At 44.7% G+C, this 57,671-nt stretch carries 54 protein-coding genes; 32 read left to right on the top strand and 22 right to left on the bottom strand.

The features are described from left to right. The first annotated feature begins 35 nt into the window (after positions 1-35). Together CHH91_RS01645 and CHH91_RS01640 are read left to right on the top strand one after the other, a co-directional pair. Positions 36-1,226, top strand: a complete 1,191-nt coding sequence (locus CHH91_RS01645; RefSeq protein ID WP_095221335.1) for a hypothetical protein — start codon at positions 36-38, stop codon at positions 1,224-1,226. A gap of 92 nt (positions 1,227-1,318) precedes the next feature. Further along, the gene (locus tag CHH91_RS01640; RefSeq protein ID WP_095221333.1) at positions 1,319-3,109 is read left to right on the top strand and encodes a solute:sodium symporter family transporter; all 1,791 of its coding nucleotides are present in this window, start codon (positions 1,319-1,321) and stop codon (positions 3,107-3,109) included. Between the two features lie 139 nt (positions 3,110-3,248). Here CHH91_RS01640 and CHH91_RS01635 read toward each other — a convergent pair whose 3' ends face one another. The 3 genes from CHH91_RS01635 to CHH91_RS01625 form a co-directional block, all read right to left on the bottom strand. Then, a complete protein-coding gene (locus CHH91_RS01635) occupies positions 3,249-4,241 on the bottom strand; it encodes a glycosyltransferase family 2 protein (RefSeq protein ID WP_286160660.1) in 993 nt (330 codons plus the stop codon). Between the two features lie 13 nt (positions 4,242-4,254). Then, complete coding sequence (locus CHH91_RS01630; RefSeq protein WP_483372377.1) at positions 4,255-5,949, bottom strand: DUF6044 family protein; 1,695 nt, start codon at positions 5,947-5,949, stop codon at positions 4,255-4,257. A 68-nt stretch (positions 5,950-6,017) separates the two neighbouring features. After that, positions 6,018-8,375 carry a putative bifunctional diguanylate cyclase/phosphodiesterase gene (locus CHH91_RS01625; protein ID WP_176465624.1) on the bottom strand — a complete coding sequence of 786 codons (2,358 nt, stop codon included), beginning with the start codon at positions 8,373-8,375 and terminating at the stop codon, positions 6,018-6,020. Positions 8,376-8,501: 126 nt separating this feature from the next. On the opposite strand from CHH91_RS01625, the gene purT reads away from it, so the two are divergent. The 4 genes from purT (at position 8,502) to CHH91_RS01605 (ending at position 13,113) form a co-directional block, all read left to right on the top strand. After that, positions 8,502-9,674 (top strand): phosphoribosylglycinamide formyltransferase 2, encoded by a 1,173-nt coding sequence (gene purT / locus CHH91_RS01620; protein WP_095221325.1) that lies wholly within the window; start codon positions 8,502-8,504, stop codon positions 9,672-9,674. Then, complete coding sequence (locus CHH91_RS01615) at positions 9,661-10,002, top strand: avidin-fold protein (RefSeq protein ID WP_095221323.1); 342 nt, start codon at positions 9,661-9,663, stop codon at positions 10,000-10,002. Before purT ends, CHH91_RS01615 begins: the two co-directional genes overlap by 14 nt. Positions 10,003-10,083: 81 nt before the next feature. After that, positions 10,084-11,478: a vWA domain-containing protein gene (locus CHH91_RS01610; RefSeq protein WP_095221321.1), complete on the top strand. Its 1,395-nt coding sequence runs from the start codon at positions 10,084-10,086 to the stop codon at positions 11,476-11,478. A gap of 309 nt (positions 11,479-11,787) precedes the next feature. Next, positions 11,788-13,113 (top strand): MFS transporter, encoded by a 1,326-nt coding sequence (locus CHH91_RS01605; RefSeq protein ID WP_095221319.1) that lies wholly within the window; start codon positions 11,788-11,790, stop codon positions 13,111-13,113. On the opposite strand, the gene CHH91_RS01600 is transcribed toward CHH91_RS01605, so the two are convergent. Together CHH91_RS01600 and CHH91_RS01595 are read right to left on the bottom strand one after the other, a co-directional pair. Next, complete coding sequence (locus tag CHH91_RS01600; RefSeq protein ID WP_095221317.1) at positions 13,110-13,463, bottom strand: hypothetical protein; 354 nt, start codon at positions 13,461-13,463, stop codon at positions 13,110-13,112. The two genes, CHH91_RS01605 and CHH91_RS01600, sit on opposite strands and share 4 nt — an antisense overlap. Before the next feature lie 182 nt (positions 13,464-13,645). Next, positions 13,646-14,530 (bottom strand): methyl-accepting chemotaxis protein, encoded by an 885-nt coding sequence (locus tag CHH91_RS01595; RefSeq protein WP_286160666.1) that lies wholly within the window; start codon positions 14,528-14,530, stop codon positions 13,646-13,648. Between the two features lie 351 nt (positions 14,531-14,881). On the opposite strand from CHH91_RS01595, the gene CHH91_RS01590 reads away from it, so the two are divergent. After that, positions 14,882-15,610 carry an AzlC family ABC transporter permease gene (locus CHH91_RS01590; protein WP_095221314.1) on the top strand — a complete coding sequence of 243 codons (729 nt, stop codon included), beginning with the start codon at positions 14,882-14,884 and terminating at the stop codon, positions 15,608-15,610. Then, positions 15,607-15,930, top strand: a complete 324-nt coding sequence (locus CHH91_RS01585) for an AzlD domain-containing protein (protein ID WP_095221312.1) — start codon at positions 15,607-15,609, stop codon at positions 15,928-15,930. Before CHH91_RS01590 ends, CHH91_RS01585 begins: the two co-directional genes overlap by 4 nt. 48 nt (positions 15,931-15,978) lie before the next feature. Here the strand turns inward: CHH91_RS01585 and garD are convergent, their stop codons facing one another. Together garD and CHH91_RS01575 are read right to left on the bottom strand one after the other, a co-directional pair. After that, positions 15,979-17,508 (bottom strand): galactarate dehydratase, encoded by a 1,530-nt coding sequence (gene garD, locus CHH91_RS01580; protein WP_095221564.1) that lies wholly within the window; start codon positions 17,506-17,508, stop codon positions 15,979-15,981. Between the two features lie 124 nt (positions 17,509-17,632). Beyond that, complete coding sequence (locus CHH91_RS01575; RefSeq protein WP_095221310.1) at positions 17,633-18,991, bottom strand: MFS transporter; 1,359 nt, start codon at positions 18,989-18,991, stop codon at positions 17,633-17,635. A 432-nt stretch (positions 18,992-19,423) separates the two neighbouring features. On the opposite strand from CHH91_RS01575, the gene CHH91_RS01570 reads away from it, so the two are divergent. From CHH91_RS01570 to CHH91_RS01555, 4 genes are all read left to right on the top strand, one after another. Continuing rightward, positions 19,424-20,245 carry an amino acid ABC transporter substrate-binding protein gene (locus tag CHH91_RS01570; protein ID WP_095221308.1) on the top strand — a complete coding sequence of 274 codons (822 nt, stop codon included), beginning with the start codon at positions 19,424-19,426 and terminating at the stop codon, positions 20,243-20,245. Then, positions 20,232-20,930, top strand: coding sequence for an amino acid ABC transporter permease (locus CHH91_RS01565; RefSeq protein ID WP_095221306.1), 699 nt, complete (start codon positions 20,232-20,234; stop codon positions 20,928-20,930). The genes CHH91_RS01570 and CHH91_RS01565 overlap by 14 nt, the downstream gene beginning before the upstream one ends. A 12-nt stretch (positions 20,931-20,942) precedes the next feature. Further along, entirely contained in the window at positions 20,943-21,689 is a 747-nt protein-coding gene (locus CHH91_RS01560; protein WP_095221305.1) for an amino acid ABC transporter ATP-binding protein, read from the top strand. 120 nt (positions 21,690-21,809) lie between these two features. Further along, entirely contained in the window at positions 21,810-22,577 is a 768-nt protein-coding gene (locus CHH91_RS01555; protein ID WP_095221303.1) for an SDR family NAD(P)-dependent oxidoreductase, read from the top strand. Positions 22,578-22,593: 16 nt separating this feature from the next. Here CHH91_RS01555 and CHH91_RS01550 read toward each other — a convergent pair whose 3' ends face one another. Continuing rightward, the gene (locus CHH91_RS01550; protein ID WP_095221302.1) at positions 22,594-23,556 is read right to left on the bottom strand and encodes a LysR family transcriptional regulator; all 963 of its coding nucleotides are present in this window, start codon (positions 23,554-23,556) and stop codon (positions 22,594-22,596) included. 127 nt (positions 23,557-23,683) lie between these two features. On the opposite strand from CHH91_RS01550, the gene CHH91_RS01545 reads away from it, so the two are divergent. Further along, positions 23,684-24,730 (top strand): 2,3-butanediol dehydrogenase, encoded by a 1,047-nt coding sequence (locus CHH91_RS01545; RefSeq protein WP_095221300.1) that lies wholly within the window; start codon positions 23,684-23,686, stop codon positions 24,728-24,730. Positions 24,731-24,764: 34 nt separating this feature from the next. Here CHH91_RS01545 and CHH91_RS01540 read toward each other — a convergent pair whose 3' ends face one another. The 3 genes from CHH91_RS01540 to CHH91_RS01530 all read right to left on the bottom strand — a co-directional run bounded on the left by CHH91_RS01540 (position 24,765) and on the right by CHH91_RS01530 (position 28,690). Further along, positions 24,765-25,697: an aldo/keto reductase gene (locus CHH91_RS01540; protein WP_095221299.1), complete on the bottom strand. Its 933-nt coding sequence runs from the start codon at positions 25,695-25,697 to the stop codon at positions 24,765-24,767. A 113-nt stretch (positions 25,698-25,810) separates the two neighbouring features. Then, a complete protein-coding gene (locus CHH91_RS01535; RefSeq protein ID WP_095221297.1) occupies positions 25,811-28,009 on the bottom strand; it encodes an MMPL family transporter in 2,199 nt (732 codons plus the stop codon). A gap of 72 nt (positions 28,010-28,081) precedes the next feature. Further along, entirely contained in the window at positions 28,082-28,690 is a 609-nt protein-coding gene (locus CHH91_RS01530; RefSeq protein ID WP_095221296.1) for a TetR/AcrR family transcriptional regulator, read from the bottom strand. Positions 28,691-28,801: 111 nt separating this feature from the next. Between CHH91_RS01530 and CHH91_RS01525 the strand changes: the two genes are divergently transcribed. Together CHH91_RS01525 and CHH91_RS01520 are read left to right on the top strand one after the other, a co-directional pair. Continuing rightward, positions 28,802-29,737 carry an alpha/beta hydrolase gene (locus CHH91_RS01525; RefSeq protein ID WP_095221294.1) on the top strand — a complete coding sequence of 312 codons (936 nt, stop codon included), beginning with the start codon at positions 28,802-28,804 and terminating at the stop codon, positions 29,735-29,737. Positions 29,738-29,899: 162 nt separating this feature from the next. Beyond that, positions 29,900-31,384 carry an aldehyde dehydrogenase family protein gene (locus tag CHH91_RS01520; RefSeq protein WP_095221292.1) on the top strand — a complete coding sequence of 495 codons (1,485 nt, stop codon included), beginning with the start codon at positions 29,900-29,902 and terminating at the stop codon, positions 31,382-31,384. Between the two features lie 72 nt (positions 31,385-31,456). Here the strand turns inward: CHH91_RS01520 and CHH91_RS01515 are convergent, their stop codons facing one another. From CHH91_RS01515 to pepT, 3 genes are all read right to left on the bottom strand, one after another. Continuing rightward, complete coding sequence (locus CHH91_RS01515; protein WP_095221291.1) at positions 31,457-32,062, bottom strand: alpha/beta hydrolase; 606 nt, start codon at positions 32,060-32,062, stop codon at positions 31,457-31,459. Positions 32,063-32,076: 14 nt separating this feature from the next. Further along, positions 32,077-32,529, bottom strand: coding sequence for a MarR family winged helix-turn-helix transcriptional regulator (locus CHH91_RS01510; RefSeq protein WP_095221289.1), 453 nt, complete (start codon positions 32,527-32,529; stop codon positions 32,077-32,079). Positions 32,530-32,630: 101 nt separating this feature from the next. Next, positions 32,631-33,863 carry a peptidase T gene (gene pepT / locus CHH91_RS01505; protein WP_095221287.1) on the bottom strand — a complete coding sequence of 411 codons (1,233 nt, stop codon included), beginning with the start codon at positions 33,861-33,863 and terminating at the stop codon, positions 32,631-32,633. A 110-nt stretch (positions 33,864-33,973) separates the two neighbouring features. Here pepT and CHH91_RS01500 point away from each other — a divergent pair, with 110 nt between their 5' ends. From CHH91_RS01500 to CHH91_RS01485, 5 genes are all read left to right on the top strand, one after another. Beyond that, positions 33,974-35,071 carry an NAD(P)/FAD-dependent oxidoreductase gene (locus CHH91_RS01500; RefSeq protein WP_095221285.1) on the top strand — a complete coding sequence of 366 codons (1,098 nt, stop codon included), beginning with the start codon at positions 33,974-33,976 and terminating at the stop codon, positions 35,069-35,071. Positions 35,072-35,118: 47 nt separating this feature from the next. Next, on the top strand, positions 35,119-36,084 hold the full coding sequence (locus CHH91_RS01495; protein ID WP_095221284.1) for an alpha/beta hydrolase: 966 nt from the start codon (positions 35,119-35,121) through the stop codon (positions 36,082-36,084). 97 nt (positions 36,085-36,181) lie between these two features. Beyond that, positions 36,182-37,432, top strand: coding sequence for an MDR family MFS transporter (locus CHH91_RS01490; protein ID WP_095221282.1), 1,251 nt, complete (start codon positions 36,182-36,184; stop codon positions 37,430-37,432). An 88-nt stretch (positions 37,433-37,520) separates the two neighbouring features. Beyond that, on the top strand, positions 37,521-37,649 hold the full coding sequence (locus CHH91_RS21140) for a hypothetical protein (protein ID WP_286160659.1): 129 nt from the start codon (positions 37,521-37,523) through the stop codon (positions 37,647-37,649). A gap of 9 nt (positions 37,650-37,658) precedes the next feature. Beyond that, on the top strand, positions 37,659-37,928 hold the full coding sequence (locus CHH91_RS01485) for a hypothetical protein (RefSeq protein ID WP_095221280.1): 270 nt from the start codon (positions 37,659-37,661) through the stop codon (positions 37,926-37,928). A 72-nt stretch (positions 37,929-38,000) separates the two neighbouring features. Here the strand turns inward: CHH91_RS01485 and CHH91_RS01480 are convergent, their stop codons facing one another. Both CHH91_RS01480 and CHH91_RS01475 read right to left on the bottom strand, forming a co-directional pair. Then, positions 38,001-38,969 carry a cation diffusion facilitator family transporter gene (locus CHH91_RS01480; protein ID WP_095221278.1) on the bottom strand — a complete coding sequence of 323 codons (969 nt, stop codon included), beginning with the start codon at positions 38,967-38,969 and terminating at the stop codon, positions 38,001-38,003. 18 nt (positions 38,970-38,987) lie between these two features. After that, positions 38,988-39,296, bottom strand: a complete 309-nt coding sequence (locus CHH91_RS01475) for an ArsR/SmtB family transcription factor (RefSeq protein ID WP_095221276.1) — start codon at positions 39,294-39,296, stop codon at positions 38,988-38,990. A 482-nt stretch (positions 39,297-39,778) separates the two neighbouring features. On the opposite strand from CHH91_RS01475, the gene CHH91_RS01470 reads away from it, so the two are divergent. The 3 genes from CHH91_RS01470 (at position 39,779) to CHH91_RS01460 (ending at position 45,636) form a co-directional block, all read left to right on the top strand. Next, positions 39,779-41,368: a SulP family inorganic anion transporter gene (locus tag CHH91_RS01470; RefSeq protein WP_095221562.1), complete on the top strand. Its 1,590-nt coding sequence runs from the start codon at positions 39,779-39,781 to the stop codon at positions 41,366-41,368. A 205-nt stretch (positions 41,369-41,573) separates the two neighbouring features. Then, complete coding sequence (locus tag CHH91_RS01465) at positions 41,574-43,448, top strand: S8 family peptidase (protein ID WP_095221275.1); 1,875 nt, start codon at positions 41,574-41,576, stop codon at positions 43,446-43,448. A gap of 109 nt (positions 43,449-43,557) precedes the next feature. Beyond that, entirely contained in the window at positions 43,558-45,636 is a 2,079-nt protein-coding gene (locus CHH91_RS01460) for a S8 family peptidase (protein WP_095221274.1), read from the top strand. Between the two features lie 34 nt (positions 45,637-45,670). Here CHH91_RS01460 and uvsE read toward each other — a convergent pair whose 3' ends face one another. After that, the gene (gene uvsE / locus CHH91_RS01455) at positions 45,671-46,627 is read right to left on the bottom strand and encodes a UV DNA damage repair endonuclease UvsE (protein ID WP_095221272.1); all 957 of its coding nucleotides are present in this window, start codon (positions 46,625-46,627) and stop codon (positions 45,671-45,673) included. Positions 46,628-46,819: 192 nt separating this feature from the next. Between uvsE and CHH91_RS01450 the strand changes: the two genes are divergently transcribed. The 5 genes from CHH91_RS01450 to CHH91_RS01430 all read left to right on the top strand — a co-directional run bounded on the left by CHH91_RS01450 (position 46,820) and on the right by CHH91_RS01430 (position 50,768). Continuing rightward, positions 46,820-47,332, top strand: a complete 513-nt coding sequence (locus CHH91_RS01450) for a DUF4178 domain-containing protein (RefSeq protein WP_095221270.1) — start codon at positions 46,820-46,822, stop codon at positions 47,330-47,332. A 23-nt stretch (positions 47,333-47,355) separates the two neighbouring features. Beyond that, positions 47,356-48,024, top strand: coding sequence for a PspA/IM30 family protein (locus tag CHH91_RS01445; protein ID WP_095221268.1), 669 nt, complete (start codon positions 47,356-47,358; stop codon positions 48,022-48,024). A gap of 95 nt (positions 48,025-48,119) precedes the next feature. Beyond that, on the top strand, positions 48,120-48,770 hold the full coding sequence (locus CHH91_RS01440) for a DUF4247 domain-containing protein (RefSeq protein WP_095221266.1): 651 nt from the start codon (positions 48,120-48,122) through the stop codon (positions 48,768-48,770). 24 nt (positions 48,771-48,794) lie between these two features. After that, the gene (locus CHH91_RS01435; protein ID WP_095221264.1) at positions 48,795-49,190 is read left to right on the top strand and encodes a DUF350 domain-containing protein; all 396 of its coding nucleotides are present in this window, start codon (positions 48,795-48,797) and stop codon (positions 49,188-49,190) included. A gap of 18 nt (positions 49,191-49,208) precedes the next feature. Next, positions 49,209-50,768 carry a polyamine aminopropyltransferase gene (locus CHH91_RS01430; protein ID WP_095221262.1) on the top strand — a complete coding sequence of 520 codons (1,560 nt, stop codon included), beginning with the start codon at positions 49,209-49,211 and terminating at the stop codon, positions 50,766-50,768. Here CHH91_RS01430 and CHH91_RS01425 read toward each other — a convergent pair. Beyond that, entirely contained in the window at positions 50,762-51,205 is a 444-nt protein-coding gene (locus CHH91_RS01425; protein ID WP_038563623.1) for an Lrp/AsnC family transcriptional regulator, read from the bottom strand. The two genes, CHH91_RS01430 and CHH91_RS01425, sit on opposite strands and share 7 nt — an antisense overlap. 214 nt (positions 51,206-51,419) lie before the next feature. On the opposite strand from CHH91_RS01425, the gene CHH91_RS01420 reads away from it, so the two are divergent. The 4 genes from CHH91_RS01420 to aguB all read left to right on the top strand — a co-directional run bounded on the left by CHH91_RS01420 (position 51,420) and on the right by aguB (position 54,897). Further along, on the top strand, positions 51,420-52,031 hold the full coding sequence (locus CHH91_RS01420) for a YitT family protein (RefSeq protein WP_286160658.1): 612 nt from the start codon (positions 51,420-51,422) through the stop codon (positions 52,029-52,031). 60 nt (positions 52,032-52,091) lie between these two features. Beyond that, a complete protein-coding gene (locus tag CHH91_RS01415; RefSeq protein ID WP_095221259.1) occupies positions 52,092-52,907 on the top strand; it encodes a DUF2785 domain-containing protein in 816 nt (271 codons plus the stop codon). A 77-nt stretch (positions 52,908-52,984) separates the two neighbouring features. After that, positions 52,985-54,016 carry an agmatine deiminase family protein gene (locus CHH91_RS01410; protein WP_095221257.1) on the top strand — a complete coding sequence of 344 codons (1,032 nt, stop codon included), beginning with the start codon at positions 52,985-52,987 and terminating at the stop codon, positions 54,014-54,016. Between the two features lie 5 nt (positions 54,017-54,021). Then, complete coding sequence (aguB, locus tag CHH91_RS01405; protein ID WP_095221255.1) at positions 54,022-54,897, top strand: N-carbamoylputrescine amidase; 876 nt, start codon at positions 54,022-54,024, stop codon at positions 54,895-54,897. Between the two features lie 33 nt (positions 54,898-54,930). Here aguB and CHH91_RS01400 read toward each other — a convergent pair whose 3' ends face one another. From CHH91_RS01400 to CHH91_RS01385, 4 genes are all read right to left on the bottom strand, one after another. Beyond that, complete coding sequence (locus tag CHH91_RS01400; RefSeq protein ID WP_095221253.1) at positions 54,931-55,257, bottom strand: YnfA family protein; 327 nt, start codon at positions 55,255-55,257, stop codon at positions 54,931-54,933. Between the two features lie 68 nt (positions 55,258-55,325). Further along, positions 55,326-56,225, bottom strand: coding sequence for a glycine betaine ABC transporter substrate-binding protein (locus CHH91_RS01395; protein WP_095221560.1), 900 nt, complete (start codon positions 56,223-56,225; stop codon positions 55,326-55,328). Positions 56,226-56,244: 19 nt separating this feature from the next. Next, positions 56,245-56,994: an ABC transporter permease gene (locus CHH91_RS01390; RefSeq protein ID WP_095221251.1), complete on the bottom strand. Its 750-nt coding sequence runs from the start codon at positions 56,992-56,994 to the stop codon at positions 56,245-56,247. Between the two features lie 13 nt (positions 56,995-57,007). Next, positions 57,008-57,671, bottom strand: a 664-nt coding sequence (locus tag CHH91_RS01385; protein ID WP_141234109.1) for an ATP-binding cassette domain-containing protein, incomplete at its 5' end; no start/stop codon positions are given.

Genomic DNA, 57,671 nt, shown 5'->3' with positions numbered 1-57,671 from the left:
TAATAATAGGAATAAATGATAAAAGGAGTACACGGATGAAACAATTAATACAGAGTCTTAAGCAATTTCTTCCTGAAGAAGTGCAGGTTACAGCACAAGGCAGTGTGCTGCGTCTTCTCACAGCAGAAGGAGAGCCATGTGGCATTGTGGATATAGATGAAAAAGGGGATCTTATTGGGTTCGACTTGGAGATGATGCTGCCGGATAAAGGAGAAACCGATGCTCGTGTAATCGCACAGCAGTTTGCTGCAGTTTTTTATCCGGAAGCAGCAGAAGTGATACAGAAAAACTTTTCTTCACAGAGTACGGTAATCCGTCTAGCTGAAACAGATTCCATTCACCATCTGCCGATACCAAGTGCAGGGTTGACAGTTGAAGTCCATGATTCGGGCTTTGTTACGGCAGTGCAACTATATCGGAATACATATACGCTCAAGGATAGTAATAAGTTGTTAGATGCAACGGAGGCAAAACAAAAACTACTCGCTGAAACACCTGTTGTGATTGCTGTTGAAGGTGAAAATCCAGTGTATAAGCTCTCAGATCAAGTTATTGGTGTTCATGCAGACGGTACTGTATTATTTACCGAGCTCCCGACTGTGCTCGCAGATATCGAGGAAACAGCCGATCATATGGATTGGGAAAGCTTAATGGGGATAACCGATGACTTTGTTAATTACTATGACGAAGATGGTATACAGCTTTGGGCGGAAAAAGAACTTGTTGATAATCATCCTATCGATGAAATTCCGGATCAAGTGGCTGTCCGAAAGAATGAGGATGTACTTTTCTATTCTGGAGCTACGCCGTGGAATAAGGATAGAAGATATACAGAAGAAGAGCTCAGGCAGCAAGCAGTTCAATTTCTTGCTGCTGTAACCGATCAGTCACTTGAGGAATGGAAGCATACGGGAGAACAGCTAGCCCCGGATGCTGCAATCGAGGACGAGCTTGAACCGGCATATGTGTTCCTTTTTACTTATACCAAATCAGGTATTCGTGTAGAAGGAGTAGAGGCCAGCATACATGTTGGAATATATACCGGGCTGATCAGGGAATGCATAATAGACAGCTTACCGGCTGCAATTACCGCTGAAAACAAGCTGGTGTTTGACGAGCACGCAAAGCAAAAGCTTGGTGAGTCTTTTCAGCTTGAACTAGCATGGGTTGCACTCCAAGAGGAAAATCAATATGAGCTGGTCTATGTGAGGACAGAAAAAGAATAATATTTCTTTGAAATAGGTTTCCCAAGGCATGATAACGGTTACTTAAAAGAGGCCTGACAAAACGAACGCTATCTTACATAAAGGGTGATCACATGTTCAGTATCGGAGAAATTATTTTTATCTTGCTTTCTTGTGCCTTTTTCATGGCGCTGGTCGCAGTGGTATCCTACTATATGACGAAAGGACATGTCAGCACGGCGGATGAATACTTCCTGGCTGGGCGTGGATTGACCGGGGTGTTCATAGCTGGTTCCCTGCTGCTGACAAATCTATCGGCTGAGCAGCTGATTGGATTAAACGGACAGAGTTTCACAAATAATATGTCAGGTATGGCTTGGGAAGTGACAGCTGGACTTGCTGCTATCATCATGGCAATCTTCCTGCTGCCTAAGTTTCTTGGAATTGGTATTTCCACCATACCGGAATTTTTAAGCAAACGGTACGATGAAACTGTGCGGCGATTGACCGTCATTTTGTTCCTGCTCGGTTACATGTGTGTAACAATTCCTTCCATGCTTTATTCCGGCGGTGTATCCGTCCTCCAATTATTCGATTTACCGGAACTTCTCGATATTACATATACACAGGCATTATGGCTGACAGTCTGGTTCGTCGGTATCGTTGGTGCAGTTTATGCCATTTTCGGAGGCTTAAGGGCTGTGGCAGTTTCCGATACGCTGAACGGTATCGGTTTGGTCATCATCGGATTTCTCGTCCCGATACTTGGCTTCATTCTGCTAGGTAACGGAAATATGGTAGATGGGATGAAGCACATCGTCCAAAACAGCCCTGAAAAGCTAAATGCTATAGGCAGCAGTACGGATAATGTTCCGTTCTTCTCCATTTTTACGGGAATCCTTTTTGCTAACCTATTTTATTGGGCATTAAACCAGTATGTCATCCAGCGTGCTTTAGGGGCAAAGAACCTGGCAGAAGGACAAAAAGGCGTTCTGTATACTGGATACCTAAAGCTGCTAGTCCCGATTTTCATGCTTATTCCTGGTGTCATCGCGTATCATTTGTATGGTGACTCCATTCAAAATGGAGACTTGAGCTACCCGACGCTTGTCAGTGATGTATTGCCAGTGTGGATGCTCGGATTTTTCCTTGCCGTATTATTCGGTGCCGTGCTGAGCAGCTTCAACTCTATCTTGAATAGTGTCGCTACCTTGTTGGTGCTTGATATCTACCAGCCAGTATTCGAACCAGATGCTTCTGATGAAAAATTGATCAAGGTCAGCAAGATCCTTGGTATTATCATTGCGCTCGTTTCCTTCTTTGTAGCACCATTTCTTATGTACGCACCGGATGGCTTATGGAACCTAATCAGACAGTTCACTGGATTCTTTAATATCCCTATCCTTGTTATCGTATTGATGGGGATGATCTTTAAACGCGTACCAGCTTCAGCCGCAAAAGTGGTCATCATATTCCACGTTGTTGCTTACTACATGATGGTATGGGGCTTCCGGCAAATATTCGATTGGGATCCTGGTATCAACTACATTCATATCTACGGAATCTTGTTAGCTATCGAGGTAGTATTCATGCTCATCATGGCAAAAATAAAACCATTGAAAGTGATCAAACCGGTCTTTTATGCGGAGAATGGGGAAGATCATCTTGTTCCTTGGAAACACGCCATTCCTGTTTCCATTACGTTGATTTTCTCGATTGTCATTTTCTATGTCATTTTCTCTCCAATTGGACTGGCATACGAGGAAGCTGCGGTTTCGAATTGGTTCTGGCCGGTTATCGCCATACTCATTGCGGCAAACGTTGTTCTTTATATCGTATCTATCAAAACTTGGCATCGGAAGTATCATAATTATGTTGAAAAGCAAACGGAGACTTCCCGTAAGACAAGACTAAGCGGGGATTGATAAAAGCAAAAAAGCCACTCAAATGAGTGGCTTTTTTATTGCTACTGAGCACACAGCAGCAAACAAAACAGAAATATTTTGGGGGTATCCTGTTTGTAAGACATTCTAACAGAAAAACTGCAGCAATGCAAAATATTTGTTAAGTTTTTGTAAAATGCGTACTGTCTTGCGGATGCATTTGCTTCAAAATACTATCAATTGTATATAAAGGCCGCTTTTTTACTTCTGCAAAAATCGTACCAATATATTCACCGATAATACCGATTGCCATGAGCTGCAAACCTCCGAGAAGCCAGATAGAAATGATCAAGGAAGTCCAGCCGGCATCGGGGTCACCAAATACTTTCTGGACAGCTGCATAGCAAGCTGCGAGCAAGCTGATAAGAAACAGACAAAAGCCAACCAATGCTATAAGACGGATAGGAGCAACGCTGAATGAGGTGATACCTTCAAAAGCGAAACTAAGCATCTTCTTTAGTGGGTACTTCGTTTCCCCGGCCAGCCGCGGTTTTCGCTCATAAGTCACAATATCGGACTTGAAACCGATTTGCGGGATGATACCACGGAGGAATAATTTTGATTCACCATAACGCATCAACTCCGAAAGAGCCCGGTTGTTCAAAAGCCTATAGTCGGCATGGTTGGAAATGAGTCTGATACCCAGCATCTCCATTGTCCGATAGAAGAGTGCAGCAGTATTACGCTTGAAACCGGTATCTGATGTGCGGTCATTGCGCACGCCATACACAATCTCGTAGCCTTCGAGATAACGCAGTACGAATGTACGGATGACAGAGATGTCGTCCTGGAGATCAGCGTCCAGCGTAATGACACAATCGGAATAATCCTTTGCATGGAGCATCCCAGCGAGAAGCGCTCGCTGATGTCCTGCATTAGCTGCGAGCTTTATTCCCGTGACGAACCGATTGGCTAGATGCTCTATTTTGATCAGCTGCCATGTATGGTCCTTGCTGCCATCATCCACGAATAAAATACTGCTTGCTGGTGATATAAGCTGCTCCTGCATCAAGGCAGCCAGTGTCGATGTGAGCTTAGAGCAAGTATCTGTCAAGATTTCTTCTTCGTTATAACAAGGAATCACTAATGTAAGGACAGGCAAAGATGTATTCAATGGATTCCCTCCTTTATGGTTGTACCCGGTATAGATGGACTTTCCAAGCAGAGTCGGCATGATCGAAACTTCGTTCATAGTGTAAATCATTCTCGGCCGCATTCTCGATCCAAACGGAAGACAAAATGAAGGCACCGCCAAGATCTCGTAAAGCCTCTGCATTCAAATCAAGATTCTGGATGCTGCGGTCGGAATCTTTCCGAAAGTCATAATGCTTTCCTAGCTCTGCCGAAAAAATATACAGCCGGCTGCCCCATTCATCGAAGTAACGTGTCAGGTTCTTACTTTTTTCCAGCTCTCCTGCAATGACTTCACGGAACTGATGCTTGTAGGTCAAAGGGATAATATTGTTGTATGTATCGACAGTGTAGAAACCGTTGTATTGGGCAATAGCAGGATGCAAACCGATGCTTGCCACCTTATATGTGTCTTGAGACTTGCCGATATAGTCGCGGATTTCCCGGAATTGATCGACAGCATAGAAGGCCTCGACAGAAGGTGTTTGCTTATATAGGCCATAAACGATCTCTTCGTTGGATAGTGCCAATACGACAAGCTGGAGACAGAGGCACACGTACACAAAAACGCGTATGCTGCGCTTTCCAAGCCGCCATAGCAGGTAGCATGCCAACCCGAAACTAACATAAATTACGAGCGGACGAAGGAAATGGAAACGGGCAAAATTAAATGCAGAAAGTATATCGACATGTTCTTTTGGTATTCTCCAAATCTTATTGAACCAAAGGGCGTACCAAAAAGATAACAGCAGATTCAAACCGGTGAGGCCGAGATAAATGTACATCGGCCTTGTCCGACCTCGACTGAAGAGGACCAGCAGCAAAGCAATCGTCAGTACAGGCAGGATCACAAAGGTGTGTAGTGTCATAACGTGATTATGTCCCAGCGTAAAGTTTTTCCAGAACAAACGGAGTGTTTGAGCAAAATCCTGTCTCGAAGACACGAAATCAACACGATGCATCGCTTCGGAACCGGCAATCATTGTATAGACGAGCCGGTAATCCGTTGCCAGGAAAATAGCTGTCATCCAGATGATGCTTGCCAAGAATAGCAGATTCAGCCTGCGATACCGAAGCAGGTCGACCAGCCATACAATCCCCATAAGCGCGAGGAAGAAGAAAAATCCTAGAACGAAACTAGCATATAGCGGTAATAAGGTAATAGCGGTCCAATGCATCCAATTTGCTTTTTTGGATCTGATAGACAGGAAAGCCCAAAGTGCTAACGGGTGCCCCATAGTGCTAAGCATGCCGGAGGGCCAGAACGGTGTGAGAGCGAATGCTAGTGAAACGAGAGCTGTAATCCAATGCGCTTTGACATTCCGTATGACATGGGTACGGAGCAGCAAATACATACCAAGAAACGCAATCAGTCGGGTAAGCAGCTGACTGATTGCGTAAGCGGTCATTGTCGGAAACCAAGCGTGCAGCCAAACGATGAGTGTCCATTCTGTGCCGACAGCATCCCGGGGCAGCCCCCCGATAATCTGTGGAATTACCGCATGGACGCCGCCGAACATTTGCCCGCTTTCAGCAAGTACTTTATACCAAGCCAGATTGGAGTCGAGATTATCATGTACCCGGATATGGGCGTGATCTCCCAGCAGGAATAGGGGAGAGACGAAGACCAGTATCGCTGCCGCGCACAGCAAGATGGCTTTTTTGTCAGCATAGTTCCGCAATATTCCCACATCCTCCCAAAGTAATGCTGTTAGTATGCGGCAGCAGGAAAAGATCTATACAAAAAATACCCGGAATGCTAGGCATCCGCGGGTATTTGCAAAATATAACCTGACTCAAAATCAGATTGGGGAAGTGGCTTGGAAAACAGATAACCTTGTACCTCTGTGCAGCCAAGTCCGCGAAGTGCTTGCAGCTGTGCTTCCGTTTCAACCCCTTCGGCTATTGTGTGAAGCTTGAGGTTTTCAGCCAGCGACAGGATGGTGGCAACAATGGATTGATTATACTCGATATGTTGAATGAACGTTTGATCAATTTTTAAAATATCGACCTGGAGTTTGTCCAGGTAGTTCAAGGAACTATATCCTGTACCGAAATCATCGATACTAATCTTAACGCCTGTTTCGCGCAGTTTCTGGAGGGTGGAATTTATTTTGGTTTCGTTCTGCATGACAACACGTTCTGTGATTTCGAGCTCCAGCATGTTCCCGGTCAGATTATAATGCTTCAGTCGCTCCCGGAAGAAACTGGAGAAATCATCCTGCAGGAATGTAATCACAGATACGTTGATGGAAATGCAAGGGATAGTGCATTCGTATGTTTCTTTCCGCCACTTCGATAAGCAAGCCATTACACGTTCAATAACACTGCGTTCAATTGCGACAATCAATCCGCTCTCCTCAGCAATCGGAATGAACACATTTGGAGGAATGAAGCCGCGCTCGGGGTGATGCCAGCGGAGCAGCACCTCCGCTCCGGTTATGGTACGTGTGAAGCTGTGGAATTTTGGCTGGAAGTATAAATCAAAAGCCTGTGTTTCGATTGCTTCCTGCAGCTCATGCTCAATCTCGAAACGAAGCACCTGTTTTTCTGCCATTTCCGGCTGAAACACAGTGTAATTATTTCCGCCGTTTTCTTTCGTTTGATACATTGCTATATCAGCGTACTTATAGAGATTATCCATGTCTTCCGCATGTTCCGGGAAGGAAGCAATACCGATACTTGCCTGCAATACGAGTTCATAATCCTGAAGCCGCATCGGCTGCCGGAACTGCTCGACAATGACTTGAGCCAGTTGATTGGAGGGCTTTCCAGGAACGATAAGCAGGAACTCATCTCCGCCGACCCGATTGACGGTGCCTTTGCCATCCAGGATTTTTTCCAGTCGACTTGCTGTTTCAATTAATACCTTATCCCCAAAGGAATGTCCGAAAATATCATTGATGCGTTTGAACAAATCGTAATCAATCAACAGAATACTGAAAGTAATGCCCTTGTCTGCATAGTCCTGCATTTGCTGCTGCATAAGGCGGCGATTGGGCAGTTTGGTCAGATCGTCATGATAGGCAAGGAATTCAACTTGTTTGGCTGTTTCAATCATATGTGAGATGTCTTTGATGACGAGAAAGTAACCAACGATATGATGCTTCACAATAGTGGGTATGCCAGTTATGTGTACATCTTTTTGAACGCCGGAACGGTTGATTATTTTAGTGTCCCATTGATGTGACCTGCCATTTTCAATAATACTTAGGTAATCACGGAATATTTCCTTATCGAGGAACAGAGCCGCTGCATCCATCTTTGTGATAGTTTCCTCATCATAACCAGTCAAAAACTTGCTTTCTTTATTGGCATGCTGAATCGAACCATCACTCTTGACTGCCAATACAGCATTAGGATTGTCATTGAACAGTGATTGATAGAGCTGATGTGTCATCAGCAGTGCTCTGTTTCTATAAAGCAGCGGAATGACAGTCAAGACTGTATTGGAAGTCAAAACGATAACTGTTGGAATTAAAAAGTGAAAGCTATGGGACGCTGCTGAATGATAAGAAGTGAAAGCTGCAAAGATGCAATAACCTAAACCGACAATGGCAATTCCTGACATCAGGCTTCCGAGTGACAGCAGCAGCTTGCTCCACTTCATTTGTTCTCCATTTGTGTACATATTGACGAAACGGAATAAGCTGAATATCGTCGATTGTGTCATAACTATGGCAGTAAGTACTTCTACAAGGTGGACATCACGCAAATCCGGATATAAGAAAAACGGTGTCATCATGTGCAAAAGATATATCAAAGCGGCCAATAAAAGGCTGATAAGCAAATCATGTTTGGTATTTCCAATAGGACTGCGAACGACAAGCAGAATAAGAGCACCGCTAATGGAACTTACACAAAAATTGATTGCGAAAAAAAGCCATGTTGCTTGCGGTGCAGGATCCGCATCAATTGATAGGGTAAAAGAATATGTAGCCAGTACAGCACTCAAGCCAGTTCCTAATGATAATAGAATTACTTTCCAGGTACTGACTGCAGTCCGCATCATTTGCTGGCTCACATATAATACAAGCCTGGTGAGTACGCTTATGAGCAATACGCTGGTAATTGTATAAAGAAAATGGACACCCGGTATATCAATGAACGGAAGCAACGTTTTTCCTCCTGCGGCAAAAGTAAGGATTACCTGAATTGGACAGGCATGGTAACATAAGTTTATCAGATAAAGTCGAATCATGGCGCAAAACTTTTTACTAATTGCAACTCAGGAGGCGATAGTATGTATCAAACGAAAAAACTGCTGCTGCTCGGATCTGGAGAACTTGGAAAAGAGGTTGTCATCGAAGCACAGCGACTCGGTGTAGAGACGATAGCAGTCGATAGATACGATGGGGCTCCGGCAATGGCAGTTGCCGACCGCAGCTATGTCATCGATATGCTTGATCCAGAAAAGCTCAGACAGATCGTAGATTGGGAGAAACCAGATTTTATAGTTCCAGAGATCGAAGCAATCGCTACAGACGAATTGATTGAGCTGGAGAAGGAAGGTTATCATGTCGTACCTACTGCAAAAGCTGCACAGCTGACGATGGATCGTGAAGGCATCCGCAGATTTGCTGCAGAAACATTGGATCTTCCGACAGCAGGCTATCGTTTTGCGGATACATATGAAGCATTTCAGGAAGCGGTAGAAGAGATCGGGTTTCCATGTGTTATCAAGCCGTTGATGAGTTCTTCTGGCAAAGGACAATGTGTCTGCCGAAATACAGAGGACATCGAACGAAGCTGGCAAATTGCCATGGAAGGCGGAAGGGTACAGAAACCACGTGTCATTGTAGAGGAATTCATTCGTTTTGACGCGGAAATCACCCTGCTGACAGTCCGGGCGGTAAACGGCACTTTCTTCTGCGAGCCAATTGGGCACGAACAGGAAAATGGTGACTATATCGCTTCCTGGCAGCCGCATCAGCTGACAGATTATCAGCTGGAAGAAGCACAGGAGATAGCCGAGCGTATCACAACAGGATTAGGCGGATACGGCTTGTTTGGAGTAGAACTTTTCCTTGCTGGAGATCAAGTCTACTTCAGTGAAGTTTCACCACGTCCGCATGACACAGGCATGGTGACAATGGTGACACAGCAACTGTCTCAGTTTGCCTTGCACGTACGGTCAATATTAGGCTTGCCGATTACAGAGATCAAGCTTGTGCAGCCTGGTGCAACTAGTCCGTTAAAAGCAGATACAGCATTGGAATCTTATCGTATTTCGGGTTTAAGAGAAGCGCTGCAGGAGCCCCAGACGCAGATCCGTGTCTTCCGTAAACCAGTGACGACAGTAGGCCGCAGAGTTGCAGTAGCATTATCCGTTGCTGAAACAGTGGAAGAAGCAAGGTTGCGCGCTGAACAGGCAAGGAAACGGCTTAAAGTGGAGGGACAGGATGAATTATCATAACCTGACTTTCCGCGCTGTCACGAACACAGATAACGGAGAAACATCCAGTGAAACTACCTTTCATTATCGGCAAGAAGGTCAGATTCTTACTGCGGATTATGCGGGCGGATCAATACTGGAGGGAAGGCTGATCGGCCTGGTGGAACCAGATGGTAAGCTTCGTTTCCGTTACCATCATATTAATAATCAATATGAGCTTAGGAGCGGGCATTGTGTCTCCATACCAGAAATCTTGGCAGATGGCAGGATACGTCTGCATGAACAGTGGCAATGGATGTACGATGATGATTCGACAGGGCATTCCATCGTGGAACAAGTGACGGAGTAGTGGGGTTCTGTTTCACTAAACTTGAAACTTAGCTGGTGATGAATCGTACTGATAGCAATAGAGGAGAGGAGTGAAGTTCGGATGAAAAGCACTTCCGTTTTTTTGCTTTTGGTTTCGCTTATGCTATTGGCAGCATGCAGTTCGAATAGTGCTCCAGTTGAAGAATCTGCTGCTAAAGAGGCGACTGAAGAAGCAGTCGGTAAATTGGATGTAAACGCGATACAGGAAGTCAGCACGGAAGGGTCGCTGTCAAAGCTTAAAGAACAACAGGGCGGAAAAGAGACTTCTGAAATTCCAATAGAAGCTGATACAGCAAAAAATGAGGAAAATGTATCTGTTACTGACTTTGTTGATGCAGCAGTTCCATCCTTAAAGGAAACAATCGAGGCGGATGATGACCCTGAAACACTGCATAAGGCTTTAATAGCTGTTCTGGGGAGTCCGTATTATGGGGAAACGATTCAGGAGGCAGAAGATCTGGAGCCTTCTTTCGATGATCCGTATCTGCCGCAGCCGAAAGCTTCAGGAGATGCTGGTGCATCATCTGAAGCTGAAAACGCCATTATTTTGCTGGATGCCAGCTCCAGTATGCTTCTGGAAGTAGACGGGGAGCAAAAGATGAAAGTTGCCAAAGATGCTGTGAAGAGTTTCGCTAAAACACTGGGCAATTCAAGTAATTTTTCCCTGATTGTCTATGGGCATGAAGGATCTGAATCAGATGCAGATATGGATGAGTCTTGTTCGGGTATTGAAGAGGTATATGCCTCAAGTGCTTATGACAACCAGAAATTTAGTGAAGCAACAGATCAAATCGAGGCCAGAGGCTGGACGCCGCTGGCAGGAGCAATTGAAGAAGCAGCTGATAAAAGCAGTTCAATGGATGGTGCAACCGCAATCTATATTGTCAGCGATGGTAAAGAGACTTGCGGCGGTGATCCGGTTAAAGCAGCCGAACAAGCAGCATCGTATAAGACGGGCATTATTAATGTTATTGGGTTCGATGTCGATGAGGAATCGGAAAATCAACTTGCTGATGTAGCTGAGGCGGGCAGAGGTGAATATTACGCTGCTAATAGTGCAGCAGATCTGCAAACTACCATTGAATATGAATGGCTGCCATCCAACTTGGACTTGGCATGGGCGCCTGTCAATATACCTCCGAATGGATGGGAAGTAGGCGATGAATATGATCGCCAGCGGCAGGTACTCGCTAATATAGCAAATATAATGGATAATGAAGAGGTGCGGTACGAAGCAGCACTTACAAGACTTGCAAACGACGGAGTCATCACAGAGGAAATGAGCGCTGCTGTATCGCAGCTTATCCAGGAACGCTTTGATACAGCGAAACAAGAGTTGAGCAAACTGGAAGCAGAAAAGATTGACCAGGTAAATGAACGGCAAGAAGAGATCCGTGCTGAAGTAATGGCGTGGGTAGAAGAAATGAAGAAGCTGAAGGAGAACGTCTCTCAGTGAAAGACACGGAAACAATTACGATTGTTTCCGTGTCTTTTTGTATGCCGTGTTTAATGCCTAACCGTACCAATCGAATTAACAGGACAACTGACAGGCAGCATGGCAATTAGTTCTTAGAAGCTTTATCCTTTCTCTTTTAAACGAAAACGAAAGCGAAAGCGAATCACCCATATCCACCAGCTTTTAAATAACATTAATCAATCGCAGTCGCATTGGAAGCAGGAACTTTTCGGCAAACTGTAATTTTTTTGTAAATAGACATGCGGGTAAACAAGCATGAGGTATAGTGGAAGAAAAAGGAGGTTTCCTATGGAAAGTAAACGTTTAAGGCGGACATCCGATCAAAACCGGGGCTTTGGTTTTTTGCTGTCTCTGCCTATTTTGTCGTGGGCTTTATATGACTTTGCCAATACGATTTTTTCATCAAATATTACAACCGTCTTCTTTCCATTTTATGTAACCGATGCAATTGGCAGTACCGCAGAACTGGAACAGCTAGGCAATACGCTAATTGCCTATGCGAATGCGCTGGCCAGCTTCTTTCTTGTCATCTTCTCCCCATTATTTGGGGTGTGGATAGACAAGACTGGTTATAAACAGCGTTATATCATCCGGTTCGCTGCGGTCTCGATTCTGTGTACAGTTTTAATGGGTCTATTTGCAGGATGGGATTCGGAAAAAGTGTTATGGGGAATGCCAGTACCGTTTGTAGCAACTGTTCTTGTATTTGTACTGGCCAAGTTCTTCTATAACAGCAGCCTTATATTTTATGATGCGAAAATCAGTGATTTGGTACCGAGGAATCGTCTATCGACATTATCAGGGTTCGGTGTAGCTGTTGGTTATATGGGCACGCTTGTAGGCTTACTTGTTTATTTTTGGCTGGATGAAGGATACGAATATGTATTTCTTGCTACGGCAGGTCTGTATTTAGTGTTCACACTTCCGATTGTATTCTTCCTCAAAGAAAAGAAGTCGGTACAGAAACAGGATAGTGTCAGTCTATTAACTGGTTATAAAGAAATTTTCGCCACCTTCAAGGAAATACGTAAGCATCAATCCATTTTTAGGTTCATGGTAGCTTATTTCTTTGTTAATGATGCGATAGCGACAACTATTGCTGTCATGAGCGTATATGCTGTCACGGTTGTTGGGTTCAGTTCAGGACAGTTCATCATTCTCTATCTCGTATCCACCGTTACGGCTATCATAGGTTCCTTTTGTTTTGGACAGATAGCTGGCAGGGTAGGTGCCCATCGATCATTCTCATTTGTGGCTTTAATCATGGTAATTGCTTTGACGATAGGAGTATTGGCAACAGCGCAATGGATGTTTTGGGTAGCAGGCAGTCTTTTCGGGATTGCATTGGGATCAATTTGGGTTACATCGAGGATTTTAATTGTAGATTTATCTCCAGTTGATAAACAAGGGCAGTTCTTTGGCTTGTTCGCCTTTTCGGGAAAGGTATCTTCGATCATCGGGCCGATGATTTATGGTAGTATTACGCTGGTTTTAAGGGGATACGGAGATTTGGCTAGCAGAATTGCATTGACCTCACTTATCGTGCTCACTCTGATAGGTCTGCTTGTCCATATGGCAAAAAAGAAAACTCCGGACGGGATGGCGGCGTGTTAACGCGTCCGCCATTCCTCCAGTGAATCTACGAAGGTGCCGGTAAAATGCACACTTCTTGCGATATTAAAAAGCTGTACTTTCGCTAAAATGGAAATTGGATTGATGATGACAATATTACGGAAACCGAGCTCGTCATATAACTTAAAAGCATCAGCAATTCGATAAACCAGATTCTGCTTTATCACATTCAAATGAATAAGGTCGACAATTAAGTCGTATTCGGTTGCTTGGATAGATCCGAATGTTTCATAAAGTGTCTCCATGAAGGCCGCGGATTCATTATTTTTAAAGAACCCTTCTGCCGTAATATGGAGCACTTTCTGTTTGTCATCAATCTCAAATTTGTACATACTGAATTACTCCCCAAACTTCATTCCTTAACGGGATTTAAGCGTACTAGCTTTGCTGATTTATGTCAATTAACCATTCGCCCTCTTGGTAATCAGATGTTTTAGTTTCGACAAATAATACATGTGAGTATTATACTAGTCTATTTTTGGGCAGGTGAAAAAGCCCACAATAATGCGGTTCTTTAAATAAGAAGGCTGAGCTCGTTTGCTTGTTTATCCAGATTCTGGGCTGCTTGCTCAAGGGTATAAAGTTCTTCTATAACCTCCTGAACTCGCAATTTACCATCCATACTCCGTTGCTGAGCCTGATGTGAGACAGATTCAATCTGATGAATATGCCCAGTCATCTTCCCGATATTATCTTGAGCCTGTTTTGCTGCTTCTGCTGCTTGTGATGCCAGTTTCCGTACCTCATCTGCAACAACATTGAACCCTCTGCCATGTTCGCCTGCGTGAGCTGCTTGAATGGCAGCATTCAATGCTAGTAGATTCGTCTGGTTTGCAATGTCTCTGATAGATTTGACAAGTGATTGAATAGAGCCTGCTTGTTTACTTAAGGCTTCCGCCGCATCGATATTAGCGGTCGTGGCAGCAACGATGGAATCGATCGAATCTGCAGCGCCGTTGTTTTTTTCGATACCGGAACCCGTGCGGGCACGAAGATGATTTGCCATTTGCTGCAGGTCGGATGTAATGGTCTTAGTTCCAATTTCTCGTGCTGTAATGTCAGTTGCCACTTTCAGGACAGCTTGCACTCCGCCATTCTCATCATGAACAGGCATGTATGTAGCTTCCAGCCAGATTACATCACCATTCCTTGCAATTCGCATGATCTTATCCTGGAAAGAATGACCGCTGCGCAGACGGCTCCAGAACTGGTTATAATCTGTGCTATGGGCAAAATCCGGAGCACAGAATTGCCGGTGGTGCTTACCTGGCAGCTCTGTCTTTGGATAGCCTATGGTTGCAGCGAAGTTCTCGTTAGCCCACAATACTTTGCCGAACGGCGTGAACTCTATCATAGCTAAAGATTTCTCCGCTGCGGTTAAAACGGCATTGTCATCCAGGACTTGTGTCGTAGATTGCTGGTTAATTATTATTGTAATCTTCTCCTATTCTTTTTGAAACTAAGTATTTATACCTAGATTCTGCGGTTGGAAAACATATTATAGTTATATATATATCTTCCTAAAAAAAGTTAGTTCTGACTGATAATATACTTTGTTATTAATAGCGCATAGAGAAAGACTATGGGAATATATAATCTTGACTAGATTCATCGTAATCTATACAGAGAAAGGATATAATGCTAAAACTCTTTTTAGGAAGTTTTTAAGAGGCTTTGTGTTATTCCCATTAAGTACCTCCCTTTGATATACTGACAACCAATACTAGAGAAGTTTGAAGGTGAGAGCAGAATGGCCGATGTACAAGCATCTATTGGTGCGGAGGAGAATAATGATATTACTTTCAGGCAGGGGGTAAGAGATTGTATCCCTACACTGCTTGGATATATCAGCATAGGTATTGCTGCTGGAGTAGTAGGTATTGCAGCAGGACTCAGTGCGCTGGAGGTAGTGTTACTGGCAGTACTTGTATATGCTGGGTCGGCTCAATTTATATTTGCTGCCTTAGTGCTTGATGGAAGCCCGGCTGCCGCAGTTATTTTAACGACCTTTATTGTGAATTTACGCCATTTTCTTGTGAGCGCGACACTGGCACCGCATTTTACGCAGTATTCTGTTTGGCGGAACATCGGATTTGGCGTGCTGCTGACAGATGAGACTTTTGGGGTGGCTTCCAGCAAGGTGCAACAGAGGCGGAAAATGACGGCAAGCTGGATGAATGGGTTGAACGTGACAGCTTATATATGCTGGATTATTTCTTGTGCTTTCGGTGCATTGTTTGGTAATTGGATAGCAGATCCAGAGGCATTTGGTCTGGATTTCGCATTGACCAGTATGTTCATTGCACTGCTTGTTCTGCAGCTGGATGCAATTGAATCGACGAAATTAAAGCACTACATTCGGTTAATATTGTGTATCGTCATACTGATGATAGGTTTCTCATTTTTTGTCAGTTCCCATATGGCTGTACTGCTGGCTACCATTCTTGGCGCAACGATAGGGGTGGTGACGGAGAAATGAACGTATCTTTTTCCATGCTGCTGCTGATTGCTGCTTGTGCGGCAGTGACGATAGTACCGCGTGTATTGCCTTTTTTGATCATCAGAAATCTAAAACTGCCAGTGCTTGCCTTGAGGTGGCTGTCTTACATCCCTATATGTATACTGACTGCACTTGTTGTCTCGAATGTTCTAGGGGAAAACGGACCACTTTCCTTCGACTGGCAGGTCATCGCAATCATGATTCCTACCATTCTTTTCGCACTTTGGACCAAGAGTCTATTATTTACGGTAGTAATTGGTGTTGTGCTCATGGCTGGTTTGCGCTTTTTCATAGGATAAAAGAAAAACCCCGATGCTCTAGTCTCAATGCATCGGGGTTTTTCTCTTTCACGTAACTGGAGCAGGGTTGAATAGAGCTAGATCATTATGGGTTCCCCAATGATCTGCCCAGGTCTGTTTTCTTCCGCTTGCTACATCCAGTATAAAGTGGAAAATCTCCCAGCCAACTTCTTCTAATGTTGCTTCTCCAGTAGCAATTGTACCAGCATTGATATCAATTAAATCCTTCCATTGCTGGTGAAGGGCGGTGCGTGTTGATATCTTTACGACAGGGGCCATCGCCAGACTGTATGGTGTGCCGCGGCCAGTTGTGAAGAGCTGCAGGTGGATGCCGGAAGCGAGCTGGAGCGTACCGCAGACAAAGTCGCTGGCTGGAGTGGCAGCAAATAATAAACCCTTCGTTTCAGCACGTTCTCCAGGTGCGAGGACATCTGCAATTGTGCTTTGTCCAGACTTGGCGACAGAGCCTAAAGCTTTTTCTACGACATTGGATAAACCGCCTTTTTTATTCCCGGGTGACGGATTGGCGCTCCGATCTGCCTGACCAGAAGCTAAATAACGGTCATACCAATCCATTTCGTGAACTAGTTTTTCGGCAACTTCCTTGCTGGCGGCTCGAGGTGTAAGTAAATGGATTGCATCCCGAACCTCCGTCACTTCGGAAAACATAACTGTTGCTCCGGCGCGGACAAGCAAATCCGATGCATAACCAACGGCAGGGTTTGCGGTAACGCCGGAGAAAGCATCACTTCCGCCGCATTGTGTGCCAATAACCAAGTCAGAGACAGGACAAGTTTCCCGTTTTCTTTTATTCAGCATAGTTAGCTTTGCTTCGGCCTTTTCTATGATTTTGTCCACCATTGCATGAAAGCCTTGCTGATCCTGCAGCATAATAATATCCTCATCGTTTCCGCTAGGATTGACTCGTGATGGAATGAGTTTCTCACAGCCCAGACCGATGACTAGTGTCTCACCGCCAAAGTTCGGGTGACGGGCTAAGTTCTGTACAGTGCGAATCGGGATGATTGCTTCTGGTGCCTGGATAGCAACCCCACAGCCATACGCATGATGAAGACCGACAATATCATCCACATTTGGATAGTTCGGCAGAATATCCTGTTTCAGTCGCTTAACTGCGTGATCCATGACACCGACGACACATTGGACACTTGTTATAATGCCAAGTATGTTCTTGGTGCCGACTGATCCATCCGGATTCCGATAACCTTCGAATGTATAGCCTTCCAATGAAGGAAGGTGCACAGCAGGAGCAGGGGAAAGAGAGAGTTCATCCAGCGGCGGTGGGGTGGGCATGAGCAAGTGACGTTCTTGGACCCAGCTGCCGGTAGGAATATCTGTTGTGGCATGCCCGATCACTTCACCGTAGCGGATAACAGGTTCGCCTGTTTGGATGGGCTGCAAAGAAATCTTGTGGCCTTGGGGAATGTGCTCCTGTGTGACGATGTCATCTGCAAGGGAAGTTCCGCCAGCAAGACCACCATCGGCAACTGCGATTGCAACATTGTCTTGTTCATGTACTTTAACAAAATAAGGGTTAGTCGTGGATTTCAATTGTATTCCTCCTCCTTTGTAAGCGATTTCAATTAGAAGCAATAAAAAAGAATGGGACTATTTGTTATTTTGTATAATTGTATGACCATTAACGAGTGCTGTCAATAGGATATGGAAGAAGCAGCCGAATTCATCCCGCTGCTTCTTCCAGTTGTTTTGAATAGACAGCTGTGATTAAGAAAGTTACTCCGGTGATGACGAGGACAATCATTAATAACCGGAACCCAGGCAGCGACAAGTCAGAGCCGAATACAATCGCTAAGACAACAGAAGAAAGAATGGAACCAAGGTATCTGCATGTCTGGAAGAGGCCTGAGCTTGTCCCGACAATGGACTCGGGGGAAGCGTGCAGCATGGCTGCTTGCAAGGTGACATTACCGATGCCGTAGCTAATTCCAAGAAAAATGAGGACAGTACCAATGTTTCCGAGAGTCAGGTGCTGGGATATGGCAGCTAATGTTGCGGTTCCGCCAATCATGAGCACAGCTCCGACAATCGTAGGAATACTTGTACCGGAACGATCGATCCAGCGACCCATCAAGAATGACACAAGCGTACTTGCACCAGAAAGGAAAATCATCATCAAACCGCTCGTCTTCAGGCTGTAATGCAAAACATCCTGGAAGAAGCTCGGCAGTCCGAAGAAGAGACTGTAGTTGAATATGTTCAATAGTATGAACTGGATGTAGACAAGCGTCAGCCGTTTATTGCTCCGCAATAGACGGACATCGATAAAAGGGAAGGCAGTGTGTAATTCACGCACAATGAATGCTGCAAGAAAAATAATACCTATACCCAATGGCAGCAAATGGACGCCATGCTCGAAAGACAGCAGAAAGTACAATAGAAAGCTCATACCGATTGCAAATAGAATAATTCCAATGGTGTCGAGTTGTTTCCAGAACTCCCGGAAAGTGTAGTGCATAGTTTCAGGATCCTTTGGGACAGCGAACCAAGTCAGCAGAAAGCTAAGCAAAATGAATGGAGCATTCACTGTAAAAATGGACTGCCAGCCAGCAAAGTCGATCAGAAATCCGCCGGCGGTTGGACCAAATGCTGACATGGACGAAGTGAAAATGGATAGTATGGCAAGTGCTGACGCTTGTTTCTCATGTATATGAGTACGCACAAGTGCCATACCAGCTGGAAAAATGGAACTGCTGCCAACTGCCTGGAACAGCCGCATGCCCAATAAAATAAGGAATGTGCCTGCAAATGGGGCACCAACAGCGGAAACAGCAACGAGCAGCAGGCCGATCAAAAGCATCTTGCGCCGTCCAATAAGATCTCCGACCTTGCCGGCAATTGGAACAACAATCGCACTTGCTAAATAGTAAGTAGAAATAAGCCATGAGACTGTGGCAAAGCTCAGTGAAAAATCATGCTGGATAGCATGAAGTGCCAAAGAAATCATCGAAGAATTCAGTGGATTGAGCATTGTCCCTGTTGCGATAGCTGTCAGGAAAAGGCCGCGTTGCTTTTTATTCATTCCACTATACCGAAAGAGGCCTCTTTATTCAGGCCGATAGAAGGGAGAACGAATTTACAAGCAGCTTTATAGTTTTTTTTCACGATATTGGTCATCTCTGTTACCTCCAGCTTTCACTCTGCTGTTAATGTGACCATTCTGCGTTTTCTTTACACCTATTCGCTTTCATGTACTTTATTCCACATGGAATGAAATAAGTTCCATCCATTTGCGGGCTGGGTATTGTAACACGGAACGTCTTAAATTTCCTTTTGGGAGGATGTGTGGATTACTACTTGAATTAAGCTGAATGACGAGCTGCAGTTACGTTTATAATAAGCGCATAGCATGTGATTTAATCCTGATTAGTTTACTCAGACTTTTTTCTTTACTTTTCCTGATGTTGGCCTTAAACTGATGAAGTTAAAAATTATAGAAAAGTGGGTTTGGTACATGAAGAAAGCACTATTAGGTCTACTATTTATGTCGATATTTGCAATTCTTGCTGCCTGTGGCAACGGAGATGATTCTGCTTCCGATTCTGGTGATAAAGGCGGCAACGCTGATCTTTGGCAAGAAGTTCAAGATAAAGGTGAAATTACAGTAGGAACAGAAGGAACATACTCTCCGTTCACATTCCATGATGATAATGGTGAACTTACAGGTTATGACGTGGAAGTGATGAAGGAAGTCGGTAAGCATTTGGGTCTTGAAGTGAAATTTGAAGAGACACAATGGGATTCCATGTTCTCTGGTTTGAACAGTGATCGTTTCGATGTGATTGCGAACCAAGTGGGTAAAGGGGAAAATGACGAACGTGTCGGTCAGTATGACTTCTCAGATCCATACACAAAATCTCAGTCTGTTGTCGTAACAGCTGCAGATAACAATGACATCAAATCGATTGAAGATGTAGAAGGTAAGACATCCGCACAGTCTCTAACAAGTAACTACAATGCATTGGCTACTGAAGCTGGCGCGGAAATTGAAGGTGTGGAAGGCTTGGCTCAATCCATTCAGCTGATTGAACAGGGTCGTGTTGACCTTACTTTCAACGATAAGCTTGCTGTGCTTGACTATCTGAATAATACGGATAAGGAAGCACCTGTGAAAATCGCTTTCGAAACTGGCGAACCTTCCGAGACATACTTCACATTCCGTAAGGATAGCGGTGAAATTGTCGATCAGTTCAACAAAGCACTTGATGAGATGCGTGAAGATGGTACATTAGCGGAAATCTCGACGAAATGGTTTGGCGAAGATGTTAACAAATAATATGGTATTCGGCGGGATTGTCATCCCTTGGGAGCTGTTGCAGCAGTCATTCTGGCCGATACTGATCGAGGGGATCAAAGTCACGATCCCCTTGACTCTTATTTCGTTCTTTCTAGGCATCATCATCGCACTCATCACGGCACTGGTTAGGATCTCGAATATCAAGCCTTTGCGGTGGATTTTTTCTGTTTATGTCTCTGCTATCCGCGGCACACCGCTGCTTGTTCAGCTATTCATTATTTTCTACTTACTGCCGGAATTAAATATTATGATAGATCCTTATCCGACAGCAATTATTGCTTTTTCCTTAAACGTCGGAGCATATGCTTCGGAAATCATCCGGGCATCCATTCTCTCAGTTCCTAAGGGGCAGTGGGAGGCAGGCTTTACAATCGGGATGACTTATCGGAAAACATTGTTTCGTGTCATTCTGCCCCAGGCGCTGCGAGTTTCCGTACCGCCTTTATCCAATAGCTTTATTAGCTTAGTGAAGGAAACATCATTGGCATCTCAGATTCTCGTAACCGAGCTGTTTCGTAAGTCACAGCAAATCGGTGCGACGAATTTGGATCAGATTGTTTACATCTATATCTTGGCTGCCTTCATTTATTGGATCATCTGTTTCGTCCTTTCGCTGGCGCAGCACCAGCTCGAACGCAGATTAGACCGCTATACAGCAAGGTAAGGAGGGGTGGCTATGCTAGCAGTAAAAGGTTTAAAGAAAACTTTCGGTACAAATACAGTACTGAAATCAATAGATATGCAAGTGAATAAAGGTAAGGTAATCGCAATCCTTGGACCATCCGGTTCTGGTAAGACAACCTTGCTTCGCTGTCTCAATGCACTGGAGATACCAGATGAAGGTATCGTCGGCTTTAAAGATCATCAAGTCAATTTCGGCCAGAAGGTGAAACAACAGGATTTGATTAAGCTGCGCCGTAAATCAGGGATGGTATTTCAATCTTATAATCTATTTCCGCATCGCACTGTTCTGGAGAATGTCATGGAAGGGCCTGTTCAGGTTCAGAAACGGGACAAACAGACTGTTAAAGCGGAAGCAATTGAATTGCTTGATAAAGTAGGACTGAAGGATAAAAAGGATCTTTATCCTTATCAGCTATCCGGCGGGCAGCAACAGCGTGTAGGTATAGCACGTGCGCTTGCAATCAAGCCTGAATTGATGCTTTTTGATGAACCTACTTCAGCACTGGATCCTGAGCTGATCGGAGAAGTGCTCCGTGTCATGAAGGATCTGGCTAACGAAGGCTGGACGATGGTTGTTGTCACGCATGAGATTAAATTCGCACAGGAGATCGCGGATGAAGTCATCTTCATCGATGGCGGTGTCATTGTGGAGCAAGGACCGCCGGCAGAAGTGCTGTCTCATCCAAAAGAGGAGCGTACGCAGCGCTTCCTGCATCGCATTTTGAATCCTACAGAGTAACAGGAGAACAATCATGTTCTCCTGTTTTTTTTGTAAAGTTATAAGCATTCTAGTTGAACATAGTAAGAAGGTTACCGATAATAAGTAGGATAGTACATATTCTGAGAGGGGACTTAAGAGATGGAATTCAAAGATAAAGTGGTACTTATTACAGGCGCAGCAGGCGGAATTGGAATCGCAGCTGCTAAGAAATTTGCAGCAGAAGGAGCAAAACTTGCTCTTGTCGATCTTTCACAGGAAGCGCTTGAGAAAGCTGCAGCATCCATTGATGCAGAGAAAATCTTGCTGGCAGCAAATGCTGCGAAGGAAGAAGACGTAATTGACTACGTGCAAAAAACCAAGGAACAGTTCGGCCGTATTGATGTGTTCATCAATAACGCTGGTATCAACGGAGAGTTCAAGAATATCGTTGATTCAACTGTCGAGAACTTGGAAAAAGTATTGGCTGTCAACGTAGTAGGCGCCTTCCTTGGTTTGAAACACGTATTGAGAGTAATGACAGAACAGAAGAGCGGTGCTGTCGTGAATACAGCTTCTAATGGCGGCTTGCTTGGTGCTCCAGGCATGAGTGCTTATATTGCTTCAAAACACGCCCTTATCGGAATCAATAAAACGGCAGCTTTGGAAGTAGCGGACTATGGCGTACGTGTCAATGCAGTTGCACCATCTGGTGTAGATACAGCCATGATGCGCTCTATCGAAACAAATGCAGCTAAAGGCCATGAAGAAGAAGCTAGAAAAGGCTTTGAAGCGAGTGTACCGATGAAGCGCTATGCTACAGCGGAAGAGATCGCTGATTTGATGCTATTCCTTTCTTCTGAAAAAGCATCATTCATCACGGGTTCTTATTATCGAATCGATGGCGGACAAGGAACAACATCTGCTTAATTTTAAAACACGCCTGTCAAAGGACAGGCGTGTTTTTTATATGCGTGTATAGTGATGGATCTGACTTTACGTGTAGCTCTTCCTTAGCAAGGATAGTTTCTTCCAATTCACGTAAGAATGTTCTAGCTACGCGGGAGAGTGTATTGTTTCCGTGATAGACATAGCCGAAAGAGTAGGTCTGAAAAAATGGCGGAGCAAAGTGAAGAAGTGTGATGTCTTTGCTTCTCGAAAGCTCAGCATCGGTCCGAAAAGCATAGTCAAAGCCGATATTGATAGCTGTTTCATTCTCAACCATATTTCGTATTGTTTGTACGTTGTTCGTGGTGAACAGGATATCGTATTGCAGCGATTTGAACTGGCGCATGAATGCCTGGATATAAGCGTCATTATAAAGAACGATCGGCTGCTTAACAAGCATCTCTTCCGTAATCAATTTTTCCTTAGCTAGCGGATGCCGGTTATTGACAGCTGTCACCATATGTCCATCAAGCAGTTTCTTAAAGACAAGATTACGATATTTTTGAACTTCCTTCTCTGTATAAATGACAAGTCCGATATCTACAGCTTCGGCATCAACTTTCCTCATGATACGCTGTGAGGTGTTCTCAAATAATGAAGCTTTAATATTTGGATGAAGCTTGCGGAACTCAGAGAAAAGCTCAACTAAAATTTCCATTGGTCCAGGGAAACTTGCAATCTTAAGCTCTCCATTCAGAGATTCTGTATATGTCTCTGCTTCATCAGTGAATTCCTGCAGTTTCTCTAAGACAGCCTCTGCATGCTGAATAAGTTTGCTGCCTTCCTCGGTTGGCGTCGTGCCTGTGCGTGAACGGCGGAAAAGACTGATATTCAACTCCCTTTCCAGGTTGGTAAGTGCTTGGCTCAGTGCTGGGAGAGTGACATGCTGTTCAGCGGCAGCTGCTTTTAACGAGCCTGATCGTGCGATGGCTACTATATATTTCAATTGTTCGATAGTCATGTCGATCCCTCATTCATTTAGTTAAGCAAACGTTTATTTAAGTTAAATAACCCGAAATTTATTATAACATTTTCCAGCAGTATACTAGAAATGTAGAAATAAATGCTGCTAAAAGGGGATGGAACAAATGAAAGCATTACGTTGGCACAATCAGAAAGATGTGAGATTAGAAGAGATTGACGAGCCTGTCATCAAACCGAATCAAGTGAAAATGAAGGTTAAATGGTGCGGTATTTGCGGAAGTGACTTGCACGAATATCTTGGAGGACCGATTTTCATTCCAGTAGATAATCCGCATCCGCTGACTGGTGAAGTGGCTCCAGTGACAATGGGACATGAATTCTCTGGTGAAGTAGTTGAAGTAGGACCAGAAGTGAAAGAATATCAGGTTGGCGATCGTGTTGTTGTAGAACCTATCTTTGCAACACATGGCCACCAAGGCGCATATAACTTGGACAAGCAAATGGGATTCCTTGGACTTGCCGGTGGGGGCGGCGGCTTGAGTGAATACGTAGCAGTCGATGAAGAGCTGCTGTTCAAGCTTCCGGATTCTTTAAGCTATGAGCAAGGTGCATTGGTGGAGCCTTCAGCAGTTGCGTTATACGCAGTACGTTCCAGTAAGGTAAAAGCAGGGGACAAAGTAGCTGTATTCGGATGCGGTCCAATCGGTTTGCTTGTTATAGAGGCCTTGAAAGCAGCAGGTGCAACGGAAATTTATGCTGTTGAACTTTCACCGGAACGTCAAGCAAAAGCGGAAGAGTTAGGTGCAATTGTCGTCGATCCAAGCAAGGTGGATGATACAGTTGAGGAAATCAGAAGATTGACAGATGGTGGTGTAGAAGTTGCCTTTGAGGTAACAGGCGTACCAGTGGTCTTGCGTCAGGCGATTCAGTCTACAGATATAGGTGGCGAAACAATGATCGTCAGCATCTGGGAAAAACCAGCTGAAATCATGCCAAATGATATTGTGATTCAGGAGCGTTCTATCAAAGGTATCATTGGTTATCGGGATGTATTCCCGCAAGTGCTTTCCTTAATGGAAAAAGGCTACTTCTCAGCTGAGAAGCTTGTCACAAAGAAAATCAAGCTGGATGAAGTAGTTGAAGAAGGATTCGAAACCTTGATCAAAGAAAAGAACCAAGTGAAGATTCTTGTTCAATCTGAACAAGAATAAAGGAAAAGCGGATGCCTGAGCATCCGCTTTTTTCTTATCTGAAGATCTTGTCGATCGCTTCGATATCATCTGCTGATAGCTTCACGTCGAGTGTTTTCAGGTTATTCAGTACTTGTTCCGGACGTTTCGCTCCAGGGATGATCGCATCGATGCTGTCTCGTGTCAGGTACCAAGCGAGCACGACACGCGCAACCTCTGCATTCTTTTTAGAAGCGAGATCACGCAGCTGATCCACTTTTTTCAGGTTTTGCTTGAACGTTTCACCTTGGAATAGTGGATCATTCGCGCGCAAATCGTCAAACGTCGTATTTTCGTCGTATTTACCGCCCAGCAAGCCAGATGCAAGCGGGAAGTAAGGTACGAAGGAGATATTATTTTCAGCTGTATACGGGAGAAGATCGTTTTCTGCCCCGCGTTTGAACAGATTATATTCAGACTGCAATACATCTACATAACCATCAATATTCGCTTCTTTCAGCTGTTCGATCGAGAAGTTGGAAACACCGATGCTTTTGATTTTACCTTGATCCTTCAATTCCTTCAGCGCGCCGACAGCTTCTGCTTTCGGTGTATCTTCATCAGGGAAGTGGATATAGAACAAATCAATATAATCTGTCTGCAGACGCTTCAATGCGCTATCCACAGATTCCTTCAAGAATTGCGGAGAGTTGTCCATCAGTGTTTCACCATTGATGATTTTGTGGGCTGCTTTCGTTGCAATTACAATGTCATCGCGTTTGCCGCTTTCTTTGATAACCTGACCGACAAGCTCCTCAGATCTTTCCGGTCCGTAAATATAAGCTGTATCAAAGAAATTCATCCCATTTTCAATCGCTTGGCGGACAACCTCCTTGCCTTGATCCTCATCTAAGTTTGGATAGAGATTATGGCCTCCGACTGCATTCGTACCGACTCCAATCGGGTTAACATACAAACCGGATTTTCCTAATTGTACACGTTCTGTCATTTCTTGCTCAGCTCCTTTTTATAAGTCTGTCCTAACTGTAGCAAATAGACATGTGTATATGGAAAAGATTTGCTTGAAGAAAAGAAACGGGACAGCATAGCTGTCCCGCATTTTTAGGCATGCGCCTTTTGTTCATTTTCTTCTGTTTGCTGAATCCGTTTCTTCCAAGGCCAGAAAGCCCATTTACCGAGAATCGCTGTGATAGCAGGTACAAGGAAAGGACGTACTAAGAAGGTGTCGAGCAGCACACCTATTGCTGTGATTGTTCCGAAATGGACAAGTATTTGAATAGGCAATGTCGTCAATACAGCAAATGTTGCTGCCAAAATCAGACCGGCAGACGTGATAACACCGCCTGTATGTGCAACACCGTCAGCAATAGCTTGCTTAAGCGGCATCGTTTTACTTCGTTTCCAAATACTTGAGATCATGAAAATGTTATAGTCTTCTCCAAGCGCAACAATGAACACGAAAGCATACAACGGGATAAAGCCTTGGATTGCTTCAACACCGAATCCGTAGTGCAGGATAAGCCAGCCAAGGCCCAATGCACTAAAGAAGGAAAGTAAAACAGTTGCGACCAAATAGATCGTAGCCGTAATTGATCGCAAATAGGTGAGCAAAAGTAAAGTTATGAAGCCGACAACGATTGGGATAACCCATTTTTCATCATGCTTCGTCACTTGCTGTGTATCATACTGTTCTGCTGTTTGACCACCAATCCAAACACTATCGGCATCTCCGATTGTATCCGATACGGTTTCCTTTATGTCAGGTATGTGTGCCATTGCTTCATTTGAGTAAGGATTTTCATCCAGTTCAAGCTGGATACGGATCAGTTGATCGTTTGACTCTGACTGCTCCGGATCCATTACAGCAGCTGCATAAGGCAACTCTTCCAAAGCGCTCCGGACAGCCTCTGGATCACTTGTCTCAGCAAGGACGGAAACAGGTGCAAGCTCACCAGCATTTACGTGATCTGTCAGTATTTCAAATCCTTCTTTTGATGGCATATCATCTGGGAAGGATGACAGCGTATCATACGTATACGTGATACGGGATGAAATTCCGGCAAGAATTCCAAGTACAACAATTGTAATGATAGCTATCTTCCATGGGTGGCGAATGACAAGTCCGCCCACGCTATTGCCAATCTTATTGTGCGGTTTCTTCGTACGAACTGGCTTTCCTTTTTCTTTTGCGCGCTTCTCTTGCATATCTTCTGTTCTAGGGATGAACGGGAAGAAGGAGGCGCGTCCAATAATAGTGAGCAAAGCTGGCACGAGTGTAAGACTTGCAAGCAGCATAATAAAGATAGCGATTCCGAATGGAATAGCAAATCGATTAATCGATCCATAATCAGCAACAAGTAAGACTAGCATGGCAACGATTACGGTTAATCCACTCATGGCAATTGCTCCGCTCGCAGAGGAAAGGGACCGGATGATTGCTGTCTTCTTGCTCTTTATCTCCCAGAGATTTTCCCGGAAGCGAGTGATGAGGAATAAGCAGTAATCGGTACCAGCACCAAAGAGCAGTACAGTCATGATTGCAAGTCCCTGCGAATCAAATGAAATCAATTCGGCTTTTCCTAATGCACCAAGAATTGGGCTTATGACTAAATAAGCAAAACCTACACCGATAAGAGGCACAAATGCCAATATCGGAGATCGATAGATAACGAGAAGGAAGATAAGCACAATCAGTACGGTTCCAAATAGAAGTGTCGTATCTCCTTGAGAGAAGAGGCCGACAGCATCAACGGAAATACTGGCAGGACCCGTCGCTCGGACGAGCAGATCGCCGCTATTAAAATCTTGTTCAAATGGATTTTGCGTGAATGCTTCATTCGCTGTATCTTGGATTTTTTCAAGACCAGCTTCGACCGTCTCTGTTGCTGTACCATTATCAAAAAGGATCGGCATGACGAGTGTCGTACCGTCATCTGAAAGCTGTTCTTTTAATGCTGGAAGCGGAATATCCTGAAATGGCGTCACGGTTGCAGCTTCCAAGTCAGCTTCCTGTAAATCAGCGCTGAACTGCTGAATTGACTGCAGGTCTTCATCTGTCAGCCCATCCTCCTGATACCACGTCAGCAAGGCAGGCAGACCGCTGTTGTCAGCGAATTCCTCTTCTATGATACGAGCTGCTTCCTCGCTGTTCGTATCGTTCAGGAATGTTTCAGCTTGCTCATCTTCCTGAGAATTTGCCTGCGGCAAAATTAGATTTAATACGAGTGCAAGGACAATCCAAGCAGCCAGAATGATCCAGCGCCCAGATTTGCCGCTAATAAAAGCACCTAATTTTTGCATGAATGATCCTCCTAATTAATTTATCAACTGATAAGTTATACCCAAAAAATAAAAGATTATGCACATAATCTTTTATTTTTTCCGGATTCCGTCAAAAAGGATGTCTACAAGCATCTTCGATTTCTTGTCTGCGAACGCACGCCGGGCTTCATGATCCTCCTTGGATGGAGGCAGGAAGGATTTCATCATTTCAAGTACGAAAAATGTCAGCTCCATTGGCGGGGCAGAAGACATAGAAGATATATCACCTTTTGCGATTCCTTCTGTCAGTGTCTGCATAACCGGATTGAAGTAGCTGCGCATCCACCAGTCTTGAATCGTTTTCCGGTGCTGCTCATCAATCTCGTATTGCAAATCATGAAACATCTGCGTCATGTCACCTTGATGGTTCATAATCATAAAAGAGGCTATCTTCCGAATGCGCTCTTTGCTGTCAGCATGATCCTGCAGCACATGTGCCATTGCTTCCTCCGTCTGGACCATGATGGAACGGACAACTTCAAGATAGATGGCCTGTTTATTTGGGAAATGATGATATAAAGCTGGCTGTGTAATGCCGCATTCCTCTGCTATCCGGCGGGTTGAAATCGCCCGGTAGCCATGTGTCATGAAAAGCCGTTGAGCTGTCGCAATAATAGTGCGCTGGGTCTGTTCAGCGGAAACTTCTTTTTTTCTAGCCATAATGCCTGCCCTCTTCAATAACTTATCACTTGATAAGTTAACTCATTTTGTTTGAAAAAGCAATGATTGTCTTACTTATTGTAAAATAGAATATAAAAAGGGGGTAGTGATATGGGGAGAAAAGGGTTATTTCTTTCCGTTGCCGGCTTGCTTGGAGGGTACACAGCTATTGTTGCGACACTGGTGAACAAAGAACTGCGGCAAATGAAAGCCTTCACCGAGGAAGAGACGATCAGCCGTGAGGTGGAGGCTGGCCGCTACAACAAAGCGGCTTATGATGCACTGCGCAAGGAGGAATTCAGTGTACCTTCAAGTGAGGGGAAGATTTATGGTACACATTATGTAGGAGATCCAGATTCCCGGCATGTCATGGTCATCTCGCATGGAGTAGCAGTTAATAAATATAATAGCATCAAATACATGAACGTATTTCTGGAACTAGGTTTCAACGTTGTATTGTACGATCAACGCAGGCATGGACTTTCCGATGGCAAAAGTATTACGTATGGCTATCAGGAAAGGCACGATCTTGCCCGGGTGATACAGTGGACGAAGGAAAGATATGATTACGACTTAAAGCTTGGTGTGCATGGCGAATCAATGGGTGCAGCAACTGCTCTGCTTTATGCGGGTACAGTGGAGGATGGGGCAGATTTCTATATCGCCGATTGTCCTTACAGTGATTTTGCAGAACAGGTCGCTTACCGGCTGAAGGTCCAATTCCGTCTGCCGCGGCAAGTGTTCCTGCCAGCTGCAGAATTAATCGTGCGTAAATTGGATGGCTATCGTTTCCGGGATGTTTCCCCGATCCATTCTGTTGCGAATATCGAGAAACCGGTTCTCTTTATCAGCAGCTTGCCAGATTCTTATATACCTGTTCAGATGACGAAAGACTTATATGACAGGAAACGAAGTGGGTACAAGCATTTGCATCTGTTCGAAAAGGGTGATCATGCGATGTCGCTTGCCGATAACAAGCAGGAATATGAACAAGTTGTAAAGCAGTTCCTGCAAAATATCAGGATGGAGGCTCAGCCTGTCGGTTGAGCTTTTTTTATGTCGAAATATAGCGTACTATTCTTCCGTGCTATCAATTGCTTTCTATAACCTTTAGATGCTACCATATCAACTGTAAGCGGTTTCTTGTAGTCTATTATCTCGCATCATGACGCTTAGACAAAACTAGAATACAATCTGAGGAGGATTTCTATGAGTCAATTAGCAGCAGGTATGCACGAGAAAGTGGAGCGTTTTCTGAATGGGACGAAGAAGCTGTATATCAATGGGGAGTTCGTGGCAAGTGCAACAGAGAAGACTTTCGATTCGTATAACCCGGCAACGGGCGAAGTACTAGCAACTGTTTATGAAGCTGGATCGGAGGATATAGACCGTGCAGTGAAGGCTGCACGACTTGCATTCGATGAAGGCCCTTGGTCAACAATGACGGCAGCAGAACGAAGCAGAATCATGTATAAGCTGGCGGACTTAATGGAAGAAAATGCAGATGCACTAGCCCAGCTCGAAACATTGGACAATGGGAAACCGATCAGGGAAACGACAAATGCGGATATTCCGCTGGCAATTGAACATATGCGCTATTATGCAGGCTGGTCGACTAAGATCGTCGGACAGACGATTCCTGTTAATGGCCCATATTTCAACTATACAAGACATGAAGCACTGGGAGTGGTGGGGCAAATCATCCCATGGAACTTCCCGCTCTTAATGGCGATGTGGAAGCTCGGAGCAGCACTGGCTACCGGATGTACGGTTGTACTGAAGCCTGCAGAGCAGACGCCATTGTCTGCATTATACTTAGCTGAACTGGCAGAGGAAGCTGGATTCCCTGCTGGTGTCCTCAATATCGTACCAGGCTTCGGGGAAACGGCAGGTCAGCCGCTTGTCGATCATCCGCAGGTTGATAAGATTGCATTCACGGGATCCACAAGCGTCGGGAAACAAATCATGGCGAATGCATCTAAAACACTCAAGCGAGTAACATTGGAGCTTGGCGGAAAATCACCGAATATTGTTCTGCCAGATGCCGATTTGACAAAAGCAATTCCTGGCACATTGAATGGTGTCATGTTCAACCAAGGACAAGTTTGCTGCGCTGGATCGCGTGTTTTCATCCAGAAGAAGCAATTCGATAATGTGATTGCCGACATGGCTTCCCATGCAGAGAAAATCAAGCAGGGTGCTGGTATGCATGCAGATACGGAAATCGGTCCGCTCGTATCATTGGAGCAGCAGGAGCGAGTGCTTGGCTATATAGAGAAGGGGAGAAGTGAGGGAGCAGAGCTGGTCACTGGGGGCGGTAAGCCGCAGGAGCAAGGCTATTTTGTCTCACCGACGATCTTCGCTGATGTCCGTGATGAAATGACGATTGCCAAGGAAGAAATCTTCGGACCAGTCATATCGGCAATGCCTTATGACGATCTGGATGAATTGATTCGCCGTGCGAATGCCAGCGAATACGGTCTTGCTGCAGGAGTATGGACGCAAGATGTCACAAAAGCACATTATATCGCAAACCGTCTTCGCGCTGGAACAGTATGGGTGAACTGCTACAATGCTTTCGATGCCGCATCTCCTTTCGGCGGATATAAACAATCTGGTATCGGAAGGGAAATGGGATCTTACGCATTGGATAACTATACGGAAGTAAAGAGTGTTTGGATCGGGATGGAATAATGCTAAAAGAGCCTGCGCTTAGTAGTGCGGGCTCTTTTAGTGCAAAAAAAAGCATACGCCATAGACGTATGCTTAAAAGTGTTTACGATACCATTCGGCAGCTGCTTGAACCTCTGTATGGGTTAGACTATGTCCATTACTTTCCCAGTGTATGGATGCATCAGCACCAGTTTCCTTCAGCATTTGCTCAAGCTCAATTGCTTCGGATCTCGGGCAGATTGGATCGTTATCTCCAGCTGTGATGAACACAGGTGTTCCTTGCTGCTCAGCAAGTGTGATATTTCGTCTTGGCACCATTGGATGGTGTAAGATTGCGCCTTTGAGTGAGCCAGTATAGTGATACAGGAGGCTGGCTGCAATATTAGCACCATTGGAATAACCGATTGCGATAATATTGTCTCGATTGAATTCGTATTTCTTTGCTGCTTCATCAAGGAAGCTGCGCAGTTCTTCTGTCCGGAAAATCAAATCCTCTTCATCGAAAATACCTTCAGCAAGACGTTTGAAGAAGCGCGGCATGCCATTTTCAGAAACATTTCCCCGGACACTTAACACGGCTGCATCAGGATCGATCAGGTCAGCCAGCGGCAAAAGATCCCTTTCGGTTCCGCCAGTACCGTGCAGCAGCAGGAAGGTCGGTTTGTCTGCTTGTTTAGCAGCTTTGAAGACATGTATCATGTGTGTTCCTCCTTTTATTTGTCAGTCGAAGAGCCCTCGGCATACAAGCCTAATGTTTTAATATGTTCGATGACTCGGGCTTTTTCATCGTCGTCAAGACCTGCTAAAATGCTGTGAATCGCTTGTTCATGCTTTGGAAAATAATCTTCCATGAAAGCACGTCCTTTTTTGGTCAAAGTTGCGAACGTAATGCGTCGATCCTCTGGGCAGGGACGTCTTCTGATCATTTCTTTTTGAACAAGGCGGTCTACTACATAGCTGATGCTGCTGCTGGATAGCAGTACTTTGCTGCCGATTTTTTGGATCGGCTGATCTCCTTTATGGAATAGCAGTTCCATCACAGCGAATTCCGTCAAATTGATTCCTTGCTTCTTAATATCTTCCTCGACCCTTTTTTTGATGGACTGGAGAGCTCTTGTCAGTACAATGAATAGTTTTAACGATAAGCCTACGTTATCAGTTGCCATAGTCTTTCACGCTTCCTTTTATCTCGAATTCGAGATAATTATATGCAATAAATGACTGAATGTCAATAATAGAGGAGCCGGAAAGACCAGCTCCATGTTTATTAAGCTTTTTCCTCGAACAGTTTTGCGATTTCTATGATAACCTTTGTTGCTTTTTCCATATTGTCGACGGAGATATATTCGAACTTGCCATGGTAGTTTTCACCGCCTGTAAAGACGTTCGGTGTCGGCAAGCCTTTATAAGAAATTTGGGATCCGTCTGTCGCACCGCGAATTGGTTTGATTACTGGTTCAATGTTTAGGCGCTTCATTGCATCGGATGCAATATCGACGATTTCCATGACAGGTTCAATTTTTTCACGCATATTGTAATATTGATCATGCATATCAAGCTGGATACTTCTGTCGCCGTATTCTGCTTTGATCTCAGCAGTAATTTCTTCGAACAATGCTTTTTTCGCCTCGAATTTATCCCGGTCATGGTCCCGCAGAATATACTGGAGCTTCGTCTGTTCAACATCACCTTGAATAGAAAGCAGATGGAAGAAACCTTCGCGTCCTTCTGTATACTCTGGTGCTTCATCTTCCGGCAGCTTGGCATGGAATTCCATCGCGATCTTCATGCTATTGACCATTTTGTTTTTAGCTGTGCCTGGATGCACGTTATTCCCATTGAAAGTAACTTTGGCTTGGGCACCATTGAAGTTTTCATACTCCAATTCACCTAGAGGACCGCCATCCATTGTATACGCGTATGTAGCGCCGAAAGCTTCTACATCGAATTTATGCGGTCCACGGCCGATTTCTTCATCGGGTGTGAAGGCAACGCGAATTTTGCCATGCTTGATTTCAGGATGCTGAATCAAATATTCCATCGCCGTCATGATCTCTGCTATACCAGCTTTATTATCTGCTCCTAGAAGCGTCGTTCCATCTGTCGTCATCAGCGTATGCCCTTTGTAGCCAGGCAATTCTGGAAATTCAGCTGCGGACAAAACGACATCAAGCTTTTCATTGAGCGTGATATCATTTCCGTCAAAGTTCTCGATCACTTGCGGATTGACATTCTTACCAGTGAAATCTGTTGCTGTATCGACGTGTGCCATAAAACCGATAACTGGTACGTCTTTATCTGTTGTGGCCGGCAGTGTTGCCATTACATAGCCATTTTCATCGATTGTGACTTCTTCCATCCCAATCTGTTTCAGCTCATCGACAAGCATATTTGCAAGCTCAAGCTGTCCCGGTGTGGATGGGGTTGTTTCGACGTCTTCATTGGATTGTGTATCCACTTTTGCATATGTAGAAAGGCGGTCGATCAATGTTTGCTTCATTATCTTCATCTCCTTGAAGTTTATATTACTAGTTTAGCATGAAAGGTATACACTGAAACAGATGATGCATGCGTGTATAATAGGGAGAAAAAGAAATTGGGGGAAACGTAATGCATATTGTCGTTGTGGGCGGAGGAATTGCCGGAGCCAGCACAGCCTATCATTTGGCCAGAGCTGGAGCCGAAGTGACGATAGTCGATTCAAAAGCAAAAGGGCAGGCTACCGCTGCTGGAGCAGGTATCATTTCTCCGTGGCTGTCAAAGCGGGTTAGAATCAAACCTTATTTCAGTTTAGCCAAAGCAGGTGCTATCTATTATCCTGAGCTGCTTGAGCTGCTGAAAGAGGATGGTCAGAATAATGTAAGTTATAAGCAAGTGGGAGCATTGTATGTGAGTGCAAGTAAGAAGCGGCTGGATGAGCTGGAAAAACTTGCTTATAAACAGCGGGTTGAGACACCGGAAATAGGGGAAATCAGAAGACTGAGTGCAGAAGAAGCTCGGGTTAAATTCCCGCCGCTGCGGGAAGATATGACAGCTCTCTTTCTTGAAGGAGCCGCTCGGGTTGATGGACGGCAGCTGCTTCAAGCTTTACTGGAAGCAGGAGAAGCACGCGGTGTACGGTATGTGCAGGGAGAAGCATCATTGCTCCATGAAGGAAGCAAGGTTACCGGTGTGTGTGTCGACGAGGAAACTATCGAAGCAGATACTGTTGTAGCAGCAGCTGGAGCGTGGATCAATAAACTGCTGGAGCCGGTTAGCATCAAACTGCCGGTAGAGCCGCAAAAAGGGCAGATCATGCATATGCATGTGAATGCCGATACAAGCAACTGGCCCGTCATTCTTCCGAAAAGCAGTCATTATCTGCTAGGTTTCGATGGCGGAAAAGTTGTGGCAGGGGCTACGAGGGAAGTCGGGTCAGGCTACGATACGAAGCTGACTGCGGCCGGCATGCAGGAAGTGGTACGGGAAGCGTTGAAGGTAGCGCCTGGTCTCGCGGATGAAGAAGTGACAGAATTCCGTGTCGGCCTTCGCCCTGCAGGTCCGAACCCTTATCCGATTCTTGGTCCGGTCAAGAATATGGACGGACTTCATTTGGCTGCTGGATTTGGTCCTGCGGGGCTTAACCTTGCACCGTATTCCGGCAAGCTGGTGGCAGAGGTAATACTTGGACGGACGCAAGACTTGGATATTACACCGTATTTATTATAAGCTAATAGAACAGCGTATGAGCAGACAGAGGGGAGGAAAGAGATAGCATGTTGCGGAGAAAAAGAGCTTGGGTTATAGGTATTGTCATTTTGGCAATTGGTATCCTGCTCCTCATCGGCAGTCTCTTTTCTTCCGAGATTAGAGCATTTATGGCAATTGATCAAAGCAATAAACAGCCGAATATACCTGATCCGGAAAATGTCGTAGCTGTGAAGGATATTGCCTATCCGACCGAGAACTATGATGGCAAATTGGACTTTTATTATCCGGAGGATGCGGAAGGAACGCTTCCGATCGTCATCTATATTCATGGCGGCGGATGGATCGGAGGAGACAAGGAGGCCCAAAATCCATTCACGATGTGGATTGCATCGAAAGGCTACCTTGTTGTGAACGTTAATTACGGGCTGGCACCGGAATATAATTTTCCGACTCAGCTTTATCAATTGAATGATGCCATCGGCTTTGCGCTGAGAGAAGCACCCCGTTACCATGGTGATACGGAACAAGTATTCGTCGGCGGAGGATCAGCGGGTGCAAACCTTGCCGGCATGGTCGCTGCAATGGCTACCAACCCAACTACAGAATCTGTAATTGGCGAGAATTCAGCTCTTCAGCCGGAACAGGTTCGGGGTACCTTGCTTTACAATGGTGTATTGAATCTTGAAGAAGCCCAGCAAACGGGTTTCAGCAATATGACGACATTCCTTTGGTCGTATACAGGAAACAAAAACTATAGCCATGACCCACGACTGCGAGACATGTCTCCGGTATTTCAGATTACGGACGATTATCCTCCTACTTTCATTTCATCCGGTGAGTCTGATAAACTGCATCCCCAAAGTGTGGAAATGGCAGATGAACTGGAGAAGGTAGGGGTGGAAGTAGAAAGGATGTTCTTTGACACTTCCCATCCGGCGGCTGGGCATGAATACCAACGGAAATTATATTTGGAAGAAGCGCAATACAGCTTTGAGCATATGATCGACTTTTTGCAATCACATTCGGAATGACCTCTGGCTAAGCCTGGGGTCATTTTTTCTTCCAATCCCCATGGAATTTCCTGTAAAATATCTATATAATTAGAAAATATAGAAAAGGGGGAATACGATGCGATTTAGGGATTTTCATCCAAATATAAAGATAAGGCTTGTGGAATCCTTCGTGTCCAGCTTGATCGGCAGTATGGTAACCCCATTCATGACCATCTACTTAGCAATGCATTTCGGAGCAAAAGTGGCAGGACTGCTGCTTCTTGTCAATGTATTCCTCGGAATCGGGATGTCTTTGCTTGGCGGTTACTTTAGTGATTTATTCGGACGCCGCAAGATCATGCTTATCGCTGAAATACTCCGGCTGGTGGCATTTTTCATGATGACGGTGAGTAATTCACCATGGTTCGAATCAGCTGAGATAACGTATGCAATGATCATGCTGAACAGTATTTGCTGGGGATTGGCTGGACCAGCTAATGACGCCATGCTGATTGATGTCAGTACACCAGATCAGCGACGTTTGATTTATTCTATCGGGTATTGGGCTAGTAATTTATCTATCGCCTTAGGTGGTATTGCTGGTGCGTTCATGTTTGAGAACTATTTATTCCAATTATTCATGGCGCTGACGATCGCAGCAGCAGGAACGTTGTTTGTAGTCTATTTCTTTATTACGGAGACGCATTTTCCAGAGAAAGTGGAGATTAAGCCGCTTCAGCACATCACCCAGATTTTCGGCACCTATCAATCGGTCATGCAGGATCGGCTATTTGTCTGGTTTATTGCAGGTGGGATCCTTGTCCTGAGCATGGAATTCCAGCTGACAAGCTATATCGGAATCCGATTGTCTGAAGAGATGCCGACACAGCAATTCCTGTTTTGGGAAGTGGATGGCGTGAAGATGATGGGCTTTTTGCGGAGTGAGAATACCATTCTGGTTGCTTTGCTTGCCTTATTTGCCGCCAAGCTTATTGTTGGGATGAAGGACAGATTCGTTCTTGTTGCCAGCTGTCTTATCTTTACAATGGGATACGCAGCGCTGACTTTCTCGAATAATATCTGGGTTCTTTTCATCATGATGGCAGTACTAACAATCGGTGAAGTATTCAGAGTGCCAGTGGAGCAGTCCTATATGGCAGCAATTCCGCCGGATGACAAGCGCAGTGCATACATGGCATTCGGTGGTCTCCAGTATAACCTCTCCATGTTGATCGTATCCTTGACCGTTACGCTCAGCGGATTTCTGTCATCCATCACTATGGGGATATTGCTTACGATGATTGGGCTGGCGGGTACTTTCATTATGTATTTGATTACGCCGCAGCTTGATATCAGGAAGCTGAATACCGAGCAAAAGGCAGTATAGTACGACAGGAGCGGACACAATCGGACAGAAAAGTACATGCATACTATAAAAACAGGAAGGAGCAGGCTGAAGAGAGGGGCAGAAGAGGTTGGATCCCGAAAAGAAGAGCGAACAAGTTTCGCGTGCAGAGCTCTTGGAAATACAGCTGAAGCTTCGGGGAGATTTCCAACAGGAAATCGACAGTATCAAGGAAGACTTGGTTAGCATCAATGAGTAGCTGCTTCCTTTGGGAAGATGGCTGGAAAACATTGAGAGCCACACTGGAAAGATGGCAGATACCTTGGAAAAGCAAAAGGAAGCACAGGAAAAGTTTATGGAAAGACTATTTGAACAGGAGAGGAATATACAAGAACTCCAGTCCAATATGACTTTCAAAAATGAAAAGCTACGTGTCAGTGGTGCTATCTTGATCAGCATCATATCTGTGCTTGGTGCTGGTTACGGTGTGGTCATGCTATTTGGAGAACGTTTAGCAGAATTTTTATTTGGTAACTAGTTACACCGAACAACTAGATAGAGGTTTTGCTCCTTCCATTAAAAAGACGAGGATACTAGTATCCTCGTCTTTTTAATGTGTATGAACATGAGCATGGGAGCCGGCATCATGCTGGCACATGAGTGATTCTTCATGTGTGTGGGCGGCTGTTTCCATTTGGATAGTCACATGACCGATTCCTAAGTGCTCCAGATCATGCTCAATCTTGCGCAGCATGGCCTGACTCTGCTCTATTAGCAAGTCACCTTCCACTACTGCGTGGCAGGAAAGGGCATTCTGGCCGCTGGTAATGCTCCATACATGCAAATCATGAATGGCAATGATACCAGGGGTTTTTTCTATACAATCAATTATCTTAGTCATTTCGACGTTCCGTGGCGTCCCTTCCATGAGTACATGAATGGCATCCTTTGTTACTCGCCAGCCACTTATTATTACTAGGGCGGCTACAATGACACTTGCGACTGGGTCGGCCCAATTCCAGCCGAACAGAAGCACGAGCAATGCAGCTGCGATAGCACCGACAGATCCGAGCAAATCCCCGATTACATGTAAGAAGGCTGCACGTACATTCAAATTTTCACTCGTATCACCTCGCATCAGGATCCAGGCGACTAGAATATTAACAAGAAAACCAATGACAGCAATGATCAGCATACCGCCGGAAGCAATCTCCGCTGGATCTCGGAAACGCTGGACTGCTTCATAGAAAATGTAGAGGGATACAAGGATAAGAGTGACGCCATTGAATAAGGCAGCCAGAATCTCGAATCGCTTATAGCCATATGTTTTACTATAATTAGCTACTCGTTCGCCGAGTATAAATGCAAACAGGCCGACTCCGAGAGATACAGCATCACTAAGCATATGTCCGGCATCAGACAGCAAGGCAAGGCTGTTCGTAAGAAAACCCCCGATTGCTTCCAGCACCATGAATCCAGCTGTCAGGATAAAACTTATCAGTAAAGCTTTTTTATTCGCATTATGTCCGTGATGGTGGTGATGATCATGTCCATGATCGTGTGCATGTCCGTGTCCCATACATATTCCTCCGGTTTATTAGTTATGGCAGGCGTGATTGATGGCTTCTGTCAGTAAATCGATGACATGTTTGTCATCGTGGGAATAATAGATCGTCGTGCCTTCCCGCCTCGATTTCACGAGCCGGATTTTCTTCATTGAGCTCAGCTGATGAGAGACGGTGGACTGATGCAGCTCAAGCTTCTCCGCTATTTCATTGACACTGTACTCCTTATCGAGCAGTAAGTGCAGGATTCGGATTCTAGTCGGATCGCCGAGGGCTTTGAAGATTTGCGAAACATGTGTCAATCGTTCTTCTGTCAGTTCCGGGTGTGTGTCGTACTTCATATGCAGACGCTCCTCTTATTTGCTTATATGCATATATTAGCATATATAAATACTCTAAGCAAATTCTAATCTTTCTCTTATTTATAAGAATTCTAACAATCTAAAGAGGAGATTAGGATGATAACCAGCTTCTAAACATGTGATTAGTCACAGGCAGAAAGGGACAGGCAGAAAGTATTGATAGGAAGGATTAACTTACAAACATTTTACAAACGAACCTCTATAGAACGACGTTTACTAATATTTTACGAACCTAGCTTCTATGTGAGCAGGAAGATAGTTAGGATTAAGAAACTAAAGTAAGTAAAGACGCTTTTATGAGAATAGCAGGATTTATAGCCAATGGGTACGATATACAAATTTCAGCTTTTGTCGAATACTTGATTCCAACGAATCTGTAAAGGAGGTTGCAGCAGGACGCTTCTTGCAATGTATGCAAACTGAAAAGGCAAGGTGACAACAAAAAGAAGGGTAGTGATGAAATGAAGAGACTTGGAAGATATAGCGGCTATAATTTACAAGCGCTGCGTCGGGATATCATTGCGGGAATCATTGTCGGTATCGTGGCCATCCCGCTTGGAATGTCCTTTGCTATTGCATCAGGAGTGAATCCTGAATATGGACTGTATACAGTCATCATCGGCGGTCTGCTTATTTCATTGCTTGGTGGATCGAGGTTCCAAATCGGCGGACCAACTGGAGCATTTGTTCCGATTCTCTTAGTTGTTGTCATTCAATTTGGCTATCAGGATCTTCTGGTGGCAGGCATAATGGCTGGGATATTGCTCGTCATTTTCGGCCTGCTCAAGCTCGGGAGTTTGATCAAATTCATACCCCGGCCAGTAGTAGTCGGTTTTACAGCAGGTATCGCGGTCATTATCTTTTCTGGGCAAATCGGGAATTTCACGGGCATTCAGGCTAAACAAGAAGAGGGATTCCTCCCGAAAATGCAAGCTCTGCTTGCAGCCGCGGATACAATCAATCTATACAGCTTGATCATTGCAGGTGTATCCCTTGCTGCCATTCTCCTCACGCCTAAGATCTTGCCAAAAGTACCAGGAGCACTGGCGGGCTTGATTGTATCGACAGTTGTAGCAGTCCTGTTTTTCCAAGGACAGGTGGCAACCATCGGCAGTGTGTACGGTGATATACCGAGCCAGCTGCCGCAGCTCCACTTACCCGCTTTCACATTGGACAAGATTATCTACCTGCTGCCATCTGCAGTGGCCATAGCCTTGCTGGGCGGAGTAGAATCACTCCTGTCTGCTACAGTTGCTGATAATATGGCGAAAACGAAACATCACAGCAACAGAGAATTAATCGGTCAAGGAGTGGCGAATATCGCTGTCCCGCTATTCGGAGGTATTCCAGCGACTGGAGCAATAGCCCGGACAGCTACCAATATACGGAGTAATGCATTTTCTCCGGTATCCGGAATGGTGCATTGTGCCTTTGTCCTGATCATTCTGCTTTTGCTAGCTCCTTATGCTTCTGCTATCCCGCTTGCCAGCATGGCTCCGATTCTAATGGTAGTTGCATGGAATATGAGTGAACGTAAAGAGGTCGCCCATATTATCAGGATGCGTACATTTGATTCCTTCATTTTGATTGTCACCTTCGCGTTGACAGTCCTTGCTGATCTGACTGTCGGTGTGGGGTGCGGATTATTACTAGCATTTGTCGTTTTCGTCAAACGCATGAGCACTGTACTATTTGTAAAAGACGAACAAATTCAAGTAAAAGAAACCAATGGTGTACGGATGTGGCAATTTGAGGGGCCCTTGTTCTTCGGATCTACAGATATCCTGGAGGAAGTTGTGGAAAAGACGATACATGAGGAACCAGATTCCCTTATCCTTGATTTGCAAAAGGTTTCTTATATGGATACATCCGCCGAAGCGGCTTTGCATAAACTCGTCGATCATTATGAAGCGGATGATAAGCAGCTGCTTTTCCTTGGTGTCCACGGACAGCCGAAGCGTTTGTTGCATAAAACCGGTTTGCTGGCTAAGGTCGGGGAGGAGTTTACAGTCAATAAGAGGGAGGAAGCTGTCCGGATTTGTACTTCCTGAGGATAGATAACCTCTGTATAAAGATTTAACAAAAAACAGCAAGCAACCCGCATGGTTTACATGATGTGGATTGCTTGCTTATTTCTTGTTAAAAAATACTAATCTCTTAACCAAAATTCTGATTGATTCGGTGTCAGACATTTTATATCGGCTAATCTGTACCGATATAAATAGCAGGATTCTATTATTGAGGGGAATATTGCAAATGGATAAATTTTTAATGAAGCAAAGTATCTTTGCTTTGCTTCTAGTCGGTTTAGTGTTCCAGCTGCCAACTGAGAAGGTATATGCGGAAGAAGAAAAACGGATGGTCGTCGTTTATGAGAACGAACAGGGTGAAAAAACAGTTGAGGCTAGTGATGCTGCGATTGAAGAACAATATGAACACTTTTCGGCTGCAGCAATAGCTGCGGATACAGCTACAATAGATAAATTGAAGAGTGACCCGGATATTAAATATGTGGAACCAGACAGCAGGATCAAAATTGCTGAGAGCGGTGACACGCAGCCGGACGAAACAGTGGTTTCGGATCAATGGAATCTTGCTGCCATTGGGGCTCCTGCGGCATGGCATGACGGTCTGACAGGAAAAGGTGTCAAAATTGCCATCATGGACAGCGGGATCGCTGCCCACGAGGATTTGCAAGTAGCCGGAGGTATTTCGACTGTCGATTACACAGAATCCTTTGAAGATGATGAAGGTCACGGTACACATGTAGCGGGAATCATCGGAGCAAAACACGATGAAAAAGGAACAGATGGTATAGCACCGGATGCAGATCTTTTTGCTGTCAAAGTACTTGATGGTACCGGGGAAGGATATCTTTCCGATTTATTGGAAGGAATCGATTGGGCTATTTCCAATGACATGGACATCATCAATCTGAGCATGGGTACTGCAGATGAAAGTAATGCGCTGGAAGAAGCTATGCAAAAGGCTTATCAAGCAGGCATTTTGTTAGTTGCCGCCAGCGGCAATGAAGGAGCTGGATATCCAGTGGATTATCCTGCTGCTTACGAGCCTGTCATTGCTGTTTCTGCTACCGATTCTGAAAACAATATCGCTGCATTTTCATCGGTTGGGGAGAAGGTGGAGTTTTCCGCACCAGGAGCAAATATCAAGAGTACATTGCCAGGCTCCGGTTATGGAATCATGAGTGGCACATCCCAGGCAACGTCTCATGTATCTGCTTTACTTGCTATATTGAAGCAGCAGTTCCCCGCTGATACAAATGAACAATTAAGGGTACGGCTGCAACAGTATACCAAGGATCTCGGGCAGGAAGCGCGTGATCAGCTGTATGGTTACGGCTTGATTCAATACCCTGCTCCAGTACAGGATGAAAAGCTTCCCTCAAATGACTCGGAGGGAAGCATGTCAGGAGATACAGGAGATGAAGTAAAGGAAGATAGAGTCACAGCTGGGGAACTCCGTATTTTGGCAACTAAATTAGAAATGACAATAGATGAACTGGCAGATTTGTTTGCTGCACATGGCTTCGATTTATACAACTACCAAAACCTTGATGAAGTTAATGACGTAATCTATCAAAATATAAATGGAGTGTCTGTACATTTCCTTTTAGAAAAAGCGGGATTGGCTCGAGAGCAGCTTGATCAGCAGCTTGCAGCTGAAGATCTAACACTTGATGATTTTAATACCCTCGAAGAACTGTCAGCATATATAAATGAATTGGAGCGGCATATTGAAAACGGGGAAAATCAGCTGGGTACACCTGAAGGGAATGACGAAGAAGGTGATACAATTCAGGATATTTCCGTGAATGACGATCTGACTGAGAGGAATTCAGTCCATGTACCGGTTGAGTCTGACCCTGCTGAAAAGGAGAATATTGATTCAGGGGCAGTGCAACAGATTGACGAATCCAATAGAGCAACAGACGAGATTATTTTCACATATAAATCAGCTGGCAAAGCAAATCCAGAAGAACAACAAGGAAAGCAGCTGCCGGATACAGCCTCCCCGATTGGGAATCTGATTGCGGCAGGGGGCATGTTAGCTGCGGCCGGATTAGTACTTTATATGAGGAACCGGCGCACTAAATTTAGAAGCAGGTAATGGAAGCTATCAATCTTTTTTGAAACTCTTGTATTAGCTATTATGTTTTCCTGATTTGGACCGATATAAGTATCATGAAATTCACTTAATCGAAAGGAAAATTACGCGAATGATGAAGGTTTCGATAAAGGGCCTATTTCTTGTTTCGTTGTTGCTGAGTCTGACTTTCCTGTTTCCGGCTGTTAAAACATATGCTGAGGAAGAAAAGCAGATGATTGTCGTGTATGAAAATAAGAAGGGAGAAGAAGCAGTTCAGGAAAGTGATGCAGCAGTCGAAAAGGAATACGATAATTTGCCGGTGGCTGCGATCACCGCTGATACCGGAACGATCGAGGGATTGAAGGAAGATCCGGACATTAAGTATGTCGAGCCGGACGTTAAGATTTCAGTTTCCGATAACGGAATTACAAGCATTCGAGCTGTAAAAGACGCTGCATCTCCAATTTTAGATCAATGGAACTTAAAGCCAATCCAGGCGTCCCTTGCCTGGAACGAAGGCTTAACTGGTAAAGGTGTCAAAATTGCCGTAATAGATAGTGGAATATATCCACATGAGGATTTAAAAATAGCAGGGGGATACTCCGCTGTAAGCTATACGTCCTCTTATAAAGATGATGAAGGGCACGGGACGCATGTGGCCGGTATCATTGGAGCAAAGCATAATCGATATGGAACCGATGGTGTTGCACCGGATGCACAGTTATATGCAGTCAAAGCGCTGGATAATGCCGGCCAAGGAAATCTCTCGGATCTGCTGGAGGGTATCGATTGGGCAATATCCAATAATATGAACATTATCAATATGAGCATGGGAACTGCTTATAAGAGCATGGCATTACAGGATGCTGTGGATAAAGCATACCGGAATGGCATCTTGCTGGTTGCAGCAAGCGGGAATGAAGGGGCAGGCCGACCATTGGATTATCCGGCAGCCTTCGACAAAGTGATTGCTGTTTCTGCTTCTGATTCGCAAAATAACATCGCTTCCTTCTCTTCAGTAGGAAGTAAGGTAGAACTATCTGCGCCAGGAGCAGATATTACAAGCACCTATCTTGGTACCTATTATGCGATGATGAGCGGAACTTCACAAGCCACACCGCATGTGACAGCGATGCTTGCGCTATTGAAACAGCAATACCCGAATGAAACGAATGATCAGCTGCGCACACGTTTGCAGCGATATAGCAAGGATCTTGGGCAAAAAGGCCGGGACAGTCTATTTGGTTACGGGCTAGTCCAATATCAGTCTGAGAAAGATAAAGGGTATCAGCCGGCCTTGGAGGCCGTTGAGCTAGCTGAGAAGACTAGCAATCAGGGAAACTATGATACAGCACAGAAACTTGTAGCGGCCTTATCGAATAATAAGGACAAGCAGAGTTTGCAAAAGCGGCTTGATAAAGTAAAACAAGCGCTAACGCTACAGGAAACAAAGGATAAGGTTACCAAAGCGGAGAAGAGCAAAAATAAAGCAGATATTGATGCAGCGCAATCCGCCATCAATAAAGTTACAGATAGCACTGAAAAGAAAAACCTTCAGAAGCGATTGGATAAAGTGAAACAAGCTCTAACGCTGCAGGATGCGAAAGACAAAGCCGCCAAAGCGGAGAAGAGCAAGAAGAAAACAGATATTGATGCAGCACAATCTGCCATCAATAAAGTGACAGATAAAACCGAAAAGATTAATCTGCAAAAGCGCTTAGATAAGGTAAAGCAAGCTCTGCTAGTACAGGAAGCAAAAGACAAAACCAGTAAAGCGGAGAAAAGCAAGACTAAAAAGAATGTTGATGACGCCCAGCAATCTGTGAAAAAACTGACTAATGGCAAAGACAAAACAGATTTGCAGAAACGCCTTGATAAGGTGAAGCAGGCCCAAATCAAGTCTGCAAATGATCTAGTGAAGGCAGCGGAGAAGAACATTAGCGATTCTAATATTCAGAAGGCACAGAATGCACTCAAGGAGCTGCAATCCGGCAAGGATAAGGATAATCTGCAAAAGCGTCTTGATAAAGTGAAGGTAAAAGCGTCAGATGCAAAGAAACTGAATGATGCTAAATCGAAAGTGAAGAAAGCAGAGAAAGACAAAACGAAAAAGGCAAAGCAATCTGCTCAGTCGGCAGTTGATAAGCTGAAATCCTCTACTGAAAAGAAAAATTTACAAACCCGTATTAAAGCAATCAAAGTGAAATGAAAACAGGCATTCCGATGATGGAATGCCTGTTTTTTTATAATTCTACGGTGGCCTCGCCGATTCTTTTTACACCTCTAATGCGAGCGACATCCTCTGCCAGCTGTAACGCAGCTTTATCCTTTTGTTTTGCTTCAATCATGAAATCCACTGATTGGTCGATTTCTTTCAAATGCTTGATCAAAGGCATCAGGAATTCCACATCTACATAATCAGCATGACTGCGGTATGCCTTCTCTGATTTAGGAGAAGACGTATGGATTTTTGGGACATGTTTACGTTCTTTCCATGTGGCCATAAAACGCGGAAGAATGTCTTCTAATGGTTCTTCTTCTGTATGATTTGCCATGTAATGATGGATATCGAACATCATTGGAATGTTATGTCTCTCGCATACTTCCAACGTTTCAGTTGTTGTATACGTTTTGTCATCGTTCTCCAGCGTCATCTGTCTCTTGATCGGATCAGGAAGCTGCTTGATATTTTCGTGGAAACGCTCCAGGGCAAGTTCTTTGTTTCCGTATGCTCCGCCTACATGGATGTTGATATATGCTTCGTCTTCTAATCCCATAGCAGTCAGCATATTGTAATGGTATTGCATATCTTTAACAGCATTTACAGTAATATGCGGTTTATCGCTTGTAAAAAGGGTAAACTGATTCGGATGAAAGCTTACACGAATACCGTAATCCCGCACGAGCCTTCCGATCTCCTCGTACAAGTCAGTGAAGGGTGTAATATAATCCCATCCTACTTCCTCATGTGTCGCCAGTGGCGCAAGAGAGGAAGAGAAACGGTAAAGTTTGATCTGATGGGCAATATTATAGTGAAGGATTCGAATCGTCCGCTCCAGGTTTTCCCTTGTGAGTGCTTGCAGCTGTGCCAATCTTTCTTCTTTCTCAAGATTGGACCACCTGGCAAATGTCATGGTTTTTGCAGGCGATGCTTCATATAAATTCAATGCGGTAGATACGTAGCCGAAACGGATGATCATAAAATTTCTCCTTTGTGACAATCTGTAGCTATTTTCCCCTTCTTTTGACATTGATAATCCTGTTTCGCCGGAGCAAGTGCATGCATGTATGACTGTACACCTGTATAATTAGAGACAAGCAGGAAAAAAGTTTGAAACCTTCTGTATCCCTGCCCGTATATAAGATACAAGATAAGAGGATGGTGAAAGGTTTTGGGTATTCTTTCCCGTATATTCAAGAAAAAGTCCCCTGAGCGTCCTGCTGTAAGGGAACGCAATGCACTGTCCATCCAAGTGGGCGACATTGTCGAATACGACTTGGTCACCTATGAAGTAGTCGGAAAAATCACTTCCCGTCAAGGGAGCTATGAATGGTTCGACTACCAGCTGGTGGAAGGGGATACGATCCTTTGGCTCTCTGCTGAGATGGATGATGAACTGGAGCTGGGTATATATAAAAAAATTCCGCTTTCGGTATCAAAACCATATCCGAAGCAGCTGACGCACGAAGGCCGTACTTACTTCCTTGATGAGCAAGGTGAAGCTCGAGTCGTCGGTGAAGGAAGAAGTCGTAATGTGAATGGCTCAATCGTCCATTTTGCCGATTATTATGATGAAGATGAAGAGCATTTCCTTGGTCTGGAAGGCTGGGGGAGCGAAATTGAAGTCAGCTATGGTTATGAAATCAAACCGCGTGAAATCAAAATCATTGCGGGTTCAAATTAAATTAATTAAAGGGAGCGAATTGTATGTTTAAATTTTTTAACCGTGTAAAAACAGTCGTAAACTCAGAATTGAATGCAATGCTTGATAAAGCAGAAGATCCGGTGAAAATGCTTGATCAGTTCATGCGTGACATGGAAGCAGATATCCGTGAAGCAGAAACAGCGGTAGCGAAGCAAATTGCAAACGAAAAGATGCTGAAACGCAAATACGATGATGCCAAGGCAATGGCAGATAAACGTCAGCAGCAAGCGGAGACAGCGATTGAAGCTGGCAATGATGATTTGGCTCGCCGCGCTTTGGAGGATAAGCAGACGCATCAGCAGACTGCTGATTCACTTTACGCATCATGGGAGCGTGCATCAAGTGATGTAGCGTCCATCCGTCAGAAGCTGGATGAGATGAAAAAGGAATACGGTGAAATGAAACTGAAAAAAGATTCCCTCAAGGCACGTGCAGAATCTGCCAAAACACGTACAAAGATGAACCGTACAATGTCCAATATCGGCAGCGACGAGTCTCGCGGCGGTTTCGAGCGCATGGAAGAAAAAGTATTGCAGTATGAAGCGGAAGCTGAGACGAGCGAGGATATGTCCCGATCTAACCGATCCCTGGATGATGAATTCGCTGCTCTTGAGAAGAATGGTGTAGACGATGAGTTAGCTGCCCTGAAAAAGAAAATGGGTAAAGAATAAGCAGCCATAGCCATCGGCAGGCTGACCCTTGCGTGAAGCAAGGGTTTTCGTCTGTCTGCTTTACATAAGGAAATCGAAAGAAGGGAGGAGCCTTCATGAAATACTGGCTGGCGGGTCTTTGCCTTGTATTTGTTGTTATTCTGGCCGGGTGCGGTAATTCCGATGAGCAAACTGCTTCTGTCAGCGAAATACCTGATGAACCGGATAAGGAGACAGTCACGTCTAAATTTGAGAATAGTGCAGGTGAATCGATCGAAACATTGATTGACAACAACTTTTATTTGCTTGATGTTGTTTCCGGTGAAAGACGCGGCAGTGCAAATGTGTATGCTACACGCCTTTATACAGTAGATGAATTGGAAGAGTTATTTAAGCAAGCCGAAGGTCCGGATGAAATCAGCGACAAGAAAAACGGACAGCTGATGATGATTTATGACGATGTTTTCATTACCTTGAAACCGAGTGACGAAGATAGCGATGTCACATTGATGGAAGTAGCAGATCGTACATTTGTCCGAAATAACTACTCACCGAACTATTTGAATACATTCTTTACATTTGCTCTGTTGAATTCCCTCTTCGGCAGTAACTGGAGCCAGAACAGAATGGATACTTGTCAGAATGGCGGCTGTTATGGCGGCTACACGTCGACATATCGGTCGAATGATGATGGCGGTGGCTCAGGCGGCAGTACGAGACGCGGTACGTCCAACTATCGAGGCGGCGGACCGGATGCAGGTAAATAATCAAAATTAAGGAGGCATAGAATCATGAATCCATTTTTATCGACTTTTCTATACTTTATCATTGCAGTTGTGATTGTCATCATCGGACTTATCATCTTTGAACTGATCACACATAAGTACCGGGACTGGGAGGAAATCGAAAAGGGCAATACAGCTGTAGCTTTATCTATCGGCGGTAAGATCATCGGAATCTGCCTTGTTCTGTCATTCTCCATTTACCACAGCAGTGAACTTTGGGAAACACTCATCTGGGGTGCTTACGGTGTTGTCCTGCAGATGATTGCCTACTTCGTATTTGAAGGTGTGACACGCCGATTTTCTGTTCAATCCAAGCTGAAAGAAAACAATATTGCGGTCGGAATTATTTCCTTAGCGGTTTCAATTGGTCTTGGGTTCGTCATCGGTGCGTCCATTACGTAAGCTAAAAGCAGTTCGGAGATGAAAGACATGCAGCAAAAAGTAACAAATAAAACCTCATTTATTTATTGGGCTTCAGGTATCGTTTCCATATGCGGTATTATATTTGAAGTTTTGTTCGGGGCATTAGGTTCCTATATTCTCGGAGATGGTGTGAAGCAATATACACTCACCATCTCTTTGTTTTTGACTGGTATGGGGATTGGTGCCAGCATAAGTGAGCGTGTGACGAAGCGACTCATTCTAGCATTTATTTATATCGAATTTTTCGTAGCTTTGATTGGTGGATTTTCTAGTTTTACGATGTTCGGGATCACGGCATATACCCCTGATGGGACTGACGCGTTCTATCTCTATTTCGTCACAATTATCGTTGGTGCGCTAACCGGAGTGGAGCTGCCGATTCTGATTAGGAAGGCGAATGAGATCGGTGAGACGATAGGTCGGAGTACAGCACGTGTTCTGTTCAGTGATTATGCAGGCGGACTGATCGGCGGTCTGCTTTTTGCCTTCCTGCTGCGTCCGCAGTTCGGAATCGTTAAATCAGCTTTTCTGGTCGGTCTAGTTAACTTAGTAGTTGCACTGGTCGTACTGTGGTTATTCCGGGAAGAAGTGAAGCGGGTTGCCTTGCATGCTGCAGTTGGTGTTGTCATTGGGATCCTGCTCATCCTGGGAGTCTTTTTCGGAGAGGAAACGGCGTTTTCGTTCGAGCAGAAGCTTTACGAGGATCCAATCATCCACATGGAACAGAGCCAATATCAAAAGATCATCCTTACCCAGGATGGAGATGACCTGCGGCTGTATTTGAATGGCGGATTGCAGTTCAGTTCATTTGATCAGCACCGCTACCATGATGCGCTAGTGCATCCGGTCATGTCCCAAGCCAAACAGCATGATCATGTGCTCATACTTGGCGGAGGGGATGGATTAGCAGCAAATGAAATCCTGAAATATGACGACGTTCAAGACATTACCCTGGTCGACCTCGACCCTGCTGTAACAGAAATGGCTAAGACAGAGTCGAGACTGCTGGATTTAAACAATCGCTCTCTGCTGAATGACAAAGTCACTATCCACAATCAGGATGCCTTCACTTATCTGAAGGAAACGGACCAGATTTATGATGTGATCATCGTTGATTTGCCCGATCCGAATGACGAGAGCTTGAACAAGCTATACACTGAGGAATTCTACTCTCTAGTGCGAAATCATATGCATCCGGAGGGTGCAATGATTGTCCAAGCCACTAGCCCGGTGTTCGCGACTGAATCTTATTGGACAATAGACGAAACGATCCGCGCAACGGGGCTTGAAACAGAGAATCTGCATCTGGATGTGCCAAGTTTCGGTAACTGGGGATTTGTGATGGCCAGCAGAAATCCGATTGACCCAGAAAATCTAGAGGTTACCGTACCAACCGAATACTTAAAATCTTCCATGATTCCTGGAATGACAGAATTCGGAAAGGATGAGGATAAGGAAATCACTAACGCGGATGGAGAGAAAGTCAGTCTTCGCCCAAATACATTGGTTGATCCTCATTTGATTGAAATCTATCAACAGGAATGGAAACATTATTGATCTTCCCTAGGCAATAACGCTCTATAAGCTACTGGAGATGTCAATACTGTTGAAGTATTAAATGCGCCATACGGAATCAGCCGGTCGATCAATTCCCGCATGCCATTCATGTCAGGGACTGCTGCCTTCAGCAAATAATTGATCGGTCCGGTCACCCTGTGGCATTCAAGTACGGCTTCTTCCTTTGCAATCAGATTTTCAAACTCCAAATGGGGGATCTTCAATTCACTAACCTGGATGAACAACAGGATATCCAATCCAACCTTCGCATGCGCAACTCGGGCTGTGTAATGCTCGATAACACCGCGCTCCTCAAGCCTTGCCATCCGCTCTGAAACACTCGGCCTGCTCAGTGCTAGCTTCTTGGATAATTCGCTAATTGTGATTCGGCCATCATGCTGCAGCAGCTCCAGCAGTGTACGGTCGATGTGATCCATATAAACGCTCCCTTTCACATTGCAGGTAAGTTCTGCATATAATTTTCATTATGAAACTCGAATCAAGATATTGCCTGCAAATATCTATTCATTTCTCGTGTTATTTATTCTAACATAGAAAGTGAAGAAACAGGATGTCGTGATTATGTTCGCTCATATTGTCCATTATGGGCGTGTTTCAACATGGATTTTAACTTTGAGAGGAGCAATTCGTTTGCCGCAAAAATATCTGAAAATCGTTCTTGGCTGCTTCCTGGCCAGCATCGGCTTGTATATGCTCAAAAGTGCTGAGCTGGTAACAGGCGGAACAGCAGGGCTTTCCTTAGGATTATCCTATATACTGTCTATGCCTTTTGGTGTCGTCTTCTTTATCATTAACATTCCATTCTATATCTTTTCATTTATTAATATGGGATGGCGTTTTACGGTAACAACCATAGTATCCGTATCAATTTTGACGTTGTTCTCATTTCTCCATCCGTTTTATCCCGCTATTGAACTTCCAGGGATCGTTGCAGCTGTGGCAGGCGGTCTGATTGTCGGATTTGGCTTGATCATCCTTTTTGCGAATCAAGCATCCTTAGGGGGAGCAAATATTCTTGCGTTGTTCCTGCAGAAACGTTTTGGAACAAATCCTGGAACGATCAACTTTATATTTGATTTCTGCGTGGTCATGGTCAGCCTTTATTCAGTTGGTCTTGTCAAAGGTATCTATTCCATTGTTTCCATAGCAGTTACTTCATTTGTTATCAGCTATTTTAAAGAAAAATTCGCCAAACCACTTCCAAAACCGAATGCAGTACCGGTTGCCCAAGCAGCAGAGTGAACGAAGGAGAAATCCTTCGTTTTTTAATGGTATAATTTAGGTGTTAAGGGGGATGGTGAAATGGAAAGAGAAGTCTTAAAACAAAGGCTTGCAGATCTAGCTGAAAATGAAAAAGCTCCAGCTCCTATAGAGGATTTACTATTATCCATGCTCCCGTATATCGGTGATCATGATCCAGTGCTACGTGATAAATTGATTTATCGCTTGGCAGGCAATTGGGTCACAGAAGGTATGGTTCCTCCTGCAGTGATGATTCAGATTCTCGAAGAGCTTTTAACAGAACGATTCCTATTCAAAGAAGAGAAATACACAAGAAGTTTTACAACACTGTGGATTGCTGCTCTTTTATATCAACATAGAAGAGAAGCCTTCCTGAGTGCTGAGCTGACAGATCGAGTTTACCTAGTGTTCCGTGCTTATATCAAGCAAGAGACTGTAGGAGAAGGTTATGATGAAACATACGGATGGTCTCATACATTAGCGCATGCAGCTGATGCTATCGATGAAATGATTCAGTTGACGGAACTGTCGAATGATCAGCGCCAGCAGCTTGTAGAGGAAATGATAAACAAAATGGCTTTTCCATATCATATCCTTTCTCATGAGGAGGATGAGCGTATGGCCATAGCGATTCATTCTGCCTTGGAAAATGGACTGTCTCCGGATATAGTTGGATGCATGGTACAGGAAAAGACATCGGAAGTCATTGCCCTCTGGCCGGAAGTGACCGAAGCGAACCTGCGTATCCGCGCAAATTTTAAGCAGTTCATCCGCAGCCTTTATTTTTGTTCATCAGACTACCCATCCTTAAAGAAAACGTTACATGAATGTGAACAGTTATTTTCTGGTATCTATCATAAAAAGTCCTCTTTCTGATTGTTGTTCAGGTGCTTTTGTTATATGATATTCCGGAAAGTCTGTTTTAAAGAATCTATAATGAAGAGTGATGCGAAATGGAACAACATTTGACATATACAATGCCTCCTGAATGGGAGAAGCATGAGCGTACGCTGATCAGCTGGCCTGTGAAGGAATCAATGGTCTATCCGGAGGATTGGGAAGCTGTATGTAAGGGTTATGCTGAACTGATTCTTGCGATTGCAGAATTCGAGCCGATCACCGTATTGGTGAACGCCAAGGATCGCGATGCTGCAGCTGCTTATGTAGGACAAGATGAAAATGTAACACTGCTTGAGGTTTCTCATAACGATGCATGGCTTCGAGATAACGGCCCGACATTCGTCCGGGACGAAGCTGGCAAACTGGCTGGTGTAAACTGGCGTTTTAATGCATGGGGAGAAAAATACTTCCCATGGGATCTGGATGATGCAGTAGCTCCGGCTGTTCTGAATCACTTCGGTGTGAAGCAATTGGATGCTCCATTAGTGTTAGAAGGCGGATCCATTCACGTGGACGGGGAAGGGACACTAATTACAACAGAGGAGTGCCTTTTAAACCCAAACCGCAATTCAGACCTTTCCAAGGAAGATATAGAAGCATATCTTCGAGAGTATCTTGGTATTGAAAAAGTGATTTGGCTGAAGCGTGGTGTCGCTGGGGACGAAACGGATGGACATGTCGATAATATCGCCTGCTTTGCCGCACCTGGTAAACTGCTGCTGCAGGTGACAGATGACCCGGAAGACGAGAACTATGAAATCACTCAAGAGAATCTGCGCATTCTTGACGAGACGAAAGATGCGAAAGGGCGTCAGATTGAAGTGATCGCTATCCAACAGCCGCCTAAGGCTGCCTGGAACGACACGCGCTTGACTTTGAGCTATATTAATTTCTATTTTGTAAATGGAGGCATTATCCTTCCTGTTTTCGGTAATACCGCAGCAGGAACGGATGAACGGGCAATCAAGTTGCTGCAGGAGCAGTTCCCGGATCGCCGAATCCGTACAATTGATGGACTAGCTATCATCAAAGAGGGCGGAAATGTACATTGTACAACACAGCAGATGCCTGCAGTAAAGGAGTGAAGTAAGTGAGAAAGGTAACTTTAGCAGCTACACAAATGGCTTGTTCCAGTGTCGTTGAAGAGAATATCGCTAATGCCGAGAAGCTTGTTCGCCAAGCGGCAGCTCAAGGTGCGAATGTCATCCTGCTACAGGAGTTGTTTGAAACACCATACTTCTGCCAAAAGGAAAAGCCTGCTTACTACGCGTTTGCGACTGAGCTGGAGCAAAACAAAGCAGTGCAGCATTTCAAACAAGTGGCGAAGGAGCTTGGAGTAGTACTTCCAATCAGCTTCTATGAGAAAAAGAACAATGCAAACTATAATACAGTCGCCATGATTGATGCCGATGGCTCGGTGCTTGGCATTTATCGGAAAACGCATATTCCGGATGGACCGGGCTATGAGGAGAAATATTATTTCAGCCCTGGGGACACTGGCTTTAAAGTGTGGGAGACGAAATTCGGGAAGATAGGCGTAGGCATTTGCTGGGATCAGTGGTTCCCGGAAGCAGCGCGCAGCATGGCGCTTCAAGGAGCGGAAATCCTGCTGTATCCTACAGCAATTGGATCCGAACCGGAGGATCCAAGCATTGACTCAAAGGATCACTGGCAAATGTGTATGCGAGGACACGCAGCAACCAATTTGATGCCTGTTCTGGCTTCAAACCGGATTGGTGTGGAAACGGATGAGGATTCCTCTATCACGTTCTATGGTTCTTCGTTTATCGCTGGACCGCAGGGGAATTTGCTGGCGGAAGCAGGACGTGCAGAAGAAGAAATCCTTACTGCTACGTTCGATTTGGACGAGCTGGCTATGCAGCGTGTGGAATGGGGGCTGTTTCGTGACCGCCGTCCTTCCATGTACCGTAATATCTTAAGCTCTGATGGTTCAACAACTGTATAAAATGAAAGCTGCCAGTCTATGCTGGCAGCTTTTTTAATGTCGCGGAGCCCAGAGCATGACAGCGACGCCTGCTACACATAAGCCGGCGCCTATCCAGTCATACATATCCGGTGTTTCTTTGTCGATGAACCAGCCCCATAGAATGGAGAGTACAATGAAAACACCGCCATATGCTGCATACACACGACCGAATGTGGGAAATGTCTGGAAAGTGGCAATCACACCGTACATGATCAAGGCGATACCGCCTAAAAATCCAAGATAACCTGGTCTGCCATCACGTAGCCACATCCAGATCAAGTATCCGCCGCCAATTTCGGCAATTCCTGCAAGCAAAAAAATGAATATCGATAAAAACATTCTTTTGTCTCCTAGTATGTAATACATCTATGATAGCGCAAAAAAACGACCCTGTCCGGGTCGTTTTCTTAGTTCTTGAGTAAATTATTTTCGTCGAGGAAGTCCTTGGCTACACGTTCTACACTCTTTTGCTCAATATCCACTTGGTAGTTCAGCTCACGTAAAGTATCCTCTGTCAGAGCATTCTGGAGCGGTTCCAGTAATTCTGTCAGCTCTGGGTACTCATCCAAGGTTTCTTGATTGAAGGTGGCCGCATAATTGTAAGAAGGGAAGAATTTTTGATCGTCTTCCAATATCTTTAAATCCATCGAATTAATTTGCGGATCAGTTACAAAAGCTTGAGTGACATCAATCTCATCATTTTTCAATGCTGTGTAATAAAGACCGATTTCCATTTCACGGATATTGGGATCAGGAACTTTGAATCCATAATATTCTTCTAATCCAGGCATTCCATCTCTCCGATTTGCGAATTCCGTCTCCATCCCGAATCGAAGGTCTTCGGGATTTTCTTTCGCGTAAGCTGCCAAATCACTTAAAGTTTCAATGCCCAACTCATCGGCTTTTTCTCTTTCCATAACCAAAGCATAAGTATTATTAGCATCGGTTAAGTTTGTCCAGGCAATGCCGTTCTCCTTATCCAATTCCCGAACCTTTTGCATTGCCTCATCTTTATCTGCAATCGGTTCTTGATCCAAATAGGTGACAAGTGCTGTACCAACATATTCCCAAGACATATCAACCTGGCGGGTTTCGATAGCTTGACGCATGGCAGAGGAGCCGAGATTTTGAATCTCTTCAACATTATAACCGTTATCCTCCAATATGAAGGCTGTCATTTTGGCTATTACCAGCTGCTCGGTGAAAGTTTTTGCTCCGACGGTAACGGTTTTTCCGCCCGGACCGCATGAACTTAGCACAACTAGTAAAGCAGTTAATAAAGCAAATAGGGTCAATCGTTTTCTCATCAATTCAGGTATCCTTTCTTCACGAATTTTGTGCTTTTCTAGCAAGACGGAGTCCTTTTGGCACTAAGGCGAACTGCAGCCACTTGAATAGATAGTCAATCACGATAGCTAGCAGTGTGACAGGAACGGCTCCGGACATTAAGAAAGCATTATCGAAGAGACGGATACCAGTGAAAATCCATACACCCAGTCCGCCGGCACCGACTAGATAGGCAAGTGCAGCGGTCCCGATATTGATGACCAATGCTGTCCGCACGCCCGCAATAATCGAGGTGAGTGCATTCGGCAGCTCGATCTTCCAAAGGATTTGCGTGTTTGTGAGTCCCATTCCTTTGGCTGCATCAATCATATTGTCGTCAACGGAATCCAGGCCAGCAATCGTATTTTGTAAAATAGGCAGCAGGGAATAGACGAATAAGGCAACTACTGCTGCGCTGATTCCAATACCTAGGAAGCCCATGGCGAGTGCAAGCACAGCTAAACTCGGGATAGTTTGCCCAAGATTCGCGATGCCTACGATCAGCCATTCGGATTTACGGAACTTTGGCCGTGTAACGAAGATGCCTAGTGGTACTGCAAGCAGCACAGCAGCAGCTCCTGAAAGGAGTACAATCGTAATATGCTCCCCGAGTAAGCGCAGGAAAGTATCCGGCTGTTCCCAGATTTTGCTGAACATATTGTTGGCGAATGCCCACACAAAGAAGGCGATGAGCAGTGCCCAGAAGATAAGCTTGATAATCAAGGCGATGGTCTTGTTTGTCCGGTCCATGATTACAGCCCCCTCAGACGCTCTCCTTGATCTCACGGTGCAGGAACTGCTCGATCAAGTCCAAAGTAATACTTCCTTTGCGAGTACCATTGTCGTTCTCAACAATCAGCTGATCAGCTTCTTGATTTAAGATCTTCGATATAGCCACACGCAGGGAAAGGTTTTCGTTGATATCCTGAGAATCAGGTGATTCCATAACAGGCTTTAATGTAATTGCATCGGCAAGGTCTTTCACTGTATACAGACTCATGCTCTTCAGTACGCGGTCCTGACCGACGAATTCTGCAACAAAGCTGTTGGCTGGTTTGTTCAGCATTTTGGCCGGCTCCGCGTATTGCATCATTTTGCCGCCTTTGAGCAGGGCGATTTTATCTGCCATCTTTACCGCTTCGTCAATGTCATGGCTGACAAACAGGATCGTTTTCTTTAGCTCTTTTTGAATTTGCAGGAATTCCTCTTGAAGATGGGTGCGGATGATCGGATCCAGTGCACCGAAAGGTTCATCCATCAACATGACTGGCGGATCAGCAGCCAAGGCACGGGCCACGCCGACACGCTGCTGTTGACCCCCGGAAAGCTCATGCGGGTATCGTTTTCGATATTCATCTGGTTTCAAGCCTACAAGTTCCATCAGCATATTGAAGCGATCACGCATTTTTTTCCTGTCCCAGCCAAGC

Origin of the sequence: Virgibacillus sp. 7505 (genome assembly GCF_002272135.1) — a bacterium.
Taxonomy (GTDB): domain Bacteria; phylum Bacillota; class Bacilli; order Bacillales; family Amphibacillaceae; genus Terribacillus.
The sequence above is the reverse complement of the archived record's forward strand: the minus strand, read 5'-3'. Positions and strand labels throughout refer to the sequence as shown.

Bases quoted from the DNA above. Each gene is read 5' to 3' on its own strand.
- CHH91_RS01645 (WP_095221335.1), top strand. From the start codon at position 36: ATGAAACAATTAATACAGAGTCTTAAGCAATTTCTTCCTGAAGAAGTG.
- CHH91_RS01610 (WP_095221321.1), top strand. From the start codon at position 10,084: ATGAAAAGCACTTCCGTTTTTTTGCTTTTGGTTTCGCTTATGCTATTG.
- CHH91_RS01555 (WP_095221303.1), top strand. From the start codon at position 21,810: ATGGAATTCAAAGATAAAGTGGTACTTATTACAGGCGCAGCAGGCGGA.
- CHH91_RS01530 (WP_095221296.1), bottom strand. From the start codon at position 28,690: ATGGCTAGAAAAAAAGAAGTTTCCGCTGAACAGACCCAGCGCACTATT.
- CHH91_RS01585 (WP_095221312.1), top strand. From the start codon at position 15,607: ATGAACGTATCTTTTTCCATGCTGCTGCTGATTGCTGCTTGTGCGGCA.
- CHH91_RS01445 (WP_095221268.1), top strand. From the start codon at position 47,356: ATGTTTAAATTTTTTAACCGTGTAAAAACAGTCGTAAACTCAGAATTG.
- uvsE (WP_095221272.1), bottom strand. From the start codon at position 46,627: ATGATCATCCGTTTCGGCTACGTATCTACCGCATTGAATTTATATGAA.
- CHH91_RS01500 (WP_095221285.1), top strand. From the start codon at position 33,974: ATGCATATTGTCGTTGTGGGCGGAGGAATTGCCGGAGCCAGCACAGCC.
- CHH91_RS01460 (WP_095221274.1), top strand. From the start codon at position 43,558: ATGATGAAGGTTTCGATAAAGGGCCTATTTCTTGTTTCGTTGTTGCTG.
- CHH91_RS01600 (WP_095221317.1), bottom strand. From the start codon at position 13,463: ATGTACAAATTTGAGATTGATGACAAACAGAAAGTGCTCCATATTACG.
- CHH91_RS01395 (WP_095221560.1), bottom strand. From the start codon at position 56,225: ATGAGAAAACGATTGACCCTATTTGCTTTATTAACTGCTTTACTAGTT.
- purT (WP_095221325.1), top strand. From the start codon at position 8,502: ATGTATCAAACGAAAAAACTGCTGCTGCTCGGATCTGGAGAACTTGGA.
- CHH91_RS01475 (WP_095221276.1), bottom strand. From the start codon at position 39,296: ATGAAGTACGACACACACCCGGAACTGACAGAAGAACGATTGACACAT.
- CHH91_RS01430 (WP_095221262.1), top strand. From the start codon at position 49,209: ATGAAAGACATGCAGCAAAAAGTAACAAATAAAACCTCATTTATTTAT.
- CHH91_RS01525 (WP_095221294.1), top strand. From the start codon at position 28,802: ATGGGGAGAAAAGGGTTATTTCTTTCCGTTGCCGGCTTGCTTGGAGGG.
- CHH91_RS01510 (WP_095221289.1), bottom strand. From the start codon at position 32,529: ATGGCAACTGATAACGTAGGCTTATCGTTAAAACTATTCATTGTACTG.
- CHH91_RS01605 (WP_095221319.1), top strand. From the start codon at position 11,788: ATGGAAAGTAAACGTTTAAGGCGGACATCCGATCAAAACCGGGGCTTT.
- CHH91_RS01435 (WP_095221264.1), top strand. From the start codon at position 48,795: ATGAATCCATTTTTATCGACTTTTCTATACTTTATCATTGCAGTTGTG.
- CHH91_RS01495 (WP_095221284.1), top strand. From the start codon at position 35,119: ATGTTGCGGAGAAAAAGAGCTTGGGTTATAGGTATTGTCATTTTGGCA.
- CHH91_RS01520 (WP_095221292.1), top strand. From the start codon at position 29,900: ATGAGTCAATTAGCAGCAGGTATGCACGAGAAAGTGGAGCGTTTTCTG.
- CHH91_RS01415 (WP_095221259.1), top strand. From the start codon at position 52,092: ATGGAAAGAGAAGTCTTAAAACAAAGGCTTGCAGATCTAGCTGAAAAT.
- CHH91_RS01535 (WP_095221297.1), bottom strand. From the start codon at position 28,009: ATGCAAAAATTAGGTGCTTTTATTAGCGGCAAATCTGGGCGCTGGATC.
- CHH91_RS01565 (WP_095221306.1), top strand. From the start codon at position 20,232: ATGTTAACAAATAATATGGTATTCGGCGGGATTGTCATCCCTTGGGAG.
- CHH91_RS01400 (WP_095221253.1), bottom strand. From the start codon at position 55,257: ATGTTTTTATCGATATTCATTTTTTTGCTTGCAGGAATTGCCGAAATT.
- CHH91_RS01640 (WP_095221333.1), top strand. From the start codon at position 1,319: ATGTTCAGTATCGGAGAAATTATTTTTATCTTGCTTTCTTGTGCCTTT.
- CHH91_RS01575 (WP_095221310.1), bottom strand. From the start codon at position 18,991: ATGAATAAAAAGCAACGCGGCCTTTTCCTGACAGCTATCGCAACAGGG.
- CHH91_RS01540 (WP_095221299.1), bottom strand. From the start codon at position 25,697: ATGACAGAACGTGTACAATTAGGAAAATCCGGTTTGTATGTTAACCCG.
- CHH91_RS01560 (WP_095221305.1), top strand. From the start codon at position 20,943: ATGCTAGCAGTAAAAGGTTTAAAGAAAACTTTCGGTACAAATACAGTA.
- CHH91_RS01480 (WP_095221278.1), bottom strand. From the start codon at position 38,969: ATGGGACACGGACATGCACACGATCATGGACATGATCATCACCACCAT.
- CHH91_RS01570 (WP_095221308.1), top strand. From the start codon at position 19,424: ATGAAGAAAGCACTATTAGGTCTACTATTTATGTCGATATTTGCAATT.
- CHH91_RS01550 (WP_095221302.1), bottom strand. From the start codon at position 23,556: ATGACTATCGAACAATTGAAATATATAGTAGCCATCGCACGATCAGGC.
- CHH91_RS01545 (WP_095221300.1), top strand. From the start codon at position 23,684: ATGAAAGCATTACGTTGGCACAATCAGAAAGATGTGAGATTAGAAGAG.
- CHH91_RS01590 (WP_095221314.1), top strand. From the start codon at position 14,882: ATGGCCGATGTACAAGCATCTATTGGTGCGGAGGAGAATAATGATATT.
- CHH91_RS01470 (WP_095221562.1), top strand. From the start codon at position 39,779: ATGAAGAGACTTGGAAGATATAGCGGCTATAATTTACAAGCGCTGCGT.
- CHH91_RS01410 (WP_095221257.1), top strand. From the start codon at position 52,985: ATGGAACAACATTTGACATATACAATGCCTCCTGAATGGGAGAAGCAT.
- CHH91_RS01390 (WP_095221251.1), bottom strand. From the start codon at position 56,994: ATGGACCGGACAAACAAGACCATCGCCTTGATTATCAAGCTTATCTTC.
- CHH91_RS01515 (WP_095221291.1), bottom strand. From the start codon at position 32,062: ATGATACATGTCTTCAAAGCTGCTAAACAAGCAGACAAACCGACCTTC.
- pepT (WP_095221287.1), bottom strand. From the start codon at position 33,863: ATGAAGCAAACATTGATCGACCGCCTTTCTACATATGCAAAAGTGGAT.
- CHH91_RS01465 (WP_095221275.1), top strand. From the start codon at position 41,574: ATGGATAAATTTTTAATGAAGCAAAGTATCTTTGCTTTGCTTCTAGTC.
- CHH91_RS01490 (WP_095221282.1), top strand. From the start codon at position 36,182: ATGCGATTTAGGGATTTTCATCCAAATATAAAGATAAGGCTTGTGGAA.
- CHH91_RS01440 (WP_095221266.1), top strand. From the start codon at position 48,120: ATGAAATACTGGCTGGCGGGTCTTTGCCTTGTATTTGTTGTTATTCTG.
- CHH91_RS01425 (WP_038563623.1), bottom strand. From the start codon at position 51,205: ATGGATCACATCGACCGTACACTGCTGGAGCTGCTGCAGCATGATGGC.
- CHH91_RS01615 (WP_095221323.1), top strand. From the start codon at position 9,661: ATGAATTATCATAACCTGACTTTCCGCGCTGTCACGAACACAGATAAC.